At 40.2% G+C, this 57,671-nt stretch carries 56 protein-coding genes, 2 pseudogenes and 2 riboswitches (1 of these 60 running past the window's edge); of the genes and pseudogenes, 55 read left to right on the top strand and 3 right to left on the bottom strand.

Annotated elements, in window-relative coordinates; translation table 11 throughout:
* From ACTQ1L_RS10900 to ACTQ1L_RS10775, 26 genes and pseudogenes are all read left to right on the top strand, one after another.
* Nucleotides 1-436, top strand: the 3' portion of a protein-coding gene (locus tag ACTQ1L_RS10900; protein ID WP_441367123.1) for a transposase. 569 nt of this gene lie to the left of the window's left edge; only the last 436 of its 1,005 coding nucleotides appear in the window; the start codon falls outside the window, past its left edge; its stop codon occupies nt 434-436.
* Nucleotides 437-517: 81 nt separating this feature from the next.
* Nucleotides 518-1,051 carry a 2'-5' RNA ligase family protein gene (locus ACTQ1L_RS10895; RefSeq protein ID WP_441367121.1) on the top strand — a complete coding sequence of 178 codons (534 nt, stop codon included), beginning with the start codon at nt 518-520 and terminating at the stop codon, nt 1,049-1,051.
* A 37-nt stretch (nt 1,052-1,088) separates the two neighbouring features.
* The gene (locus ACTQ1L_RS10890) at nt 1,089-1,874 is read left to right on the top strand and encodes an HD domain-containing protein (RefSeq protein WP_441367119.1); all 786 of its coding nucleotides are present in this window, start codon (nt 1,089-1,091) and stop codon (nt 1,872-1,874) included.
* 167 nt (nt 1,875-2,041) lie between these two features.
* Entirely contained in the window at nt 2,042-3,199 is a 1,158-nt protein-coding gene (locus tag ACTQ1L_RS10885; RefSeq protein ID WP_055062403.1) for an FprA family A-type flavoprotein, read from the top strand.
* A 283-nt stretch (nt 3,200-3,482) separates the two neighbouring features.
* Nucleotides 3,483-5,177, top strand: a complete 1,695-nt coding sequence (locus ACTQ1L_RS10880; protein WP_441367117.1) for an ASKHA domain-containing protein — start codon at nt 3,483-3,485, stop codon at nt 5,175-5,177.
* A 119-nt stretch (nt 5,178-5,296) separates the two neighbouring features.
* Nucleotides 5,297-6,709 (top strand): pyruvate kinase, encoded by a 1,413-nt coding sequence (pyk, locus tag ACTQ1L_RS10875; RefSeq protein ID WP_441367115.1) that lies wholly within the window; start codon nt 5,297-5,299, stop codon nt 6,707-6,709.
* Between the two features lie 187 nt (nt 6,710-6,896).
* Nucleotides 6,897-7,043: riboswitch (glycine riboswitch) on the top strand.
* A gap of 205 nt (nt 7,044-7,248) precedes the next feature.
* Nucleotides 7,249-8,676, top strand: coding sequence for an alanine/glycine:cation symporter family protein (locus ACTQ1L_RS10870; RefSeq protein WP_321111586.1), 1,428 nt, complete (start codon nt 7,249-7,251; stop codon nt 8,674-8,676).
* A 2-nt stretch (nt 8,677-8,678) separates the two neighbouring features.
* Complete coding sequence (locus ACTQ1L_RS10865; RefSeq protein WP_321111587.1) at nt 8,679-9,233, top strand: histidine phosphatase family protein; 555 nt, start codon at nt 8,679-8,681, stop codon at nt 9,231-9,233.
* 70 nt (nt 9,234-9,303) lie between these two features.
* Nucleotides 9,304-9,972, top strand: a pseudogene (locus tag ACTQ1L_RS10860) (uracil-xanthine permease family protein); the annotation flags it as partial.
* Between the two features lie 76 nt (nt 9,973-10,048).
* Entirely contained in the window at nt 10,049-10,660 is a 612-nt protein-coding gene (locus tag ACTQ1L_RS10855; RefSeq protein ID WP_441367113.1) for an NTP transferase domain-containing protein, read from the top strand.
* Between the two features lie 118 nt (nt 10,661-10,778).
* Nucleotides 10,779-11,324, top strand: a complete 546-nt coding sequence (locus tag ACTQ1L_RS10850) for a stage V sporulation T C-terminal domain-containing protein (RefSeq protein ID WP_321112062.1) — start codon at nt 10,779-10,781, stop codon at nt 11,322-11,324.
* Nucleotides 11,325-11,577: 253 nt separating this feature from the next.
* The gene (locus ACTQ1L_RS10845; protein ID WP_441367111.1) at nt 11,578-13,959 is read left to right on the top strand and encodes a PBP1A family penicillin-binding protein; all 2,382 of its coding nucleotides are present in this window, start codon (nt 11,578-11,580) and stop codon (nt 13,957-13,959) included.
* A gap of 120 nt (nt 13,960-14,079) precedes the next feature.
* On the top strand, nt 14,080-14,757 hold the full coding sequence (thiT, locus tag ACTQ1L_RS10840; protein ID WP_441367110.1) for an energy-coupled thiamine transporter ThiT: 678 nt from the start codon (nt 14,080-14,082) through the stop codon (nt 14,755-14,757).
* A gap of 241 nt (nt 14,758-14,998) precedes the next feature.
* On the top strand, nt 14,999-16,306 hold the full coding sequence (locus tag ACTQ1L_RS10835) for an ATP-binding protein (protein ID WP_441367108.1): 1,308 nt from the start codon (nt 14,999-15,001) through the stop codon (nt 16,304-16,306).
* 516 nt (nt 16,307-16,822) lie between these two features.
* Nucleotides 16,823-17,056, top strand: coding sequence for an acyl carrier protein (acpP, locus tag ACTQ1L_RS10830; RefSeq protein WP_012743902.1), 234 nt, complete (start codon nt 16,823-16,825; stop codon nt 17,054-17,056).
* 5 nt (nt 17,057-17,061) lie between these two features.
* Nucleotides 17,062-17,970, top strand: coding sequence for an enoyl-[acyl-carrier-protein] reductase FabK (fabK, locus tag ACTQ1L_RS10825; protein ID WP_012743901.1), 909 nt, complete (start codon nt 17,062-17,064; stop codon nt 17,968-17,970).
* A 93-nt stretch (nt 17,971-18,063) separates the two neighbouring features.
* Nucleotides 18,064-18,990: an ACP S-malonyltransferase gene (gene fabD / locus ACTQ1L_RS10820; protein ID WP_441367105.1), complete on the top strand. Its 927-nt coding sequence runs from the start codon at nt 18,064-18,066 to the stop codon at nt 18,988-18,990.
* Entirely contained in the window at nt 18,977-19,717 is a 741-nt protein-coding gene (fabG, locus tag ACTQ1L_RS10815) for a 3-oxoacyl-[acyl-carrier-protein] reductase (RefSeq protein WP_441367104.1), read from the top strand. The genes fabD and fabG overlap by 14 nt, the downstream gene beginning before the upstream one ends.
* Entirely contained in the window at nt 19,714-20,946 is a 1,233-nt protein-coding gene (fabF, locus tag ACTQ1L_RS10810; protein WP_015515907.1) for a beta-ketoacyl-ACP synthase II, read from the top strand. The genes fabG and fabF overlap by 4 nt, the downstream gene beginning before the upstream one ends.
* Before the next feature lie 272 nt (nt 20,947-21,218).
* Nucleotides 21,219-21,647, top strand: coding sequence for a 3-hydroxyacyl-ACP dehydratase FabZ (fabZ, locus tag ACTQ1L_RS10805; RefSeq protein ID WP_055274257.1), 429 nt, complete (start codon nt 21,219-21,221; stop codon nt 21,645-21,647).
* A 14-nt stretch (nt 21,648-21,661) separates the two neighbouring features.
* The gene (locus ACTQ1L_RS10800) at nt 21,662-23,467 is read left to right on the top strand and encodes an acetyl-CoA carboxylase carboxyltransferase subunit alpha (RefSeq protein WP_441367102.1); all 1,806 of its coding nucleotides are present in this window, start codon (nt 21,662-21,664) and stop codon (nt 23,465-23,467) included.
* An 18-nt stretch (nt 23,468-23,485) separates the two neighbouring features.
* Nucleotides 23,486-24,454: a beta-ketoacyl-ACP synthase III gene (locus tag ACTQ1L_RS10795; RefSeq protein WP_441367100.1), complete on the top strand. Its 969-nt coding sequence runs from the start codon at nt 23,486-23,488 to the stop codon at nt 24,452-24,454.
* A gap of 12 nt (nt 24,455-24,466) precedes the next feature.
* Nucleotides 24,467-24,961: a MarR family winged helix-turn-helix transcriptional regulator gene (locus ACTQ1L_RS10790; protein ID WP_117714753.1), complete on the top strand. Its 495-nt coding sequence runs from the start codon at nt 24,467-24,469 to the stop codon at nt 24,959-24,961.
* 109 nt (nt 24,962-25,070) lie between these two features.
* Nucleotides 25,071-26,429: an NADP-specific glutamate dehydrogenase gene (gene gdhA, locus ACTQ1L_RS10785; protein ID WP_317353428.1), complete on the top strand. Its 1,359-nt coding sequence runs from the start codon at nt 25,071-25,073 to the stop codon at nt 26,427-26,429.
* A 122-nt stretch (nt 26,430-26,551) separates the two neighbouring features.
* Nucleotides 26,552-26,800: a type II toxin-antitoxin system prevent-host-death family antitoxin gene (locus ACTQ1L_RS10780; protein WP_441367097.1), complete on the top strand. Its 249-nt coding sequence runs from the start codon at nt 26,552-26,554 to the stop codon at nt 26,798-26,800.
* A gap of 3 nt (nt 26,801-26,803) precedes the next feature.
* On the top strand, nt 26,804-27,115 hold the full coding sequence (locus ACTQ1L_RS10775) for a type II toxin-antitoxin system RelE/ParE family toxin (RefSeq protein WP_441367095.1): 312 nt from the start codon (nt 26,804-26,806) through the stop codon (nt 27,113-27,115).
* 116 nt (nt 27,116-27,231) lie between these two features.
* Here the strand turns inward: ACTQ1L_RS10775 and ACTQ1L_RS10770 are convergent, their stop codons facing one another.
* The 3 genes from ACTQ1L_RS10770 to ACTQ1L_RS10760 all read right to left on the bottom strand — a co-directional run bounded on the left by ACTQ1L_RS10770 (nt 27,232) and on the right by ACTQ1L_RS10760 (nt 29,434).
* On the bottom strand, nt 27,232-28,239 hold the full coding sequence (locus tag ACTQ1L_RS10770) for a zf-HC2 domain-containing protein (protein ID WP_441367093.1): 1,008 nt from the start codon (nt 28,237-28,239) through the stop codon (nt 27,232-27,234).
* Nucleotides 28,232-28,657, bottom strand: coding sequence for an RNA polymerase sigma factor (locus ACTQ1L_RS10765; protein ID WP_441367091.1), 426 nt, complete (start codon nt 28,655-28,657; stop codon nt 28,232-28,234). Before ACTQ1L_RS10765 ends, ACTQ1L_RS10770 begins: the two co-directional genes overlap by 8 nt.
* Nucleotides 28,658-29,101: 444 nt before the next feature.
* The gene (locus tag ACTQ1L_RS10760) at nt 29,102-29,434 is read right to left on the bottom strand and encodes a helix-turn-helix transcriptional regulator (RefSeq protein WP_151198603.1); all 333 of its coding nucleotides are present in this window, start codon (nt 29,432-29,434) and stop codon (nt 29,102-29,104) included.
* Nucleotides 29,435-29,715: 281 nt separating this feature from the next.
* On the opposite strand from ACTQ1L_RS10760, the gene ACTQ1L_RS10755 reads away from it, so the two are divergent.
* The 29 genes and pseudogenes from ACTQ1L_RS10755 (at nt 29,716) to ACTQ1L_RS10615 (ending at nt 57,519) form a co-directional block, all read left to right on the top strand.
* Nucleotides 29,716-29,901, top strand: a complete 186-nt coding sequence (locus ACTQ1L_RS10755; RefSeq protein WP_441367089.1) for a hypothetical protein — start codon at nt 29,716-29,718, stop codon at nt 29,899-29,901.
* A 232-nt stretch (nt 29,902-30,133) separates the two neighbouring features.
* Nucleotides 30,134-30,913, top strand: coding sequence for a DnaJ domain-containing protein (locus tag ACTQ1L_RS10750; RefSeq protein ID WP_441367087.1), 780 nt, complete (start codon nt 30,134-30,136; stop codon nt 30,911-30,913).
* A 198-nt stretch (nt 30,914-31,111) separates the two neighbouring features.
* The gene (locus ACTQ1L_RS10745; protein ID WP_441367085.1) at nt 31,112-33,163 is read left to right on the top strand and encodes a YARHG domain-containing protein; all 2,052 of its coding nucleotides are present in this window, start codon (nt 31,112-31,114) and stop codon (nt 33,161-33,163) included.
* 224 nt (nt 33,164-33,387) lie between these two features.
* A riboswitch (FMN riboswitch) is annotated at nt 33,388-33,502 on the top strand.
* A gap of 288 nt (nt 33,503-33,790) precedes the next feature.
* Nucleotides 33,791-34,951, top strand: coding sequence for a bifunctional diaminohydroxyphosphoribosylaminopyrimidine deaminase/5-amino-6-(5-phosphoribosylamino)uracil reductase RibD (ribD, locus tag ACTQ1L_RS10740; protein WP_441367083.1), 1,161 nt, complete (start codon nt 33,791-33,793; stop codon nt 34,949-34,951).
* Between the two features lie 116 nt (nt 34,952-35,067).
* Complete coding sequence (gene ribE, locus ACTQ1L_RS10735) at nt 35,068-35,787, top strand: riboflavin synthase (RefSeq protein ID WP_321110338.1); 720 nt, start codon at nt 35,068-35,070, stop codon at nt 35,785-35,787.
* Nucleotides 35,788-35,893: 106 nt separating this feature from the next.
* Nucleotides 35,894-37,090: a bifunctional 3,4-dihydroxy-2-butanone-4-phosphate synthase/GTP cyclohydrolase II gene (locus ACTQ1L_RS10730; RefSeq protein ID WP_441367081.1), complete on the top strand. Its 1,197-nt coding sequence runs from the start codon at nt 35,894-35,896 to the stop codon at nt 37,088-37,090.
* A 192-nt stretch (nt 37,091-37,282) separates the two neighbouring features.
* Entirely contained in the window at nt 37,283-37,747 is a 465-nt protein-coding gene (gene ribH, locus ACTQ1L_RS10725) for a 6,7-dimethyl-8-ribityllumazine synthase (protein ID WP_441367080.1), read from the top strand.
* A gap of 562 nt (nt 37,748-38,309) precedes the next feature.
* Nucleotides 38,310-39,011: a CpsB/CapC family capsule biosynthesis tyrosine phosphatase gene (locus tag ACTQ1L_RS10720; protein WP_321112474.1), complete on the top strand. Its 702-nt coding sequence runs from the start codon at nt 38,310-38,312 to the stop codon at nt 39,009-39,011.
* 25 nt (nt 39,012-39,036) lie between these two features.
* Nucleotides 39,037-39,813 (top strand): YveK family protein, encoded by a 777-nt coding sequence (locus tag ACTQ1L_RS10715; RefSeq protein ID WP_441367078.1) that lies wholly within the window; start codon nt 39,037-39,039, stop codon nt 39,811-39,813.
* Between the two features lie 24 nt (nt 39,814-39,837).
* Complete coding sequence (locus ACTQ1L_RS10710; protein WP_321112472.1) at nt 39,838-40,551, top strand: CpsD/CapB family tyrosine-protein kinase; 714 nt, start codon at nt 39,838-39,840, stop codon at nt 40,549-40,551.
* The gene (locus tag ACTQ1L_RS10705; protein ID WP_441367076.1) at nt 40,548-42,446 is read left to right on the top strand and encodes an ATP-binding protein; all 1,899 of its coding nucleotides are present in this window, start codon (nt 40,548-40,550) and stop codon (nt 42,444-42,446) included. Before ACTQ1L_RS10710 ends, ACTQ1L_RS10705 begins: the two co-directional genes overlap by 4 nt.
* A 63-nt stretch (nt 42,447-42,509) precedes the next feature.
* Nucleotides 42,510-43,130: a signal peptidase I gene (gene lepB / locus ACTQ1L_RS10700; protein WP_441367075.1), complete on the top strand. Its 621-nt coding sequence runs from the start codon at nt 42,510-42,512 to the stop codon at nt 43,128-43,130.
* A 41-nt stretch (nt 43,131-43,171) separates the two neighbouring features.
* On the top strand, nt 43,172-44,320 hold the full coding sequence (locus ACTQ1L_RS10695) for a cation diffusion facilitator family transporter (RefSeq protein WP_441367073.1): 1,149 nt from the start codon (nt 43,172-43,174) through the stop codon (nt 44,318-44,320).
* 84 nt (nt 44,321-44,404) lie between these two features.
* The gene (locus ACTQ1L_RS10690) at nt 44,405-45,133 is read left to right on the top strand and encodes a LytR/AlgR family response regulator transcription factor (protein WP_441367071.1); all 729 of its coding nucleotides are present in this window, start codon (nt 44,405-44,407) and stop codon (nt 45,131-45,133) included.
* On the top strand, nt 45,130-46,425 hold the full coding sequence (locus ACTQ1L_RS10685) for a sensor histidine kinase (RefSeq protein ID WP_441367069.1): 1,296 nt from the start codon (nt 45,130-45,132) through the stop codon (nt 46,423-46,425). The genes ACTQ1L_RS10690 and ACTQ1L_RS10685 overlap by 4 nt, the downstream gene beginning before the upstream one ends.
* Nucleotides 46,426-46,840: 415 nt before the next feature.
* Nucleotides 46,841-46,993, top strand: coding sequence for a hypothetical protein (locus ACTQ1L_RS10680; protein ID WP_015515929.1), 153 nt, complete (start codon nt 46,841-46,843; stop codon nt 46,991-46,993).
* 356 nt (nt 46,994-47,349) lie between these two features.
* Nucleotides 47,350-47,784, top strand: coding sequence for a hypothetical protein (locus tag ACTQ1L_RS10675; protein ID WP_117714584.1), 435 nt, complete (start codon nt 47,350-47,352; stop codon nt 47,782-47,784).
* A gap of 86 nt (nt 47,785-47,870) precedes the next feature.
* On the top strand, nt 47,871-48,053 hold the full coding sequence (locus ACTQ1L_RS10670) for a hypothetical protein (RefSeq protein ID WP_117995192.1): 183 nt from the start codon (nt 47,871-47,873) through the stop codon (nt 48,051-48,053).
* Between the two features lie 10 nt (nt 48,054-48,063).
* A pseudogene (locus ACTQ1L_RS10665) lies at nt 48,064-48,477 on the top strand (cysteine peptidase family C39 domain-containing protein).
* A 6-nt stretch (nt 48,478-48,483) separates the two neighbouring features.
* A complete protein-coding gene (locus ACTQ1L_RS10660) occupies nt 48,484-50,409 on the top strand; it encodes a peptidase domain-containing ABC transporter (protein WP_441367149.1) in 1,926 nt (641 codons plus the stop codon).
* Nucleotides 50,410-50,434: 25 nt separating this feature from the next.
* Entirely contained in the window at nt 50,435-51,907 is a 1,473-nt protein-coding gene (locus tag ACTQ1L_RS10655) for an HlyD family secretion protein (RefSeq protein ID WP_441367066.1), read from the top strand.
* Nucleotides 51,908-52,179: 272 nt separating this feature from the next.
* Nucleotides 52,180-52,641, top strand: a complete 462-nt coding sequence (locus ACTQ1L_RS10650) for a COG2426 family protein (RefSeq protein WP_441367064.1) — start codon at nt 52,180-52,182, stop codon at nt 52,639-52,641.
* A 196-nt stretch (nt 52,642-52,837) separates the two neighbouring features.
* Entirely contained in the window at nt 52,838-53,074 is a 237-nt protein-coding gene (locus tag ACTQ1L_RS10645) for a hypothetical protein (RefSeq protein WP_015515936.1), read from the top strand.
* A gap of 66 nt (nt 53,075-53,140) precedes the next feature.
* A complete protein-coding gene (locus ACTQ1L_RS10640; RefSeq protein ID WP_015515937.1) occupies nt 53,141-53,341 on the top strand; it encodes a Blp family class II bacteriocin in 201 nt (66 codons plus the stop codon).
* 213 nt (nt 53,342-53,554) lie between these two features.
* Nucleotides 53,555-53,995, top strand: coding sequence for a hypothetical protein (locus ACTQ1L_RS10635; RefSeq protein WP_441367062.1), 441 nt, complete (start codon nt 53,555-53,557; stop codon nt 53,993-53,995).
* A gap of 531 nt (nt 53,996-54,526) precedes the next feature.
* Nucleotides 54,527-55,255, top strand: coding sequence for a CPBP family intramembrane glutamic endopeptidase (locus ACTQ1L_RS10630; protein WP_441367060.1), 729 nt, complete (start codon nt 54,527-54,529; stop codon nt 55,253-55,255).
* A 166-nt stretch (nt 55,256-55,421) separates the two neighbouring features.
* Complete coding sequence (locus ACTQ1L_RS10625; RefSeq protein ID WP_015515940.1) at nt 55,422-55,553, top strand: hypothetical protein; 132 nt, start codon at nt 55,422-55,424, stop codon at nt 55,551-55,553.
* Nucleotides 55,554-55,854: 301 nt separating this feature from the next.
* A complete protein-coding gene (locus ACTQ1L_RS10620) occupies nt 55,855-56,787 on the top strand; it encodes a hypothetical protein (protein ID WP_441367058.1) in 933 nt (310 codons plus the stop codon).
* A 498-nt stretch (nt 56,788-57,285) separates the two neighbouring features.
* A complete protein-coding gene (locus ACTQ1L_RS10615) occupies nt 57,286-57,519 on the top strand; it encodes a hypothetical protein (RefSeq protein WP_441367056.1) in 234 nt (77 codons plus the stop codon).
* Nucleotides 57,520-57,671 lie beyond the last annotated feature (152 nt).

Below are 57,671 nucleotides of genomic sequence, written 5' to 3'. Positions count from 1 at the left end.
TTTTTCCAAGTTCGAGACAGGGCTCAGGCCATTGTTTGAGTTATTGAAAAATGCGTCAGATGAGGAAAAACTGAATGATTTAATTACAAAAGACGAAACCTTCACAAGGGTTGACGTTGAGACAGTAGCAGCTATCAATCTGTTTGTAGGAACTGACATTAAGTATGATGAAAAGGAAGAGGTGGTAAATATGTGTAAGGCATGGGATGACCATAAAAAGAGTGGCATTCAGGAGGGGATACAACAAGGGATACAACAAGGAATACAACAGGGGATACAGCAAGGAATGCAACAAGGAAGATGCCTTGAAGTATATTCACTTGTTCAGGATGGTATATTAGAGCCCGAGGTGGGCGCAAAGAGAGTAAGTATGTCATTAGATGACTTCGCAGACGCAATGCAAAAAGCGGGCTACAAAATTCCTGAATTGGTGTAGTTTGATAGCTTAAAAGTATAACAGTAATTGCCCCGACCTATGTGTGTTGGGGCATGATTTCTATATGACAGGGGAAAGTAGATGTATCTTGTATCTGTATATTTTGACAAGACGGCAGAGCATATTTTACAACGATATATAAATAAAATAGCTGAGAAAACAGGTAATTCATTTATGGTGGATAACAATGTACCGCCACACATGACGATATCGGCAATAGAAGCCCGAAGTGAAAATGTTTTATTGGGAGCAATGGATAATCTGCGAAATTCACTTTCTAATGGGACGATTAGCATTGTGTCAGTGGGGCAATTGCTGCCATATGTATTTTATGCCACACCGGTGCTTAACGGATATTTACAGGATTTATCGGAAAAAGTATTTGATGAGGTGAAAAGCATTCCGGAATCTACAGTGAGCAGATATTACAAGCCAATGAGCTGGCTGCCACATATTACACTTGGAAAGACACTGACAAAGGAACAGATGCAGATGGCATTTTCAGTAATGCAGGAAAGCTTTGTGCCCTTTGAAGCGGCAATTACGGAGATTGGACTTGCCAGGGTTAATCCACATAGAGATGTGGTGCGATGGGAGTTAAAACAGCAGCAATGAAGCCACGATAAACCGTTTTTTTGAAAGGATAATAAACATGATAATAGATAGAGAACGAGTAAAAAACACATTCGCAGAGTACACATCAGGATACAATGCCACAGACCCAAAGATTAAGCTCAAAATAGACCATACCTATAGGGTAGCGGAGCTTTGCGAGCTGATAGCAAGAGATTTAAAGCTTGATGAATATGAGACAGATGTGGCATGGCTCACAGGGATGCTGCATGATGTCGGAAGATTTGAACAGATTAAGCACTATAACACATTTAACGATGCGCAGTCTGTTGATCATGCCAATTTTGGAGCAGACCTGCTGTTTAAGGAAGGACTTATCGACACATATGTGGATGGATTTCATGATGATAAATACGGCACAATTGTTGAAAATGCGATAAGAAATCACAGCGCTTTCAGGATAGATGAGAGGCTCGATGATTATACGGTTATGTTTTGCAATATACTAAGGGATGCTGATAAGGTGGATATTTTCAGGGTAAATGTAGATACTCCGGCAGAGGATATATATAATGTGACAACGGAGGAACTGAAAAACTCGCAGGTGAGTCCAGAGGTTATGGCAGCCTTTGATGAGAGGCATGCGGTACTTCGTTCCTGTAAAAAGACCGCGGTAGACCATGTGGCAGGGCATATTGCACTGACATTTGAGCTGGTTTATCCTATCAGCCTTCAGATAGCAAAGGAGAGAGGATATCTTGACAAAATGATGGCATTTGAGTCGGATAATGAGATTACAGGAAAACAGTTTAAAGAGATAAGAGCGAAGCTAAACGAATATGTGGCGTTAGTCAGACCATTATAGTGACTAATGCAGGAAATACAACAAGGCATGTAACAAGGAATGTACCAAAAAAATACAAAAAAATACAATTTATCAGGTTGACCGGATGATACTTTTGTCATATAATCTAATCAAAAATAGTAATAATTACTAATTTAAGTAGAGATTATTAGCAGGAGGTACCTATCATGGACAAGAAGATTACAGACAGCATTATTTACATCGGTGTGGACGACAAGGACATTGATTTATTTGAGAGCCAGTATGTTGTTCCAAACGGTGTTTCATACAACTCATATGTGATTATGGATGACAAAATTGCAATCATGGATACAGCAGATGCAAGAGTTACGGATAAGTGGTTTGCCAATTTGAGAGAGGCGCTCGGAGACAGAAAGCCGGATTATCTCGTTGTTTCCCATTTGGAGCCGGACCATGCTTCCAATATCCAGAAGGTTGCAGAGGCATATCCTGATATGCAGATTGTAGGTAATGCAAAGACCTTTAACATGATGGGACAGTTTTTCGATATAGACTTAACGGACAGAAAGGTTGTAGTGGCAGAGGGAGATAAGCTTTCTCTTGGAAAGCATGAGCTTACATTCGTCATGGCTCCTATGGTTCACTGGCCGGAGGTTATGATGGAGTACGAGTCAACAGACAAGGTGCTTTTCTCAGCAGACGGCTTTGGTAAGTTTGGTGCGCTCGATACTGATGAGGATTGGACATGTGAGGCAAGACGTTATTACTTCAATATTGTTGGAAAGTATGGTGCTCAGGTACAGGCAGTTCTCAAAAAGGCAGCAGGACTTGATATTGAGAAGATTTGTCCTCTTCACGGACCGATTCTCACAGAGAACCTTGGCTTCTACATAGATAAATACAATACATGGAGCAGCTATCAGCCTGAGGATGAGGGAATTCTTGTGGCATGTGCTTCTATTCACGGCAATACAAAGAAGGCAGCAGAGCTTTTAGCAGAAAAGCTCAAGGCTACAGGCGTAAAGGTTGCATTTACAGACCTTTGCAGGGATGATATGGCAGAGGCTGTTGAGGATGCGTTCAGATACGACAGACTTGTGCTCTGCGCATGCACATATGATGGAGGCATTTTCCCGCCAATGGAGGATTTCTTACATCATCTCAAGGCGAAGGCTTATCAGAATCGTAAGATTGCCTTCGTGGAAAACGGTTCATGGGCTCCTACAGCAGCACGCCAGATGAAGGCTATTGTTGAGGGCTTCAAGAATATTGAGTGTGTTGAGCCGGTTGTTACAATTAAATCTACTCTCAATGAGGCATCTGAAAAGCAGATGGATGAGCTTGTTGCAGCACTTACCAGATAGAATAATTCAGGTGGCATGGATTAGATAACATGGATTAGATAACATGGATTAGATGGCATAGCTTAGACGACAATAGTTTAATACGGCATAGTATATATGGATCAATAAAGACCCGGACGTTTGTCCGGGTTTTTATGTTAAAAGTAACTATTCAGAATCACCACACGCACATTCGCAAAACCGCACGATACTCGTGCTTTGTTTACAAAAGTATATATAAATGTGGTATCATACAATCAAAGAAAAAAGCCATAATAGTACAATGTCAAATGAGGTAAAATATATGCAGCAGCGAATTACCATAAATCTTAACACAGATAGCAAAACAACAGACAAAACCACTATTCTTGAATACTGCCGCAGTCACGGCATTGCAGGGATAGAAACACCGTGCGGTGGAAAAGGCACCTGCGGCAAGTGCAAGGTGACGGTGACAAAACCATACTATAAGGATGTGTTGGCCTGTCAGACGAAGATTTGTGACGGTATGGAAATTATTGTAGGGAGAAAAGAAAGCACCGGAGCCGGCACAGTCGGACAGGACATACAGACCGCGTCAAATGCGGTGAATTCGATAGATAAAGAAGACAGCATGGTTGTTCTGACAAATGGAGGAAATGTATCGGAAAAATTTAATGAGCATGTAAATGAGCATGTGAATAGGAATGTTGTCTTGAAGGAAGAGACCGCAAATGAATCTGAAAAAGTCGAATCAAATGAAGACACTCTGGCGGCCTGTGATATCGGAACCACAACAGTAGTCTGTTACTTGATTGATAAAGAGACAGGGCAGATTATCTCAACCAGAAGCGGTGCCAATCCACAGCGCAGCTTTGGAGCAGATGTACTTTCCAGAATTGATGCGGCAGCGAGGGCGGATGATAACGATAAAGCGAATGGCGGCCTGCAGATGATGCAGACACAGATAGTGTCCCTGCTTAACGGCTGGATATCAGAAATGCTCATGGAATGTGGCAGAACTAAAGTAAGCCGGTTTTCAGTTGCCGGAAACACGGTTATGTGCCATCTGCTTATGGGAATTTCACCGGAAAAGCTTGGCAAGGCACCGTTTATGCCGGATGAATATTTTGGCAGGGAGTTTAATCCTTTGGATATAGGACTTGAGAATTGTCAAACCATGATTATATTTCCGGCTGTGTCAGGCTTTGTAGGCGGAGATATTACAGCGGGTATGATGGAGACAGTCAACTGCAATGAGCTGACACTCTATCTGGATATCGGAACAAACGGTGAGATGGCGCTTGGAAAAGGCGACAGATATGTGTGCTGTGCCACCGCGGCAGGACCGGCTTTTGAGGGTGCGCAGATTGAGCTGGGTATGCCGGCGTCTAAGGGAGCCGTGGATAAGGTATGGCTGGAAGGGCGCAGAATTAAGTATTCGGTTATCGGAAATGACAGACCTGTGGGACTGTGCGGTTCGGGGCTTATTGATGCGCTTGCCGTTCTTCTGAAAGCCGGAATCATAGATGAAAACGGCACGATTTTAAGCGGACAGGAGCTTCCTATACTGTTTAGGTCGTATGTGTTTGAGGTGGAAGCGGAGGAGACTGCACAGAGCACGGAGTCATCTCTCGCCGTTCATATTGCACCGGGAGTCTACATTACGCAGGATGATATCAGGAAGCTGCAGCTTGCGAAGGGCGCGATAGCCGCCGGAATAGAAGTATTGTTTAAGGAATATGGCTGTAAGCCCTGTGATGTGGATATACTTACATTTGCGGGAGGCTTTGGAAACTACATTGACAAAGCAAGTGCGGCGGCAATAGGATTGTTTCCACAGGAACTTTTGGACAAGGCAAAAGAAGTGGGAAATGCGGCAGGAAACGGAGCTGTTTCGGCAGCTTTATCGCAGGAAGCCTGGGAAAGAGCACTGGAGATAAGCGGGAACATGCGCTACATCGAGCTGGCATCGTATCCGCATTTCGATGAAATGTATGTGGAGCATATGAATTTTTAAATAATTGAAAAAATATATTTTTACTTTATTGTTGAAGAAAACTGTCATATAATGACTTCGGGTGAGATTATATTTTAAAAGAAAAGCTGATAGGGTGATCAGCATCAGGAGGAATATTAATGCGTAAAACAAAAATTATCTGTACTATTGGACCGGCCAGTGAACATGAGGATGTCCTCACCAGGATGATAAAGGCAGGTATGGATGTTGCCAGATTGAATTTTTCTCATGGCTCACATGAGGAGCATCAGGGCAAAATAGATTTAATCAAGAAGGTAAGACAGAAGCTTCATATGCCAATCGCAATCATGCTTGACACAAAGGGACCTGAGTATCGTATTAAGACCTTTGAGAATGGCAAAATAGAGCTCAAGGATGGAGATACTTTCACACTTACCACTGACGATATTGTAGGAAATCAGGAGAGAGTATCAGTAAACTATGAGAATCTGATCAAGGATTTAAAGGTTGGTGACCGTGTGCTTGTTGCGAACGGAATCATCATTCTACAGGTCAGAGAGCTTAAAGGAAACGATGCAATCTGTGATGTTATCGCAGGCGGTACACTTTCAGACAGAAAGAGCATGAACTTCCCGAACAAGGTCATGAAGCATGCATATTTAAGCAAGCAGGACAAGGACGATCTGCTTTTTGGTATAAAAAACGAGGTGGATTATGTTGCTGCATCATTTGTTTCTACAAAGCAGGATGTAGCTGATCTGAGAAGCTTTTTGGACGAAAATGGTGGAGAGGACATTGAAATCATCGCAAAGATTGAGAACCGTTCAGGTGTAGATCATGTGGAGGAAATCTGTGAGATAGCAAACGGAATCATGATAGCAAGAGGAGATCTCGGTGTTGAGATTCCGGGCGTTGAGGTACCGGCAATACAGAAGTATCTTATCAACAAGTGCCGTATGCTTGGTACACGCGTAATCACAGCAACAGAGATGCTTGAGTCCATGATTTACAATCCGCGTCCTACAAGAGCTGAACTTTCGGATGTAGCCAATGCTGTATACGACGGCTCATCAGCTATCATGCTTTCGGGAGAGTCTGCAGCAGGTAAATATCCTGTAGAGGCTGTAAAAAATATGGCAGAGACAGCAGAGTATACAGAAAAGCAGATAAACTACAGCAAGAGATTTGCCAATGCGGATTTCCAGACAAAAAGCATAGTTGACGCTATTTCACATGCTACATGTGCAATGGCAATAGATGTGGATGCGAAATGTATCGTAGTCAGCTCACTGACAGGACGTACAGTGCGCATGGTCAGCCGTTTCCGCTGCCCTGTTGATATAATAGGCATGACAACCTCTGAAAAGGCATGGCGCAAGCTGAACCTGAGCTGGGGTGTAAAGCCGGTTCTGTGTGAGGAATACAACTCAATGGAGGTTATGTTCTACAATGCGATGAACGAGGCAAAGAGTGTCATGAAGCTCAAAAAGGGTGATCATATAGTGCTCACAGGAGGTCTCATCAATGGTAAGACAGGCAACACCAATGTGATTAAGGTTGAGACAGTTTAGTACATTTGTGCTATTGATTAAATCGTATATATGTCATATAATCCTTAACGATTAATAAAAACAATAAATTTAAAATAAACAATTTCGAGATGAAGTTTGCAGGAAAACGGCAGCTATTTTACCTTATCAAAGCCTACCGAAGGAGTAAAACTCTCAGGTGCCGCAGCAGGCGGTGCAACTGTAAATGGATCGACTCTCTGGAGACACCCGCTTGGCGGGGGCCGAAGGTGCAACGTACGAATAGGAAGCAGCAGGAGTGCAGTGATTATGAATATATCATGGCACAGGCTGCTTCTCGTACGAATCTCTCAGGCAACAGGACGGAGAAGATATTGGACAGATATTCTTAAGATAATCTTCTTAATCCCATGTATCAGACTGTATATGCAGCGTATATGGGGTTTTTTATTTCAATTCACGTAAGTGCTGCTAAGCCTGCTTTTTCAATTGTTTCCGGATGAAATTATATATATCAATAGTATTTGCTCAAAACACAAAGACCTTGTGTTTAGATAAAAAAGAGAGGCAGGAGTATTTCAATGTGGAACACAATCAACAATTTTCTTAGTGCAGTGGACAATTTCGTCTGGGGAGTGCCGCTCATGGTGCTCATCATGGCAGGAGGTATAATGCTCACAGTTCGTCTGGGGCTTCTTCAGATAAGAAAGCTTCCTCTGGCACTAAAGTGGATGGTCAAAAATGAAGAGGGCGGCGATGGCGAGATTACGAGCTTTGGCGCACTCTGTACCGCGCTTAGCGCAACAATCGGAACCGGTAACATAGTCGGTGTAGCAACTGCAGTCGGTGCAGGAGGACCGGGAGCACTTTTCTGGATGGTGCTTGCAGCCTTCTTTGGTATGGCAACAAAGTATTCAGAGGGACTTTTGGCTGTAAAATATCGTGTCATCGGCAAGGACGGACATAGTCTCGGCGGACCATTCTACTACATAGAGCAGGGAATGGGTGCAAAATGGAAATGGCTTGCAAAGATATTTGCATTTTTCGGCGTATGCGTTGGACTTTTCGGAATAGGAACATTCAGCCAGGTAAACGGAATATCAAGTGCTGTAAACAACTTTTTTGACCCTAAAAACCAGCATACAGTAAAGGTTTTACCGTTCCTTGGTGAGTATTCATGGTCAGTTGTCATTGCTTCGCTTGTACTGGCATTCTGCGTGGCAGCAGTGCTTATCGGCGGAGTAAAGCGTATTGCAAGTGTCAGCCAGATAATAGTTCCTTTCATGGCTGTTATATATATTGTATTTGTGCTCGTGCTTGTGGTATGCAATATCACAGCGGTTCCGGCAGCGTTTGCTACAATAGTAAAGGCAGCGTTTTCTCCGAAGGCCATAACAGGCGGTGCCGTGGGAAGCTTTCTTGTTGCAATGCAAAAGGGTGTTGCCAGAGGAATCTTTTCAAACGAGGCAGGACTTGGTAGTGCCCCGATTGCAGCGGCAGCAGCCAAGACAAAGGAGCCTGTACGTCAGGGACTTGTCAGCATGACAGGAACCTTCATTGATACAATAGTTATATGTACACTTACAGGACTTTCCATCGTGCTCACAGGCGCATGGCAGGTTGACGGACTCGAGGGCGTGCAGGTTACTACATACGCATTCCAGAATGGTCTTCCTTTACCGAAAGAGTTATCAGCATTTGTACTTATGCTGTGTCTTGTATTTTTTGCCTTTACAACTATACTCGGTTGGGATTATTATAGTGAGCGGTGCTTAGAGTATTTGAGTGGCGGAAGGATGAAATATGTAAAGGTTTATCGCTGGATATATATACTTGCAGTTTTCATCGGACCTTATATGACTGTAAGTGCGGTGTGGACTATCGCTGATATCTTCAACGGTCTCATGGCTCTGCCAAATATGATAGCGCTGTTTGCTCTTAGTGGTGTTGTTGTTAAGGAGACAAAGCATTTCTTCGAGCGACATAGAAATGGAGAAATCGAGGATTAATTATGTTTTATATTTTGCGACATGGAAGAACAGATTGGAATGAGGAGCACAGACTGCAGGGGGAGGTGGATATCCCACTCAACGAAACCGGCAGGCAGATGGCTTACGATGCCGCAGAAAAATATAAGGATATAGACTTTGACATATGCTACTGCTCCCCACTTAAGAGAGCACAGGAGACGGCAAGGATTTTTCTTGCAGACAGAAACCCTGCAGTAGAGATTATCACTGACAACAGGCTTCACGAGATGTGCTTCGGTGATTATGAGGGAGTGAAGAACATTAGGCAAAAGCCCGAATGCCCTGTCTACCTGCTCTTTGAGGAGCCGGAAAAATATGTGGCAAAGGACGGCGCAGAGAGCTTTGAGGAGCTATATCACAGAACAGGCGAGTTTATAGAGCAGGTGCTGAGACCGCAGCTTGATGCAGGCAAAAATGTGCTTGTCGTGGGACACGGTGCAATGAACTGCAGCATAGTCAATCAGTTTCGCGGCACACCTATAAAGGATTTCTGGAAGGATATGCAGGGAAACTGCGAGCTGCTTAGGGTTGAATAAATTTAGATTATTCTGAATAGTTATATCGTTTGTAATAGATAGGGCATACCGGTTATGGGGTGCCCTATTGCTGTCAGATGTGGGAATTTCCTTCCATGCCAATGCAATCATCCCAATCGGCATCATGTTTATCGTTACTGCAATCGAGACAGTTGGCGATATCTCAGCCTGTGTGGAGGGCGGAATGGACAGAGAGGCTACAGATTCAGAGCTTTCAGGTGGTGTTATCTGTGATGGTATTGGTTCATCATTTGCAGCGCTTTTCGGAGTACTGCCAAATACCTCATTCTCACAGAATGTAGGTCTTGTTTCAATGACAAAGGTTGTCAATAGATTTGCTATTTCAATGGGAGCTATATTCCTCGTTATTTGCGGCTTCTGCTCAAAGATTGGAGCTCTCATGTCAATCATGCCTCAGTCAGTGCTCGGTGGAGCTGCTGTTATGATGTTTGCCTCTATCCTGATTTCGGGAATTGAGCTCATCACAAAGGAGCCAATCGGCAGCCGTGAGATTACAATTATCTCAGTTGCAATCGGTTTAGGCTACGGACTTGGCGCTACAACCGGTGCTACATCACATCTGCCATACTATGTACAGCTTATATTTGGCGGTTCAGGTATCGTGCCTTGCTCACTTTGCGCTATTCTTCTCAATATTATTTTGCCGAAGAAGTCAAAGAACGCGCCATATATGTGGGATATGGACGAGAAAGACGATGTGAAGCGTGTGGATGACTAACGCTTAGGATTTTGAAGCCGTCCGGTGCATTAAGTACACCGGCGGCTTTATTGTTTGTGGGAAAGTATGGAAATATATGGAAAAAGTGATTTCAATAGTAGGCGCAGGTGGCAAGACCACACTCGTTCATAAGCTTGCAAGGGAATATCACAGGAGTGGAAAAGGTGTGCTTGTCACAACAACAACGCACATGTATGTCGAAGCTGACACTGATCTATCCTGCGATTTTTTTGCGTTAAGGGATAAAATAATAAAAGATGGATATTGTATGGCGGGGCAGGAGCAGAAAAAGACCGGTATGCATATGTGGCAAAGCAGTGTGTGGCAGAAAAAGCCGGAAAAAAACAGTGGCTCGTTACATAATACAGTCGAAACAGAGGACTATTACATGTTTGCAGTAGCTGACCAGCCATATTTAAAAAGTCAAAGCATGATTAAATTAATAGACAAAGCACTTGAAAATAAAGGGAATAAGCGATTAGTATTTTCGCTTCGCTGTGGAAACACTGTAGGCAATCCATGTGTATTTCATTCATCGCTTATCCCGCAGCTTTTATCACTGGAGGGTGATAAGGGTGGCAGAAGTGTGGCAAAGAAGTATGACTGTGTATATGTGGATATCGCAGATGAGCGTGAGCTGATGGATGTAGATAACTTATCAAATTCAAAACATACTGTGACATTATAAAAGCTATTATGAAAGAGCACTGTGTCAGTGCATACCGAATGTATATTTTGTTCAAATTCCCATATACTACCTCCAAAGCATGAATGCAAATGCAAAAAAGTAACCGGAGGACAATAAAGTGAAAATCACAGGATTGACCAGAAGAGTAGACTCACTCGGCAGAATAGTCATACCGAAGGAGCTTCGCAGGATGCTGCATATAAAAGAGGGAAGCCCACTGGAAATATATATGGATGCGGACGAGACGATAGTGCTAAAGAAATATTCGCAGGTGGGAAGCCTGAAGAATATATCACAGGCATATGCACAGAGCCTGTCAAAGGTAACAGGAGCCATGGTATGTGTGGCAGACCGGGATGAGATAATAGCGGCAGCCGGGAAAAACCACAAAAAATATATAGGCAGGGCTCCGTCAAAAGAGCTTGAAGACATTATTGATAAGAGAAAAAGTGTATTGTACAGTAAAAAAGACGATAACCTGATACCTGTGGTAAAGGACGATAAAGCAGACTGTGAGGCCCAGGTGATAGCTGCAATAGTGCATGATGGTGACAGTGCGGGAGCCGTTATACTGTGTGCTTACGATGAAAAAGCCGATAAGCCTGATATTGCCGAAAAGCTGGTGAGTGCAGCAGCAGAATTTCTGTCCGGACAGCTCGGCTAGAGACCACGAAAAGCATTCTAAAAAACTATTTACTTGACTACAATAGCAGTAAAGATGTAAAATAGCTTGATAAAGGGAGCAATTAGCTTCCTTTTGTGCTATAAAGGTATATTGAAAATTAAGCAATTATTAATTATCTGATGTAGAGGCATTGTAGTATAATAGACAGTACATATTTGTAATAGTTGTCAATTATCTATAAAGTATGCCGATATACAATGGTATACCGATAGTTTGGAGGTAACATATAGAAATGGCAAAACAGAAAAAGAAAAAGAAGAAAAAGCAGCATCGCGTTTTCTGGTTTTTCATAAAGCTTCAGATTTTTTTGATGGTACTGATACTTGGTGGATTATGCTTTTACTACTTTGGAGGATATGCAGACAAGGTGGCGAAGCTTCACTCAGAGGCAGTAGAGCTCGTGCAGAAATCTGACAAAAACACATTTTTACCGGCGAGGACGAGTACACTCTACGATACAAACGGTGATGAGATATCCGAGACAGCCACTACCAAAAAGGCTGACTATGTAAAGTATGCTGATATCCCACAGAACTTCGTAAACTGTATGGTCAGCATCGAGGACAAGAAGTTCTATAAGCACAATGGTGTGGATTTAAAGGCAATAGTGCGTGCCGCAAAGTCCATCATAAAGAACAAGAGAATTACCCAGGGTGGCAGTACCATCACGATGCAGCTCGCCCGAAATATTTACCTGGATACGAACAAGAACTGGCAGCGAAAAGTCAAGGAAATGTTCATAGCGATGGAGCTGGAAAAGAAATATTCCAAGAACGATATTATGGAGTTCTACCTGAATAACGTCAATTTCATGAATGGATATTATGGTATTCAGGCAGCGTGCCATGGCTATTTCAACTGTGAGCTTTCGGATCTTGATATGTCGCAGACGGCCTTTTTGTGTGCGATTCCGAACAGGCCGACGTACTATGACCCGATAAATAATAAGGATCATACACTGACGCGTCGCAATCTCATATTGAAAAACCTAAGGGAAGACGGCAAAATCACACAACAGGAATATGAGTCTGCCATAAACGAGGAGATTACCCTCAATATGCCTGAGAAGGAAGATACGGTCAAGTATAACTACGTGGATACCTATGCATATTACTGTGCTACGAGAGCGCTCATGGAAAATGAGGGCTTCAAGTTCAAGTATTACTTTGATTCGGACGAGGAAGAAAAGGAATATGATGCATCGTATGATGAGATGTATTCGTATTGCCAGAAAAAGCTGTATTCGGAAGGCTATAAGATTTATACATCGATAGACCTGACCAAACAGCAGCAGCTTCAGGATTCAATCGACCTGACATTATTGGACTTCACAGATACCACTGATGATGGTACATTTAAGCTTCAAAGTGCAGCAACCTGTATTGATAATGCGACAGGCTATGTTGTTGCAATAGTTGGTGGACGAAGTCAGGACGCGACCAATCATACGCTGAATCGTGCTTTCCAGAGTCACCGTCAGCCGGGAAGCTCTATTAAGCCACTCATCGTGTATACGCCATCGTTTGAGCGTGGCAAGACACCGGACACAATAGTAAATGACCATAAGTTTGATGGTGGACCGTCTAATGCCGGTGACAGCTATTATGGTGATGTAACAATCAGATTCGCGGTAGAAAAATCATTGAATACTGTGGCATGGCAGCTTTATGATGAACTGACACCTAAGGTTGGCTTACAGTATCTTAAGGACATGAATTTTACAAATATTGTCAAGGATGATTATGTTACAGCGACAGCATTAGGTGGATTTACCACAGGTGTATCACCGCTTGAGATGGCATCAGCCTATGCTACCCTTGAGAATGACGGAATGTACAGGAATCCGACCTGTGTTACATCTATTGTGGATTCAGACAACAACATTATATATACCTCATCACAGAAGGATGCAGTAATTTACTCAGAGAATGCCGCAAGAACGATGACAGACGTCATGACCGGTGTTATGACAGAGGGAACCGGTCGCAAGGCGAAGCTGGATAATGGTATGCCGAGTGCCGGAAAAACCGGAACTACAAACGGTAAAAAGGACGGATGGTTCTGTGGATTTACCAGATATTATACGACCTGTGTATGGGTTGGCTGTGATATGCCGGAGACTATAAATGGTTTGACAGGAAGTTCATACCCGGCAGAAATCTGGAAGACATATATGGATCAGATACATTCAGATCTGACACCTCTCAATTTCCTGCCATATGAGCATATGTCAGATGAAAGTCAGGACAATCAGGAAAGCCAGGAGGTTCAGGACACACCTGCAGATGATCAGACCCAGAATAATCCTACAGATCAGACTGTGACCACACCGGATGCTGGAACCACGACTGATCAGACCCAGAATAATCCTACAGATCAGACTGTGACCACACCGGATGCTGGAACCACGACTGATCAGACCCAGAATAATCCTACAGACCAGACTGTACCTACACCGGATGCAGAAAATAAAACACCGAATCAGACTCCTGTGGGGGATCCGAATAAGGACCAAAATGATAATACAAATGGAGGAAATCAAAATGGTTCTAACGGAAATCAGACCGGAGGTGGAGCTGACAGCGGTAACACCAACGGAGGTGCAGCCCAGTAGATTTTTCCAGACCTTAGTGCAACAAATAATTTTAAAACTTCAAAAGTCATATTATGTATATTAAATTGATAAATTTGCACATGCTGACGTACTTTAATTTAAATGGAAAGAAGATAAAAAATGTCATTATTTGTAACTTACAGTAAAACAGACGGAGTATACAACCTAACACTGGCTGGCTTTACAGCACTCGTAATCATCATGATCGCAATACTGTTAGCCGGCTGTGCCATATTTGGCAAGAACAAAAGAATAGGGGCAAAGCAGCTTGTATTTTCGGCGATGGCCATAGCACTTGCGACAGTTACATCATTTATCAAGCTTTTCAGCCTTCCGATGGGAGGCTCTGTGACACTGCTTTCAATGTTGTTTATCGTATTAATCGGATACTGGTACGGAGTGGGGTCTGGACTTACGGCAGCAGTGGCATACGGCATACTTCAGCTTGTGACCAATCCATATATAGTGAGCCTTCCGCAGATGCTTGTAGATTACATATTCGCATTTGGAGCGCTCGGACTCGCTGGAGTGTTTGCCAACAAGAAATATGGACTTGTCAAGGGGTACATAGTGGCAGTCATAGGTAGATTTTTCTTTGCAGTGCTGTCGGGAGTTGTGTTCTTTGCAGCATACGCACCTGTCACGATAGGAAACAAGACGATAGATGCGCTCATATATTCAGTGACCTACAACGGCTCATATCTTGCAGTAGAAGGAATTATCACAATCATAGTGATATCAATTCCACCGGTTAAGAAGGCACTCGACTATGTGAAGCAGATGGCGAACAGTCGGTAGATAATCTATATCTAAATAATTAGAATATGTAAAAAGAGCAGAATAGGTAGAAATACTTGTCATGCTCTTTTATTATTCGAAAAAAGCAAAACAAAACACTCGAAAAATATAAAATAAAATACTCGAAAAATATAAAATAAAACATTAGAAAAATATAAAATAAAACACTCGAAAAACATAAAATAGCCTTGTATAATCTGTGAATTAAATGGTATAATAACCATGAAGGGAGCAGATATTTATGGAATATATAAGCAGAATTGTTGACGATGTGATAGATAGAAAAACAGAGGCATTTAATGCAGTGAGCATCACAGGACCAAAGGGATGTGGAAAGACAAGAACAGCAAGAGAACGATGTAAAACTGTTATTGAATTTCAGGATGAAGATAAGAGAGGGGGGTATCTTGCAGTAGCAGAAACTGCACCTAAGCTCTTTTTAAAGAATCCTAAGCCAATACTGTTTGACGAGTGGCAGGATGCCCCTAAGATATGGGGAACAATAAGAAAAGCGTGCGATGACAATCCGGAGAGTGTAGGAGAGTTTTATCTGACAGGCTCATCAAGTAAGAAGATTAATACACCTCATACAGGCACAGGACGAATAACAGAGGTTACGATGTACCCTATGACTTTGTTTGAGACAGGAGAATCAAACGGAAGCATATCGTTGTTTAAATTATTACAAGATGAAGCATATGATATTGATGGACTTACCACAGATATAAAGCTTGAGGATTTGTTTTTTGCCGTCTGTAGAGGTGGATGGCCGAGGTGCATGGCACTTTCAAAGGACAGTGCAAAGCTTGAAATAGCTAAGGATTATTATAGGCAGATTTATCAGAAGGACATATCAGCTATTGATGGAGTAAACAGAAATCCGGAATGGGCAAGGACGCTGCTTTGGTCGTATGCCAGAAATATGGCTACTACAGCAAAACGCAAGAATATATTTTCAGATGTAAAAGCCACACAGAATGTTACAGATGTAACGCTTTCTTCATATATTGATGCTTTGGAGTTATTGTATGTTGTAAAGGATATAGATGCCTGGACACCGCATTTGCGCTCAAAAACAGCTATCAGAGCTGCCAAAAAGCATATATTTGTTGATCCCTCTATAGGATTGGCTGCGCTTGGTGTTAATCCTGACTATTTTATCAACGATTTGGATCTATTTGGGCATGTATTTGAAAATATGGTACTTAGAGATTTACTTGTATTTGCTGAAAAGCACAATGCCAGAGTGATGCATTATACAGATGATATGGGCGTAGAAGCAGATGCAGTCTATCAGTTGGAGGACGGCCGTTATGCGCTTATTGAAATAAAAACCGGAGTGAACAAGATTCCGGAAGCGGAAAAATCCTTGCTGCGATTCAAGGATATTATCATAAAATATAATGAGAAAGCATTGGAAAAAGAAAAACATCCACGTGATGTATATAAAGAACCAACGGCACTGATTGTGATTTGTGCAAATGCAACCATGGCATATACCACGGAGTCAGGAGTTCGGGTTGTGCCGGTTGGGTGTTTGAGAGATTAATATATAGAGCAGACTGTAAAATTGAGCTGACCACTCAAAATTACAGTCTGTTTTTTATTGTATATCATTGTCACGGTGTGAGGGACTTGCGGGGGTGGGTGAGGGACAGTGGCACAGCTTACAACGGTTGAATAGCGAAGCTGCTTAGATAATGTAGAATTATGCTTTGAAATACAGAAATGCCCCACCATGGACGGTGGGGCAAGGCGTTATGCGCCATGGACGGTGCATAAAAGCCGGTTTCGTCCAGCTACAAGAAACTATAAGCATAATTCGTACAGTATCTTAGCAGCGCAGCGTAAACCATTGTAAGCTGTGCCACTGTCCCTCACCCACCCCCACAAGTCCCGTACCATAAAAATGAAAAATAAAAATACTTTGACTTGACAACTATTTAAAATGTGATATACTTTCACTATCAAATGATTTGATTAGGAAAATATTTGATAAACAAACTAGTGCAAACGTACCAGCACACAATACCGAAAATAAACACAGAAAAAGGAGAACAGAAATATGTTGGAGAAAATCAAGGAAATCGTAGCAGATCAGTTAGGAATTGACGAGGATGATATCAAATTAGAGTCAAACTTCAAGGAGGATCTTGAGGCAGATTCATTAGATCTTTTCGAGCTTGTAATGGCACTCGAGGAGGAGTACGGAGTAGAAATCCCTTCAGAGGATTTAGAGAAAATCGCAACAGTAAACGACATCATTGAGTATCTTAAGAACAAAGGTGTAGAGGCTTAAAAGACATGGAGACAAGAATAACAAAGCTTCTTGGAATCAAATATCCGGTCATTCAGGGTGGCATGGCATGGGTAGCAACCCATGAGCTTGCCAGCGCTGTGTCCAATGCAGGCGGACTTGGCATCATCGGAGCAGGCGGAGCCCCGGCTTCATGGGTAAAGGAGCAGATAGTCGCTGCAAAGAAGGAGACCGATAAGCCGTTCGGAGTCAACCTCATGCTTATGAATCCGGAGGCTGATGAGATAGCAAAAATCATCGCCGAGGAAAAGGTAAAGGTAGTCACCACCGGCGCAGGAAATCCTGCAAAGTATATGGACATGTGGAAAGAAGCAGGCGTCATCGTAATCCCTGTAGTTGCAAGCGTAGCACTCGCAAAGCTCATGGAGAGAGGAGGGGCAAGTGCAGTAATCGCAGAGGGAATGGAGTCGGGCGGACATATCGGAGCACAGACTACCATGACACTTGTGCCACAGGTTGTTGATGCAGTGAGCATTCCTGTTATCGCAGCAGGCGGAATTGCAGACAACAGAGGCTTCAATGCAGCATTTGCACTCGGTGCAGAGGCAGTCCAGATGGGCACACGCTTTGTCACCGCAAAAGAATCGATAGTACATGAAAACTATAAGCAGAAGGTCATTAAGGCCAAGGATATAGATTCCGAGGTTACAGGAATGAGCACAGGCCATCCAATCAGAGTACTCAGAAACAAGATGACCAGACAATATCTCAAGCTGGAAAAGGAAGGAGCTCCATTTGAAGAGCTCGAAAAAATGACACTTGGCGCACTCAGAAAAGCCGTTGTAGACGGAGATACCGTATATGGCAGCGTCATGGCAGGTCAGAGCGCAGGCCTCGTAAAGAAAGAGGAAACCTGCAAAGAAATCATTGAGGATGTAGTGGGACTGAACAAATAGACAGTATTCACTTTTACATGCAAATTTAAGGATACCGGGCCGCCTGAAAAGAGCGGCTTACGGTATCCTGTCAGAAATAAGGAGAAACCGAAAATGGGTAAGAGAGTATTTATGTTTCCCGGACAGGGCTCACAGTATATAGGAATGGGTAAGGAGTTTTACGATACAATGCCAAATGCAAAGGCTGTAATCGACCTTGCCAGTGAACAGACAGGCTTGGATATTCCGGCACTTTGCTTTGAGGAAAATGACAAGCTGAATATTACAGAGTACACACAGATATGTATGCTTGCAGTTGAGGCAGCTATATATCAGGCAATCATTGACAAAGGTGTCACACCTGATGTCACAGCGGGCTTAAGCCTTGGGGAATATGGTGCTCTCATCGCATCAGGAGCCATGACTATGGCAGATGCATTTGCAGTTGTCAGAAAAAGAGGAATCTACATGCAGGAGGCAGTTCCTACAGGTGGAGCCATGACAGCGGTTTTAGGACTTGATCCGCAGGTCATTGAGGATATCTGCACAAAGACAGCAGATGAGACAAATTCAGTGGTATCGGTAGCCAACTATAACTGCCCGGGACAGATTGTTATCACAGGAGAAAAGGCAGCAGTAGATGCCGCCGCAGCAGCATGCAGCGAGGCTGGCGCCAAGAGATGCGTACCACTCAAGGTCAGCGGACCTTTCCACTCAGCAATGCTTAAGGGCGCAGGAGAAAAGCTCGCAGATGTACTTGAGAGTGTAGAAATCCACGATATCAAGGTGCCATATATCACAAACGTCACAGCAGACTATGTGAAGTCACCGGCAGATGTCAAGGATTATCTGACAAAGCAGGTTTCATCGTCAGTGCGCTGGCAGCAGACCATCGAGCGTCTTATCGCAGACGGTGCAGATGAGTTCGTGGAAATCGGACCGGGACGCTCACTCAGCGGATTTATGAGAAAGATAAATAGAGACGTAAAAGTCGTAAACATAGATAAACTGGAGGATTTTGAAAAGTATGTTAACAGGTAAAAATGCCCTGGTTACAGGCGCAAGCCGCGGAATTGGAAGACAGATAGCTCTTACACTTGCCGCAGCACACGCCTTTGTAATAGTAAATTATAATGGTTCAAAGGAAAAGGCAGATGCCGTTGTTGCAGAGATAAAGGCAGCAGGCGGTGATGCAGTTTCTTATCAGTGCAATGTATCTGATTTTGACGAGTGCCAGAATATGATAACAGCGCTCATCAAGGAGTACAAGCACATAGATATCCTCGTAAACAACGCAGGAATCACAAGAGACGGTCTCATCATGAAGATGAGCGAGGCAGACTATGACGCAGTGCTCGACACAAACCTTAAGGGTGCGTTCAACACAATCCGTCATATGTCACGCTATTTCTTGAAGCAGAAATCAGGAAGGATTATCAATATTTCATCAGTTTCCGGCATACTCGGAAATGCAGGACAGGCCAACTACAGCGCCAGCAAGGCAGGAGTTATAGGACTCACAAAGGCTGTATCCAGAGAGCTTGCCAGCCGGGGAATCACAGCAAACGCAGTGGCACCGGGCTTTGTAGAGACAGAGATGACAGATGTGCTTGCCGATGCGGCAAAGGAGAATCTTTTATCACAGATTCCGCTTGGCAGACCGGGAAACACAAAGGATATCGCAAACGCAGTATTATTTTTAGCATCAGATGCAGCAGGCTACATCACAGGCCAGGTGCTGTCTGTTGACGGAGGAATGGCAATATGAGTAGAAGAGTAGTTGTAACAGGACTTGGAGCAGTAACACCAATCGGAAATAATGTGGACGATTTCTGGACATCGGTAAAGGCCGGAAAAATCGGCTTTGACCATATCACAAAATTTGACACAACAGATTATAAATGTCACATTGCAGCAGAGCTTAAGGACTTTAACCCACAGGATTTTATGGACAGAAAGGCTGCAAAGAGAATGGAACCATTCTCACAGTACGCTGTGGCTGCAGCAAAGCAGGCAATTGATGACAGCGGACTTGATATCGAAAAGGAAGATCCATACATGGTTGGATGTGCCATCGGTTCAGGTATCGGAAGTCTTCAGGCTATGGAGCGCGAGACACAAAAGCTTTATGAAAAGGGACCAAACAGAGTCAATCCTCTGCTTGTTCCGCTTATGATCTGTAACATGGCAGCAGGAAATGTTTCTATCCAGTTCGGTCTCAAGGGAAAGAGTATCAATGATGTAACAGCCTGTGCTACAGGAACAAACACAATCGGTGAGGCATACAGAAGCATCCAGTACGGTGAGGCTGACGTGATGGTAGCCGGTGGTACAGAGGGCAGTGTATGTCCTATCGGAATCGCAGGATTTACAGCACTTACAGCGCTTTCTACAGTAGATGATCCGGCAAAGTGCTCACTTCCGTTTGACAAGAACAGAAGCGGCTTTGTAATGGGTGAGGGCGCAGGAGTAGTTATCCTTGAAGAGCTTGAACATGCAAAGGCAAGAGGTGCAAAGATTTATGCAGAGGTAGTCGGATATGGCTGCTCATCGGATGCATACCATATCACATCTCCGCAGGAGGATGGCGCAGGCGCAGCAAGAGCCATGACCAATGCCATGAGCGATGCAGGTGTCACACCGGCAGATGTAAAATACATCAATGCTCACGGAACAGGCACTCATCACAATGATCTCTTTGAGACAAGAGCAATCAAGCTTGCGTTCGGTGATGAGGCTGCAAATCTTAAAATCAATTCAACAAAGTCTATGATAGGACATCTGCTCGGAGCAGCGGGAGCTGTTGAGTTTATAACATGTGTGAAGGAAATCCAGGATGGATTTATACATAAGACTGTTGGCTATGAGACTCCTGATGAGGAGATTGACCTCAATTACTGCAAGGACAGCTATGAGGAGCCTGTTGAGTATGCACTGAGCAATTCACTGGGATTTGGTGGACATAATGCAAGTATTCTGCTCAAGGCGTATAAATAATTTAGGGGCTTCGCGCATTCAGGCTGTGAGGTCTGGTGGAGCACACAGTATATTCCTCGTGAAAAATATGAAGTCAGTCACGGCATTTTGCACGGACAGGCTGTGATATGGTGCTAGCGCTTCATGCTATTGGAGCGGATGGAACGCCGTGACAGTTCATATTTTTCATTCAGAACACACTGTGTGCTTCCCGGCTCCACTTTGCGGAGCGCGAAGCATGTGCACAGTTTATAATAAAAGTTTAGAGTAAGTTAAGAAAGGATATATGCAATATGTCAGTTTTGAATACGCAGCAGATTATGGATATTCTGCCGCACCGCAGTCCGTTTCTTCTCATTGATACGGTTGAGGAGCTACAGCCGGGCGTAAAGTGTGTGGCTAAGAAGAATGTGACTATGAATGAGCCACATTTTATGGGACATTTTCCGGGAAATCCGGTGATGCCGGGAGTGCTTATTATTGAGGCTTTGGCGCAGACAGGTGCAGTTGCCATTCTTTGTCAGGATGAGTGGAAGGGCAAGACTGCATATTTTGCAGGCATCAATAATGCCAAGTTCAAGCAGAAGGTGGTTCCGGGAGATACGCTGGAGCTGACCACTGAGATTATAAAGGTTAAGGGTCCTATCGGTGTGGGCAAGGCTGTTGCCAGGGTAAACGGCAAGGTTGCCTGTATGGCGGAGCTTACATTTGCAATAGGTTAATTGCATAAGGAGACATGATGAAGTTATTCAAGAAGAAAGATAAAAATATAGAGGCTGAAGAGACTTTAGCAAAGAACGCTGAGAGCACAAAAACAGCCGCAGAAGGCAAAACGGTCGCAGATGGAAAAGCAGCCGCAGATGGCAAAAATGCCGGTGCAGCACAGGAAACAAAAGAGGATGTCCCTGAGACAATAGTTTGTCCAAAGTGTGGCAAGACTGTGCTCAAATCAGTTGTAAAACAGCACAAATACGTCTGCTATGAGTGTAATTATTATTTCCGTGTGCGTGCTAAAAACAGAATCAGAATGGTTTCCGACAAGGAAGCATTTGAGCCATGGTTTACAGAGCTTACAACAGGAAATCCTCTCAATTTCCCGGAGTATGAGGAGAAAATTGCAAAGACTCAGGAGAAAACAGGACTTTCTGAGGGCATTGTCATCGGTAAGACAAAGATTTACGGTGAGGATACAGTGCTTGGTGTAATTGATTCAAGATTTATGATGGGAAGCATGGGCCATGTGGTTGGTGAGAAAATCACAAGCGCATTTGAGCGTGCCACAGAGGAAAGACTTCCGGTTATATTATTCTGCTGTTCAGGCGGTGCCAGAATGCAGGAGGGTATCATTTCACTGATGCAGATGGCTAAGACCTCAGCCGCAGCAAAGCGTCATTCAGAGGCAGGACTTTTATATGTGCCGGTACTCACAGATCCTACAACAGGTGGTGTGACAGCCAGCTTTGCAATGCTTGGAGACATCATTCTTGCAGAGCCAAAGGCACTTATCGGCTTTGCAGGTCCTCGTGTTATCGAGCAGACCATCGGACAGAAGCTGCCTGAGGGCTTCCAGAGGGCAGAGTTTCAGCTTGAGCACGGCTTTGTGGATATGATAGTTGAGCGTGAGGATTTAAAGAAGACTCTTTACAAGATTTTACGTGCTCACAGACCTACCACTGGCTATGCCAATTTTGACCCGCTTCACTCAGACGACAATTACGAGCCGACAGAGCTTATGAAGGAGCGCGAGGCAAAGGCCAAGCCATTTAAGGTATGGGATAAGGTCAGCGCCGCAAGACAGATTAAGAGACTTGCATCGGTTGACTATATGGACTATATTTTTGATGAGTTTATGGAGCTGCACGGAGACAGATATTTCCGCGATGACCCGGCTATCGTAGGTGGAATCGCATATTTAGACGGCCAGCCGGTCACAGTTATCGGTGTTCACAAGGGAAAAGACCTTGAGGACTGCGCAAAGAGAAACTATGGTATGCCATCACCTGAGGGCTACCGCAAGGCACTGCGCCTCATGAAGCAGGCAGAGAAATTCAACCGTCCGATCATAACCTTTGTCAATACATCAGGAGCTTATCCTGGAATGGAAGCAGAGGAAAACGGACAGGGTGAGGCAATCGCAAGAAACCTTTATGAGATGAGCGGCATCAAGGTGCCAATCCTTTGTCTCATGATAGGAGAAGGCGGAAGCGGCGGAGCTTTAGCTCTTTCTGTAGGAAATGAAGTGTGGATGATGGAAAATGCCACATACTCAATCCTCTCGCCTGAGGGCTTTGCATCTATCCTCTGGAAGGACGGAAAGCGTGCAAAGGAAGCCGCAGAGGTAATGAAGATTACAGCACACGACTTAAAGGAGCTTGATGTCGTGGATGATATAATACCTGAGTTTGGCGGAGCCGACGAGGATGCTCTTTCATCAATCGGAAACTACATGAAGGGCAACATGAAGAAATTCTTGGAAAAAGAAAGCAAATTGACAAAGGACCAGCTCTTGGAGGAAAGATACAAGCGTTTCCGCAAGTTCTAGTCCCGGAAAGGAAATTCTATGAAGATAGTTGGAACAGGAAGCTGCCTGCCACAGAGAGTGGTCTCAAACGATGACCTGGCAGCCATAATGGATACATCTGACGAGTGGATCAGCTCGCGTACAGGAATAAGAAACAGACACATTGCAACTACTGAGACAACCACCTCACTTGCCTGTGATGCAGTAAAAAGTGCGCTGCAGGATGCGGGAATTGTCGGAAGTGAGATAGACCTGATAATAGCGGCAAGCGTATCCACAGACAAAATCGTTCCATCGCTCGCATGTCAGATTCAGGCTGATATAGGTGCTGGCAGTGCAGTGGCATTTGACATAAATGCCGCATGCTCAGGCTTTTTATTCGGGCTTGCCACAGCAGATGCGTATTTTAAGACCGGCAGGTTTCACAAGGCAGTTGTAGTGGGAGCAGAGGTTCTTTCAAAAATAATGGACTGGAATGACAGAAGCACATGTGTACTCTTCGGAGACGGAGCGGGAGCAGCGGTTGTGACAGACGAGGGCGATGCCTTCAAGGGCTTTGTACAGGGTTCTGACGGAAAAGGCGGTGAGGCGCTTGACGGAGACAACCGTCCTGTAGTCAATCCGTTTACCGACAATGGAAAGCAGTCTGCACTCGGTGGATATGTCACCATGGACGGTCCTGCTGTATACAAGTTTGCGGTAAAGACAGTGCCAAAGGCTATAAATGAGCTGCTTGATGAAATCGGCTGGAGCGCAGATGATGTGGATGTCTATGTGCTGCATCAGGCCAATATCCGTATTATTGAGTCGGTTGCCAAGAGGCTTAAGCAGCCTATGGACAAATTTCCGACCAATTTACAGCAGTGTGGAAATATTTCTGCGGCAAGTGTGCCGATTTTGCTTGATAAAGTCCGCAAAGATGGTATGATAAAGCATGAGAAAAAAATAATTTTATCAGGCTTTGGAGCAGGACTTACATGGGGAGCCTGCGCCATAGAGTGGCAATAGAAAGAGGTATTTATGACGGCAGATGAAACTTTAAATGAATTATTGGTGTGTCTGTTCAAGGATTTGACAGAGATAGAGGGCAGATGTCTGATAACAGACGAATTTTCTGATATTTCTATCAACGATATGCATATAATAGAGGCAATAGGAGTCGATGAGCCGAAGCGCTCCGGCACTGTAGCCAAGCTTATGTCTATCACTCTGGGCACACTGACAAAGGCAATAGATGGTCTCACCCGCAAGGGATACGTGAACCGTATCCGCAGTGAGGAGGATAAGCGTGTGGTAAAGCTCTCACTCACCGACAAGGGAAAGAGTGCATACTATCATCATGAGCAGTTTCACCGTCATATGATAGAGCATATAAAGGACGGTCTTTCGGATGACGAAATGAAAGTTCTTATAACTTCACTTGCAAAACTCTCGGATTATTTCAAGGTGGTATATTCCGATGATGAGGAGAATCAGTACCAAAACTGGGATAATATAAATGAAGATAATAAATAAAATGAATTTTTTTTATATAAAACCTTCAAAAATTACTTGATAATAGCAATAGATTTATATAAAATAAACTTGTTGATGTGAAAAATAATTTTGTAAAGGAGATATAAAAATGAGCTATGTTGATGAAGTACTCGCAGTAGTACAGAAGAAAAACGCTGATCAGCCTGAATTCTTACAGGCAGTAACAGAGGTACTTGATTCTTTAAGACCTGTAATCGAGGCAAATGAGGAGCTTTACAGAAAGAACGCTATCCTCGAGAGAATCACAGAGCCGGATCGTCAGATCATGTTCAGAGTACCATGGGTAGATGACAATGGTCAGGTACAGGTAAACAGAGGTTTCCGTGTACAGTTCAATAACGCAATCGGACCTTACAAGGGAGGTCTCAGACTTCACCCTTCAGTAAACCTTGGAATCATCAAATTCTTAGGATTTGAGCAGATCTTCAAGAACTCTCTTACAACACTTCCAATCGGTGGTGGTAAAGGTGGTTCTGATTTTGATCCTAAGGGCAAATCAGACAGAGAGATTATGGCATTCTGCCAGAGCTTCATGACAGAGCTTTCTAAATATATCGGAGCAGATATTGATGTTCCTGCCGGAGATATCGGAACAGGCGCAAGAGAGATCGGCTTCATGTTCGGTCAGTACAAGAGAATCCGCGGATCATTCGAGGGAGTTCTCACAGGTAAGGGACTTACATATGGTGGATCACTTGCCCGTACACAGGCTACAGGATATGGTCTGTTATACCTTACAAACGCATTATGGAAGGACAACGGACTTGACTTAAACGGAAAGACAGCAGCAGTTTCAGGTTCAGGAAACGTTGCTATCTACGCTATCGAGAAGGCACAGCAGCTTGGTGTCAAGGTTGTTACATGTTCTGATTCTACAGGCTGGATTTATGATCCGGAAGGAATCGATGTTGCACTCCTTAAAGAGGTTAAAGAGGTTAAGCGTGCACGTCTTACAGAGTACGCTGCAGCTAAGTCAAGCGCTGAGTACCATGCAAAAGAGAATGGTGAGCACGGCGTATGGCAGTACAAGGTAGACCTTGCTCTTCCATGTGCTACACAGAACGAGTTAGATCTTGACGATGCAAAGATGCTCGTAGCAAACGGTGTTACATCTGTTACAGAGGGTGCTAACATGCCTACAACTCTTGAGGCTACAAAATACCTTCAGGAGAACGGAGTACTCTTCGTAGGTGGTAAAGCTGCCAATGCAGGTGGTGTTGCTACATCAGCACTTGAGATGAGCCAGAACTCTGAGAGACTTTCATGGACATTCGAAGAGGTTGACGGAAAGCTCAAGGGCATCATGGAGACAATCTACGCTAACATCAGCGACGCTGCTAAGAGATACGATGCAACAGTTGGTGGAAAGACTGACTATGTTGCAGGTGCAAATATCGCAGGCTTTGAGAAAGTAGTTGACGCTATGCTTGCACAGGGTGTTTGCTAATTGTGAATTCTTAAAATAATAAAGATAAATAAGCTGTAAAATTCTTCGTTGAATTTTACAGCTTATTTTTGTATAATATATATGTAAATAAAGAAATTATACCTAAGAAAGGATTTGATTTTATGTCGAATATATTACCTGTATCAGATTTAAGAAATTATAATGAAGTACTGAAAAATTGCCAGGTTGGAGAACCCGTGTTTTTGACCAAAAATGGAAGAGGCAGGTTTGTGGTTATGGATATTGAGGACTATGAGCGTGAAAAGGCGGAGAAAAAGCTGTTGATGAAGCTACAGGAAGCAGAAGAAGCAGTTAAGGATGAAAGTGCCTGGATGAGCATGGATGAACTTAAGAAATCTGTAGGGGTATAGCTTATGATGAAATTACGGATTAACCCTATTGTGGCAGAGGACTTAAAGAAAATTAAAGAGTTTATTGCCGAAGACAATGAAGAAATGGCAGTAAAAACAATTCAGGAAATATATGCCAGATTTGAGACTATACAGCAATTTCCGGATATGGGAGCTGATCTTGCTAAGAGGGTCAGCTTCCGGACGGATTATAAGTATGTGATTTGTGGGAATTATGTTGTGCTGTATAAGATTGGGAAAGAATATGTGGAGATTTACCGAGTGGTAAATCGATATCAGGATATTACGAAGATATTTCTTTCAAATTGGTGTTGATTGAAATCGTCCGACAATCACTCTATACACGTGATATACAACCGACCTCAAAACCCCTCCCACAGACTTCTATCTGTGGGAGGGGTTTGTAATAATATTTCAAAGAGAAAACTAATTTATTTTTTATTAGCAAATGCTTTAATACCGCCTGCTACAAAAAGTATAGAGGCGATAATAACGCCGGACACAAGCACAATAGCGTAAACATTGGCATTCACGCAGATATTGGAAGTCCAGTCAGAAAAATTCACGGACTTTATAGTGATTTGTCTGGTGCCAAAAATTAAAAATTCGCATATGTCATCGGCAAAAGCTGTCCAAACCGAAGCTATCAAAACTATAATTGCGGATTTTATAAATCCGTTTGCGTTTAAATATCGTGCATCAAAGAATATGAGCCAGGCCGCAAGTACAAAGACAAATGCTATAATACAGCCGGCCTTCATTCCGGCAACATCGTTTGTATGACCACACACCTCAATGATTGTGAGGAAAAGCCATAAGGTATCCCACAGCATAGTGATAAGAGCTTTTTTGTCTGATAAAACAGGTGGAAGTTCAATTCCTCTGATGACAAACGGAAAAAGAACAATTGATAATCCAAATATAGTTGGAACAGACCAAAGCATAAATTCATTTGAACTATACATTCTGTCGACAAAAAAGAATATCAAAAGCAGAGCAAAAACACCGCAGATTATGCATTTGGTAAGTTTTTTCTGCTGTGCCATAAGTGGAACAACTGTCATTGCAGCCACAAGAAGCATAGATGCTGTTACCACTGCAAAGGTATCTAAACCACCGCCATTTGACAGACACACTATGAATGTGATGAGTATTGGGATAAGCAGTAGTCCGGCTATTATGACTCCGATCTTGTAGGCAGCAGATTTTTCCTTTTTCTCATGCTGCTTTAATACACTGTCAGCCTCTTTTTTTATCATTGAATCAATAGAATCGTTTTTTAGCTCGTTGTATGTATTTTGACATTTTTCACAAGCCTTAAGGTGTTTTTCAACAAGCCTTTTGCTTGAGGGACTGCATACATCGTCATAGTATAGTGGGAGTAAATCCTGAACTATATTGCAGGTTTCATCGGTTGATTGTGTAATTGGATTATTCATTTCTATTCATCCTTTCTTTGATTTTCAGTCTGGCTCTATGGTAAGTTACCCGTGCCCAGTTCTCTGTTTTTCCAAATATCATGCCTATTTGGGAGAATGGCAATTCACCAAATATTCTAAGCTGAAAGACCTCCTTGTAGGGCTCATCAAGCTCGTGCAGTATAAGATGAATCTGAAGAGCTGTATCTTTATTTTCTAGGCTTTTTACCATATTATCGGGTTGTTCGAGCTGCTCTTCGTCAAGCTCTGTAAATTTTGTGTTTTTTCGGCATTCGTCCATTGCCAGATTTCTTGCTATGCTGCAAAGCCAGGTAAGCTCACTTGATTTGCCTGCATATGCCTTTTTTGCGGTCATGGCCTTATAAAAAGTATTCTGGGTAATTTCCTCAGCCTGATGTCGATTTTTTACAATTGTCATTACATATGAGTATACTTGCAAGTAATAGGAATTGTACAATTTCTCATAATCCAGAACTGTCACCTCCTTTGTTCATAGGTTAGACGTAGAAAGGATTGTTTTGTTACAAAAAATTTTAAGATTTTTAGATTATATCATAAAAGGTAGTTATAAGGCAGCTGGAAATAAGCATTTATATCATATTTACAGCTATTACAAGCTATTATAAGAAAGACTATGAGGGAATAAAAGCTATATGAAAAGCGATGGAAGATATGATAACAGATTATGTTACAGAAGAAAAATTCAACTATTAGGATGCTAAAAGATGGAGTGTTGTCGGAAAAGCAAATTTCCGTCTACTCAGGGTTGCCAATGGAAGTCATTAGAAAGATTGCTGATGAAGAGGGAATGTTAGTAAAATAATGAGTGCTGCCGTATCAAATTGATACGGCAGTTATTTTTTTACGAATTTGTTCGTTTTTGAGTTGATAACTCTCTTAAAGCGGCAATCAAAACATCAAGCTCATTATCGCTACAAGTGTTGATAAGAAGTTGCAATTCATTTTTGCGTCGGCTGTGTTCTTTTGAACCATCAGTAATAAATAATGCATCCAATGAAAAATGAAGAGTTTCAGCTAGCGCAAAAAGAACTTCAATTGATGGCTTTCGGTGCTCGCTTTCAATGTGCTTTAAATGAGTTGGGGTAATTTGAACAAGTTCGGCAAGCTGTTCCTGTGTGAGTTTGTTATCTATTCTAGCCTGACGAATTGTGTCTCCAAGTAAACCAGGTTGCATAAATCTCTCTTAGCTCCTTTTTGATTAGCATATAAGTATTAAAAGTAATTGAAAATTAGCTCATAGAGATTTATAATATATCTATAAGAGAACTAAGGAGGTAAGAATAATGTCATCGTATATTGTAAAATGTCCACATTGTGGAGCAACGAGAAGTGTAACTCAGAATAGTTTAGTAAATTGTCAATGTTGTGGAGCGTCATTATATATAGACAACAACGGAAAAATTAAGAGGTCAAAACCTAAAAAATAAAATTACAAAAGAATAGGATGGTGACAATATGTCAATGGTATTTGTGTTTTTATACATAATTTTAGGATATTGGGCTACTGGAAAAACAATATATGCAAATTCAATATTAATAGGAAATGTTGGTGATATTTTTGTGAAACGATGTGTAATAGGAGCAATACTAGGTTGGATATTGATTCCTGTGGCATTGATAAAAACTTTTTCGGAAAGATAAAAGGGGAAAATTAATATGCAAAATCAAAGTATGGTATCGGTTAGGTTGAATAGTGTTGGACCTAATAGAGTGCAAAGAACTTACGCTAAATGATACATTGGTGCATCCATATTTTATCTATATTCGGAGTGAATATGATAATAAAAATAAGAGATAAGTATTATCATATTTAGAATTTATGAAAATATGGATAAAAAGTTATAAAAATTAAATTACGATAGGAGAAAATTAAATGTTATGTCCTAAATGTGGCAAAAAAATTGAAGATGGTGTAAGATTTTGCGTTTACTGTGGATACAAAATTAATGAAGAGAATTCTGCTAAGAGAATAAATATGAATTTTTATGAAATTTTAGAGATTACGCAAGATGCTTCACCAGAAGTTATAAAAGCGGCTTATAAAGCGCTTGTAAAAAAATTACATCCAGATAATGGAAACGAAAAAGATCCTATGGGGAGAACTATAGAAGAGGTAAATTCTGCGTATGATACGTTATCTAATTCGAAAAAAAGAAAGATATATGATGAAAAATTAAAACATAATGAAAACAAATATGATGAAGAACCAAAATCAAATTATGAATCATACACTGAAAGAGAAGAGCAAACGCAAAATAATTATGAAGACTCAGAGGAATCCCCGGAAAATCTGTTAGCAGTAAGTTTTGCAGCATTTATAGCATTTATAGCATTTCAATATTTCGAGTTTAGTACATGGGTATTAGTAATTACAGGTTTAATTATAGCAACTTCTTTAGGTAGCTTTATAGGAAAGACGTTGACTAAAAAAATGAAAAATATAGTTAAAATTCCAAATTTAATTACGTATTTTCAAAAAGAAGCAGATAGTATAGAAGGGTGTTTTGAATTATTATTAGCTGAGATATTATTTGGATATTTAAAAATAGATAATTGGATCACAAAGGGCTTTTTGTTAGTTTTGATAGTAATGATTGTATCCTTACTATATTCTATTATAAAGGCTTTAACTGAAGATGATGTAGAGATATAAAGTATATTGTGGAAGAACTATATGTAAAACATGACATGAAATTTGAAAAAATGAGTTATAAGGCACGTGCATATAGTATTGGGCATTGAAATGTATAAAGCTTATGAGTAAATAACTTAGATGATAGATATATGTCAAACAATTCAATTATATTTCTTCAGTTGCAAATTTAATAAGTAAAGAAAGAAGGTTTGTTATATGAAATGTGAAAAATGTGGAACAGATTTTAAAGAAGGTATTTTTTGTCCTAATTGTGGAACAAAATATAATAACAACATAGATTATATGAAAAATAATGAGAATAATAATTCTAGTAACCGGAAAGAAAAATTATATCAAAGAACGTGGTTTATATGGTTAATGTTGATATTTATTTTTCCAATAGGATTGTATCTAATGTGGAAATATAAAAAAAGGTGGAAAACATTTGTTAAAATCATCATAACAGTGATAGTGCTTTTCTTTGCTTGGTGTATGTTATTACCTACAGAAAATGAGGATAAGAGTAACAGTAATCAAAGCAATGAGACAGAATCTAAGGAAAAAGAATTAGAAACAAAATTAAGTGATACTGTTACAGAAGATTACCTGCCTGGAACATATGTAGCCGATAATGGACAAATCTTTGGAATTGATGTAGCGGATACAGATATTTTTAATCTCAATGCAAAATTGGCAGATGCATTTGGTGGTTGTACTTTTTCTGACTGTTCAGTAATTTTTCCAGATAGTACGTGGCTTGAAGAGTATGGAATCATTGATGTAGCAGACAAAACCATATCAATATCGGAGAATTTAGTATACAAATATAAAATAAAAAAAGATAAGTTAACACTTACAACACCGAATAATGAAAAAATAGTTTTAAAGAAAGTATCTGATGAATATAACCCAAATGAACTATATGATACAAGTGATGTTGGAGTAGATGATATAATAGGAAATTACTATTGTGGAGATAGTTCAAACTCATTTATTCAGGTTAATAAAAAGGATGATAAAACAGTTAATGTATATTACATAGATTTAAGGGCATTAGAACCGAGCTATAGAGTTGTGGCATGGGCAGAAGATGTTCCTGTTAGTGAATTTTATAAAAATAAATATGTTGCATTGATGGGAAATAGCTATGGAAATGTTTATGCATGCCAATTTTCAGATCGTTTTAAGCTTGGTATAGTAGGGGATTATAATGCCTATTTAAAAAATGAAGTTGACACAGATATTGACGAACTCTTGGATTACTCGAAGAAAATATATACAGATGTGCCTTATAAGTATTCTGAATTTGCTGATAAAATAGTTGTATTAACAAGCGATGATGGTAAAGAAGACATAGTGTTTAATAAATCTTGGTATAATAAATATTCAAGTTTTACAGGAGATGCTGAAATAGATGTTAAAAGCGATAGTGATGGTAAGTGTGACGTTTATATTAACAATATAAAAAATTGTTCATTTAAAGACTCAGATTGTGAGTATATTGTTGGAACTTCGACTTGTATTAAATATAACTGTGATAATGGGACAAGTTTGTATTATTATCCCAATCTGAATGAAGATAATCCATACAGTGTTCCAAGACCCGCAATATCTATTAATAATCAACAGTATACATACAATTCTGGGGAATCGAGTAGTGCAGACGAAGAAAATAGTTTTGATGTTCAAATCTTTAGACGACAAACAGGCCCCCTTTGCACTTTAGAGATTAGTAAAAGCGATTATCAGGGGGCTAATATTTCATTGTATATTGGTAAAAATGACAGTCAATCATATAGAAGACTAGAAAATATCCATGTTAATTGGATAGGGAACAACAATGATGTAGGAAATTATTTTAATACAGAGACTTATTATGGATTAGACCTGCGTCAGGAATCGTACGGATATTCTATTACAGAGTTTGGCGATGAAAATAACGAATTGTCATTTGCAGGAACATATGTATCTGTAGATAGTAGTGACGATTTGAAAACTTCGGATGAAATATTCCCAAATGATGCAGTAAATCTTCTTGATGAAGCTACAGTTGCAGACTATGCAGGACAAAATGATTTTTATGAATTAGCTATAAATGAAATATATGCTCGACATGGCAGAAAATTTAATGATAAAAAGTTACAAAATTATTTTGAGGCTTGTTCATGGTATAATGGTATAATAGAACCAGATGAATTTGATGAATCTGTATTGAGCTCTGTAGAAAAGCAAAATTTACAACTTTTAGCGGGATATAGAGAAGAATAGAATATATATAAAGAACGAAAGCGCTTACAGAGAGAAATCTTTGTAAGCTCTTTATATTATTTGAGGTGAGAAAATGGAAAGAGTATTTTGATATGTTAGAGTAAGCTCTACAGATCAATATCTCAACAACAAAGGATATCTTTTAAAAAGCCTATGAATATAAAAAATAATCTTGACATCCAAACCGCAAAGGTTTACTATGGTTAGCGTAAGCTAATTAAATAATTATTCTTCAGGGCAGGGTGCAATTCCCTACCGGTGGTATAGCCCACGAGCCGCAAGGCACGATTCGGTGAGATTCCGAGGCCGACAGTAAAGTCTGGATGAAAGAAGATGTGAATATGATATATGCAGAGTATAGATAGCTGGGTTTTAGATTCAGTTTCAGATATAGATACAGCACATATCATAGTTATAACAGATATCTACTCTGGAGTGTTTTGATACATTCCAGATTTTTTTATCTCAAAATACCTTTTGACACTCATATCATGAAATGCAGCTAGTGCATATTTTTTTGAGATTATGGTATTTGAAATCATGATATTTGAAATTACTAGGCCCTGAACATTAATAGTTTGGGGCTTTTTTAGTGGGCATATAAAGAATATGCAGAAAGGAACTCAAATGACTGATGAACAATATATGAGAAGGGCGATTGAGCTTGCAAAACGCGGCATGGGGTATACCTCGCCAAACCCGATGGTCGGAGCTGTGATAGTAAAGGACGGCAGAATAATCGGAGAGGGCTGGCATGAGAGATATGGAGAGCTGCACGCGGAAAGAAATGCGTTAAAGCATTGCAAGGAATCGCCACAGGGAGCGGAAATGTATGTGACTCTTGAGCCCTGCTGTCATCATGGCAAGCAGCCGCCATGTGTGGAGGCAGTGATAGAAGCCGGTATAAAAAGAGTATATGTGGGCTCGGATGACCCGAATCCGCTTGTCGCCGGGGGCGGTATCAGAATCCTTAAAGAGCATGGGATAGAGGTTGTCACGCAGGTGCTTAAAGACGAGTGCGACAGGCTGAACGATGTATTCTTTTACTTTATACAGACCAGACGTCCATATGTTGCTATGAAATATGCCATGACGATGGACGGAAAGATAGCCACATATTCAGGGCTTTCAAAGTGGATAACAGGAGAAAAAGCGAGGGAACATGTGCAAAACCTGCGCCACAGATATAAAGCCATAATGGCAGGAATAGGAACAGTGCTTGCAGACAATCCACTGCTTACATGCAGAATCGAGGGCGGAGTAAATCCAATCCGCATAATATGCGATACGCACCTTAAGCTTCCACTGGAATCGCAGATAGTAAATACTGCAAAGGAAGTGCCGACGATTGTTGCAGTCAGTGAGCGATATCGTGAAACCGCACAGTCAGAAGCCTTACCTGATACTGAAAAAGATAGTATAGAAGAAAACTATGATTATCAAAAAAACAGAAAAATAACACGGCTTGAAGAAAACGGAATAGAAATTCTGTATGTAGCTGAAAAAAACGGTCATATTGATTTAAATGACCTCATGCAAAAGCTCGGCGAAAGAAGCATAGACAGCATTTTGCTTGAGGGAGGCGGAATACTCAACTGGTCAGCCCTTAAGAGCGGGATTGTGAATAAGGTATACGCTTACATTGCACCAAAGCTTTTCGGCGGAGCGGATGCAAAAACACCGATAGAGGGCATGGGAACCGACTCACCGGCACATGCCGTGATGCTTGGAAACAGTAAGATGACAAAGCTTGGTGATGATTTCCTTATCGAGTGTGATGTTGTGTAATTGATGTAATTGCTACTGTTTTGCCTTGGTGAGACCGGAAACAATTGTAAACAATTTACCATGTAAATTATGCAAATGAGTGTGAGGAAAATATAGAAAAAGAAAGGCGATACACAATGTTCACAGGAATAGTTGAAGAAGTTGGAACAATAGATACAATTTCACGTGGAGCAAACTCAGCAGTACTTACAATCAGAGCTGAAAAAGTGCTAGCTGGAACAAAGGTCGGAGACAGCATAGCGGTAAACGGTATCTGCCTCACGGTCACAAGACTCATGCCACATGCGTTTACAGCGGATGTCATGCACGAGACACTAAACCGTTCATCGCTTGCAAACGCGATGAGAGGAGCACATGTCAATTTGGAGCGTGCGATGGCAGCAGATGGCAGATTCGGCGGGCACATCGTGTCGGGACATGTTGACGGAACAGGCAGGATTGTGGAGGTCAAAAAGGATGACAATGCCATCTGGTATACAATACAGGCCACACCACAGCTCATGCGCTATATAGTCGAGAAGGGCTCCGTCACAATCGATGGAATAAGCCTCACAGTCGCAAAGGTGGCAGAGGATAATTTCTCGATATCAGCGATACCGCACACGGTAAGCCAGACTGTTCTAAAGGACAGAAAAGTGGGAGCTGTCGTAAATCTGGAAACAGATATAATAGGAAAATATGTTGAGAAGCTGTTGTTTAAAGGGCAGTCGGAAGGAATAACAGAAGAAATGACAGGAGCACAGACAATTAAGGAAAATGTACCACATAAATCCGGCGAAAATAAAAAACAACCGGATGGAATAACAAGAGATTTCCTGGCAAAATATGGCTTTTAACATAAAAGCACGGGTATCGTACGGTTTTGCAAATGTGCGTGGGCTGAATGGTTAAAAAATTATGTAATTGAACAGCTTCAAAATCATAAGAGAAAGGATATAAAATATGAAATTCAACACAGTAGAAGAAGCACTTGATGAGCTTCGTGCAGGGAAAATAATACTTGTCACAGATGATGAGGACAGAGAGAATGAGGGCGATTTCATCTGTGCGGCAGAATTTGCCACAACAGAAAACATCAACTTTATGGCGATGCACGGCAAGGGTCTGATATGCATGCCGATGTCGCAGGAATATGTAAAGAAGCTTCGTTTTCCGCAGATGGTGCAGGAAAATACAGACAATCATGAGACAGCATTTACAGTCTCAATAGACCATGTCTCAACAACCACAGGTATTTCCGCAGCAGAGCGCTCAATCACAGCAATGAAATGTGTCTCTGATGACGCAAAGCCTGAGGATTTCAGACGTCCGGGCCACATGTTTCCGCTTCTTGCAAAGAAAAACGGTGTGCTGGAGAGAAACGGACACACAGAGGCCACAGTCGATTTATGCAGGCTCGCAGGACTAAAGGAATGTGGACTGTGCTGTGAGATAATGCGTGAGGACGGTACCATGATGCGCACAACAGAGCTCATGGAGCTTGCAAAAAAATGGGACATCAAATTCATCACAATAGCGGCACTTCAGGAATACAGAAAGATACATGAAAAGCTCGTTGACCGTGTCACAGAGGTAAAGCTGCCGACCAAATACGGCGAATTCAAGGCATATGGCTTTGTCAACAGATTAAACGGAGAGCATCATGTGGCACTTGTAAAGGGCGAAATCGCAGATGGAAGGGATGTGCTCTGCCGAGTACATTCAGAGTGTCTCACAGGAGATGTATTCGGTTCACAGCGCTGCGACTGTGGCCAGCAGCTGGAGGCGGCCATGAGACAGATAGACGAGGAGGGCAGAGGAATACTGCTCTACATGCGTCAGGAGGGCAGAGGCATCGGTCTGATAAATAAGCTGAAGGCCTATGAGCTTCAGGAGCAGGGAATGGACACACTCGAAGCAAATCTGGCACTCGGCTTTGCCGGAGATGAGCGCGAGTACTATATCGGAGCCCAGATATTAAGAGAGCTTGGCGTACACAGTCTGCGCCTTCTCACAAATAACCCTGACAAGGTATACCAGCTCTCAGAGTTTGGCATAGAAATCAGCGAGCGTGTGCCAATACAGATGAGCGCCACAGCGCATGACCTGTTTTATCTGAAAACAAAGCAGAACCGCATGGGACATATACTCTCATACTAGTACAGCGAATAATAAGTAATTGATATATTGACCGGTCTGCGATTCCGATAGCACATGCCAAAAAGCCTTGACGTAGCCCGCTACGCCTGCGTTTTTTGACATGCACTCTCGAAACCGCATCCTCGCTCAATGTATCAACAACTTAATTTTCGCTGTACTAGCAAAAATAAAAAAACAAAAGGAGAACGAAAAATGAACGTAATCGAAGGAAAAATGACACAGGATGGAATTAAGGTAGGAATCGTAGTAGCAAGATTCAATGAATTTATCACATCAAAGCTCTTAGGAGGAGCAAAGGACGGACTCGTAAGACACGACGTGCCGGAGGAAAACATAGACGTAGCATGGGTGCCGGGAGCATTCGAGATACCACTCATTGCAAAGAAGATGGCAAAAAGTGGAAAATACGATGCAGTCATCTGCCTCGGAGCAGTAATCAGAGGCGCAACAAGCCACTATGACTATGTGTGCAACGAGGTATCAAAGGGAATCGCATCAGTATCACTCGAGTCAGAAATCCCGGTAATGTTTGGAGTAGTCGCCACCGAAAACATCGAGCAGGCAATAGAAAGAGCCGGAACAAAAGCCGGAAACAAAGGATATGACTGTGCACTCGGTGCAATCGAAATGATAAATCTTGTCAGACAAATCGGATAATATGATTAAAGGGTCAAAAGGTATCAACGATGCATGCTTGCATGTAATTCGTTGTATACCTTTTGACCCTCATATCATTATATAGAATAATAGCATAATCCCCGAGGGTCAAATATCATCGATATTTGACCCTCGAATATTTATTATATCTAAAATTGTAAAATACTGTCACAACGTAAGTGGCGTAAGCGCCGGGCATCCGGCAGCGCACACGCACTCCCGAGCAGGCGAATAGCGAAGCTGCTTAGAGACTGTAGAATTATGCCCAAGAAAAACAGAAATGCCCGGCCATGGACGGCCGGGCAAGGCGTTATGCGCCACGGACGGCGCATAAAAGCCGGTTTCGTCAAGCATAGAACCACCCCAAGGCATAATTCGTACAGCTCTCTTAGCAGCGTAGCGTAGCAGGTGCGGGAGTGCGTGTGCGCTGCTCGGGTGCCCGGCGCTTACGCCACGCCCTCCCAACAAAAAAGAAGAAAAATTTAATATCTAAAGAATTGCACGAAAAATCTGTATATAGTATAATAATAGTTCAGGAAAACAAAACGGAGGACCATGAATTTTGATAGATATACATTGCCATTTATTATACGGAGTGGACGACGGCTCAAAGTCGCTCGAGGAATCGGTAGAGATGCTCAAGATAGCCAAAAAGCAGGGCGTGAAAGGAATAATACTCACACCGCATCTGCGCCATGGCATGTTTAAGCATCCGCTGGACAAAATCGAGAGACACTATAAAAAGCTATTACCTTATGCCAAAAAGCTTGGAATAGACTTAAAGCTCGGTACAGAGTATCATGTGGCAACAGATATGATAGATGACTTTCAGAAGGGACGCTGCCATACACTGGCGGATACGCAGTATATACTCACAGAGTATTCGCATTCGAGTGAGTGGTCGTTTGTACACAAGATGACCAGAGAGGCGATATTTGCAGGATATATACCGGTAGTAGCCCATGTTGAGAGATATGAATGCCTGAGGGATATCGGACGAATCGAGGACCTGCAGGAGATGGGAGCACTCATACAGATAAATGCGGATTCAGTGCTTGGCATAGATGGCAGGATGTTCAAGAGATACACCAAAAAGCTTCTAAAGGCAGGGCTTGTGGATGTGATAGGCAGTGATAGTCATGGAACAAAGGAGCGTGTCTGCAATCTGAAAAAATGCTATGAGTATGTGGCAAAGAAGTATGGTGAGGATTATGCAGAGGAGATTATGCAGACCACACCGGAGAACATTTTAAACGGAAGATAACCGGTGAACAACGCGGGGATACATAATGGAAAGAGAACAGGATTTTGATAACGAGATAGAAATAGATTTAAAGGATCTGTTTCTGGAGATAATTTCATATTGGAAATGGATTATTCTGGTCACTATAGCAACAGGCGCAGTGGCTTTTGCAGTGAGCAGATTTATGATAACACCGATGTATGAATCCACATCTGAGCTTTATGTACTTTCAAAGAGTACCTCAATCACAAGTCTTGCGGATATACAGACGGGTACCAGCCTGACCAACGACTATATAGTAGTCGTAAAGGGACGACCGGTATTAGATAAGGTCATAGAAAACCTTGGGCTCAACGAGAACTATAAGACCCTTGGCAGTCGTGTAACCATTGACAATCCTTCCAATTCGCGAGTGCTCAATATCACAGTCACAGATCCCAATCCGCAGATGGCGAAGACGATAGCGGATGAGATTGCAAAGGTTGCAGCCTCATATATTGCAGAAAAAATGAAGCAGGACTCACCTACAATTATACAAAGCGGATATGATGATGGTGGTGCAGTAAGTCCTAATATAGGCAAAAACACAGTACTTGGAGCATTCACCGGAGCGTTTATTTCGATAGCAGTTATAGTGGTTACATATCTGTTCAACGATACGATAATTGATACAGAGGATGTGGAGAAAAAGCTTGGCATGAATGTGCTTGGCACACTTCCGCTTGATGAGGCGGAGGATGATGGCGAGCATTACAGAGGCAGAAAAAAACGCAAAGGTAGTCACAGGAAGAACAAGAAAAAGCAGTCAGCTTCAGCAAAATAGAAGCCGGCATCAGGAGATGGGCAGATGGAATTAGTAAAATTTGGCAAGTTAAAAGAACAAAGCTATACGATGAAGGAATCGCTTCGTGCTTTGAAGACAAATATACAGTTTTGCGGTGATGATATACGCACACTTCTTGTGACCAGCTCAGTTCCGAATGAGGGCAAAAGTACAGTAGCGCTTGATCTGGCAAGATCATTGACGGAGTCAGGCAAGAGGGTACTGTTTATAGACAGCGATATGCGAAAATCAGTTCTTGCAGGAAGACTGCGTGCATCTTTGGCAAGTGGCGGTGAGCTGTGCGGTCTGTCACATTATCTGTCAGGTCAGAGAAGGCTGGATGAGGTATTGTATGGCACACAGATACAGGGGCTTTTTATGATATTTGCAGGACCGTCAGTGCCGAACCCGACAGAGATACTTGAAAAAAAATATTTTCAGGAGCTTCTCAATTTTGGAAAAGAGCATTTCAACTACATAATCATAGACTGTGCGCCGATAGGCGCTGCTATTGATGCGGCAGTCGTGGCCAAGTACTGTGATGGGGCTATAATTGTGATAGGTCAGGGCATGGCGAGCGCCAGAATGATACAGAGCGTCAAAAAACAGCTCGAGGCATCCGGAGTCAGGATACTCGGCGCTGTGCTCAACAAGGTCAACAATAAGAAGAGCAGTCATGTCAGCGGTTACTATGGCAATTATTATGGCAGCTATTACGGCAAGTCGGACAAATCATGAAAAGTATAGATGTAGAATTAGTAAAATCAAATATGCTGCCTATGCTTGCGAGTCAGCGGTTTTATGCGTCATGGAAGGCTTTTATAAGGGAGCTTGTGCTCAATGCAATAGATGCGTGTAATGTGCGTCAGGCACTTGAATGGAGCTGGGGCACGGAATTTCTGGAAATGGAGCAGGCAAATCAAATGCGCGAGGTCAGACAGATATATGAACCGCGCATAGATATTACCTATGATAGCACCAACAGGATTCTCACCGTAGAGGACAATGGAATAGGCATAAATGAGTACGACCTGAAGCATTATGTGGCAAAAATCGGGGAAAGCTATTACACGAGCAGGGATTTTGAGAACCAAAAGCTGCAATATGAGCCATTTTCATATTACGGAATCGGTCTTAGCTCCTGCTTTACGGTGTCGAAGGCAATACTTATAGAGTCCAAAAAGGACAGGGTTATAAATACAGCGTGGAATGTAAGCAATCCACAGGATACTGCGCCTGTTATGGCAAAGTGGTTTGGGGAAAGCGGTCAGATAGAGTATGTGATTTCACAGAAAAAGACGCCGGGAACCAGAATCACCATTCCTATAAAGCCGTCGTATGCTCCGTACATCGACATGGCATTTATCGTAAAAACCATAAATCATTATATGCTTACCATTCCAATTCCGATACACGTAAAATACGACGTAGAGGAAAAATGCATTTATAAACCAAAGGTACAGTGGAACTATCCGCTGAATGAGCTGGTCGGAATGAATGTTATAAGGGTTGAAAATAACCTGCTCGAGGGATATGTGGCAATATATCATCCGAAGCACAGAGGATATTTTCAAAAGTCCACGCTATATCAGCAGGGAGTGCTTGTGACAGAGTCCACAGATGTATTGGGGCTGAAACCGGCATGGATAGACAATTTCTCATATCAGCTCAATATCAAAACACGGTTTTTAAATATAAATATATCCAGAGACGGAGCGGCCTTCGATGAAAAGCTCATAGAGCTCCGCCAATATATAGGACAGATTATCATAGATGCCTTTGGGCAGAGTCCACTGACCCTGGGACAGTATTTATCAGATGGACGAAGCAGGCTGGTATGTGAGTATGAGGCAGAAAATGAGCTTATCAGCAGGGCAATCCGCGTACTTGTGTATCTGAAGGAGCGTGAGGTTGAAGTGCCGATAAAGACAGTAATAAACGGCTTTACCGGCAGGAAAATAAAGCTGGCGTTCATGCAGAGGGCACTTTTTGCACACTATAAGGAGAACTACCCTTATGATTATGGTCAGTTTATTGACAAATACGATATCATAGTATTTGAGCAGAATATCAGAGCCTTCTGGCAGTTTATGACACCGTATATCACATCGATGGAGTATGTTATGGGTGACATGCCGGGCATCATATACACGGATGTATCGGCAGACCTAACCGTGGCAAAGACAGCAGCATCGTTTCGAAACGACTACGTGCTAAGACCGGAGTATTATGATCTGGACCCTGTATTTTGTCTGGTGTCAAATGAGCTGACAGACCCTATGGAGCTGGTGATAAATACCCACAACCGCAATGCAATGCTTTTGCAGCGCGCCGAAAAGTACAAAAAGGTAAGGATTGCAAGAGCTGTGATCATAGAAAATATCAAGCAGAGGATACTGGGCAATGCATCCAGATGGAACAGTATCATAGATTTTGGAGGCGAGCTCGTGCACCAATATGAGCTGGAAAAGCCAATGAGCCTGCAGGCACAGTGGTGCCTCGAGAGAGACTTCCCGGATGAAATCAATGCGTATATAGCAAAGACCTTTACAGACAGGGAAATCGCAGATTACGGGCTTACAAGTCTTTATTTTACAAGGAAGGACTTTATAAAGTGGTGGATGGCACCATAGGCTGTACCGCCATGACATATATTATCAAACGCTTATTGAAGCATGAATAAGGAGAACATGAAAATGGAGATATTAGACTTAAACAACGAAGAAGACACAAAAACAACCGATGAGATGGAGCCCAAAAAGCCGGAGGAAAAAACATCACCTGTCAAGGAAATCTTAAGCTGGGTGTTAACAATCGCATTTGCCATTGTAGCGGCAATACTCATAAAGAACTATGTCATTATAAATGCAAATATTCCGTCAGGCTCGATGGAGAATACCATACAGATTGGAGATGACATATTTGGCTTCAGGCTCGCATATACATTTTCAGACCCAAAGAGAGGGGATATAGTCATATTCAATGCACCGGATTCGCCTTCTGAGAAATACATCAAGCGTGTAATAGGTCTGCCGGGAGAGACAGTCACCATAGAGGATGGCCAGGTGTATATAGACGGTGAGGCGCTTGAGGAGGATTATCTCAAGTCAAACCAGAGCGGTGAGGATCCGTGGACAGTAAATGCCGGACCTTACAAGTTTAAGGTGCCCCAGGACTCATATCTGCTGCTCGGTGACAACAGAAATGGCTCATCAGACGCAAGAGTCTGGGAGCACACATATGTGTCCAAGGACGATATACTTGCAAAAGCGATATTCAGATATTACCCGTTCGACAGATTCGGAGCGGTGAAATAAGCTGTAAATCAGGATATAAAATAAAAATAGAGGTAAAGTAAATGCCAGAGACAGAAATAGACATTGAAAAACGAAATAAATATGGCATGCTGTGCGGTATAGTCGGTATATTTTTAAACCTCATACTCTTTGCCGGCAAGCTCTTTGCAGGAATGTTTAGCGGTGCAATCTCAATCACTGCGGATGCATTCAACAACCTGTCAGATGCAGGCTCATCAATCATCACGATAGCGGGCTTCAAGATGGCGGCACAGAGAGCCGACGAGGAGCATCCATACGGACATGCGAGGATGGAGTATGTGGCTACACTGGCAGTTGCAGCAATCATACTCATCATGGGCTTTGAGCTGTTCAGGGATTCCTTTAGTAAAATCATAAAGCCGCAGGACATAGAGTTTTCATGGCTTATTGTAGCGATACTACTGGCATCAATAGCCGTAAAATGCGTCATGGCGGTATACAATTTCTATTTTTCAAAAAAGCTTGATTCATCAACACTCGAAGCGACAGGCAGGGACAGTCTGTCAGACTGTATCGCTACATCTGTAGTACTTGCAGCCACACTCATAGCGCACTTTTTGGGACTCAATCTGGATGGAATAGGCGGTGTATTTGTGTCATTGTTTATATTCTATTCAGGAATATCATCAGCCAGAGAGGCGGTAGATCCGCTGCTTGGAGCAAAGCCGGAGCCGGAGTTTGTCGACAGACTCAAGGAGATGGTACTGGACTTTGACAAAAACATACTCGGTATGCATGACCTTATGGTGCATGATTATGGACCGGGACACAGGATAGTATCGTTTCATGCAGAGGTGCCGGAGGACGGAGATATGGTCGAGCTGCACGATATAATCGATAATCTGGAGCGCAGGATACGAAGGGAGCTGGGCTGTATAGTGACCATCCACATGGACCCGGTAGCGATAGAGGACGAGGAGGTAGCCGGACTGAAGGCCGAGGTGCTATCCGTGATAAAAGGGCTTGATTCGCACATAAATATGCACGATTTCCGTATTATCAGAGGTGATACACATACGAATCTGGTTTTTGACATTGCAGTTCCATTCGGCTATATCACCTCAGATGACGATATATGCAATGCAATACAGGAAAATGTCAGGAAAAAGCTTGGAAAGAATTACTATACCGTGATAGAGGTAGACCGCGACAATTACATAAATATATGACATTGTAAGGGATATATACGAGCTTCGCCGGTGGCTGTTGGGATAAAGAAACGGTGCACAATAAGATAAAAGAGGGTAAAGTATATGTTACGAATAGGAATATGTGATGACTCAGCGGAAGCAAGGCAGCATATGCTGCAATTATGTCAGAAATATTATGAAAACAATACGGATGCATTTGAATATAAAATGTATAAAAACGCAGAAGAGGTTCTCGAATATTGTGATGATGAGGAAAATAAAAAAATAGATATACTTTTTCTGGATATAGAGATGGATGGTCTCAGCGGAATTAAACTAAAGGAACGAGTACTGAAACTAGACAAAATCTGGCGGATAGCATTTGTGTCGAGTCATGATGAGAAGATGATAGATTCCTTTGGAATCAAGACTATAGATTTTATCAGGAAGCCGGCCGGATATATGGATGTGAAAGCAGTGCTTGAAAAGGTATTGATAGAGAAATGTGAGAATATAGGCATTTCGTATTTGTCAGAAAGAGGTCAAAACATAGTAATCTATGCGGAGGACATAAGATATATAGAGGCACAGGGAAAATATGCGTATATTTATACCAATGGGCAGAACTTTGTAGGAATAAATATATCTGAGATTGAGAAACGGCTTGAGGACAGTTCTGTGATACGTGTTCATAAATCATATATGGTTAACCTCGAATATGCGACACTTAGAAATGGAAAATTATCTATAAGAGATATGGATATTGAAATTCCGATTGGAAGAAGCTATAAAGAAACCGTAAAAAGGTTATATCATGAGTATGGTGAAAGAATGGCGAGGCGAAGAATGTGATAAGGGATATATTGTATTTGATAGTATATTTTATAACAGAGACTGTACTTTATTCATTAGCATATCGTACTGCACTAAGTAGAGGAATTACCAATAAAGCTGTCAAATGGATGGTATATATTATTGTGGTGTTAATTGCGGGAAGCATTGTATATGTAAATAATAATCTAAAGTATGCAATGGGAGCATCCATATTTATAATGGGCATATTGCCTGTTTTTATAATAGAGCCGTTTAAAATTCAAAATCTGATTTTGTATCCGTTCGTAGTTATAGCAAGCTCTATATTTGGAATATTGTTTTCATTTATTATATCTATAAAAATTGGAATTTCTGAATACTATGTTAAGGAATCTCCGGCTTTAACGATTTTATGTCAAATATTGAGTATAGGTGTCTGGGCACTAATATATGTAATAAAACGAAGAAAAAATGATCAGGAAGAAGTAGTTTTAGATTTAAAACATTATATAATTTTGTATTTAGTTACCATCAGTTCATTCATATTAGTAGGATCAATTCAGATTTTTTCAGAATTGGAAGAGTATGAAGATTTGCAAATTTATGGGGTGTTTGTAGTAATGGCTTGCTGTACACTTGTTGTGGTAACACTTATGCAGATTGTTGTTTTAAGCCAGAATGCATATATAAAAAAGTCAAATGACATGTATAAGGAGCATATGGCTTTACAAAAGCAGCACTATGAGCATATGCTTCTGCAATATGAAGAACTGCGGAAATTCCGTCATGATGTAAAAAATCATATGCTTGCGTTAAATAGTATGTGTACCAGCGAAGATAATTCACAAATAAAAAAATATTTATCGCAGCTAACTAATGAGGTTTCATCTAAAAAACCGGTAGAGTATACCGGAAACAGGGAATTGGATGCAGTAATAGCTCCATTTGTCCTGGAAGCGGAAAGTAAAAATATAAAGGTTCAGTTTAAGGGGCGCGTATCGGATAATGTAGCAATTGATATGTTTGATATGTGCACAATAATATCAAATCTCTTAAATAATGCCATAGAGGCATGTGAAAAAATACAAGAGGACAAAAGAATAATTGAGTTTGAGATAGCCAGTTATAATTCACAAATATTTATCTCGGTTTGTAATAGTTATGATATGGAGAGTATTATAAATCAAAAACAAAAGTTTATTACTACAAAAGAGGATAAGCTGAATCATGGTATTGGCTTAGAAAATGTAAGCAGGACTGTAAAAAAATATGATGGAGATATGAGAATATCTCAGGAAAATGAAAGATTTATTGTAACAATAAATATATAAAAAATAGGAAAATAGTTATAGAAATAAGCAATCACTATGTCGTTCATACCTAAAAAGTGTCGTTCATGCCATAGTGATTGCTTTTTTTGTGTATAAAAGAGTATAGTGAATATGCAAAGATAAATAAGGGAGGAAATAGTGGGATGACACCAATGATTATAGATCTAGAATGGCTTATTCGAATATTGATGGGAAAAAAATAAAAACTTATGATTATAAAAATCTATATTAATAAGTCCGGTAAAGTATCTGATTTACAAAATCAAAAAATTACTTTATAAAACACAGTCGGTATAGAATGTGTAGTACTGCTGTACCGCAAGATAATTATGGTATGAAGCAAGAAATTTCTTTATATATATTCTCAACAATGCGCAGAAAGAGAAAATAGGAATTATATGAAGGGAGAAAGATCATGGAATTAGCATTACAATTTGAAAATTTGAATTGTGAAGAGTTATGTGCGATTGATGGTGGAAAAAGAAACTATTCAATTGAGAAATACGTGAAAAACTATTTGGATTTTATAAAAAAGGCTATAGACATTTTTAGACCTATGCCTATATAAATTATTTCGGTAATTGATAAATGATTTTATTAGTTCCTGTGGATAACTCACCATTATAGAAGGAGAGAGAAGGGGTCTGTATTCAGAATTGCTCGGTTTATCGCAGTCACAGACCCAACCATGATGGTCATCCAATAATTGGAGGCGTTGTAGGTGCTGCAAAGGGTATTGTGACAGGCAATTTGACTGGAAATCAATTATGGAAGTGTTATACAGCGGGAGCAATAGGTGGCGCAACAATCGGAGCATATACACCAGTTTAAAGTGATTATATAATACTTAATTAATTGTGTATAGTATAATTCACCTCTTTTTGTATAAGAGGTGAATTATACTTGATAGGGAGGAAAGCGATAATGAGAACATTTAATAGATATTTTGTTCATTTTATGGGAATAGGAGCAATGATTTTGTTAGTAGCAGTTTTGCTACTGGTGGCAGATGGTGGAGAGCTTTTAGTACCAATTTTTATGATTGCACTTATTTCTGTTGATACGTGCTTTGTTGTATTGATGACAATAATATTTAGTTCGATGGCAAAACCTCAAAAAATAAAATTAAAAACGGAAGATAATATTGTAAAAAAAATTGAACGGATATCTCGAGAAAAATGGGGAAGAAAAATTATTATACAGAAAGAAAATACTACAAGATTTATGTTTGGTAATAAATATAAAGATTGGCTGGCAACACCTATAGAACTAATAGAAGATACGAATGGTTATAGTGTATATTTACCATCAGCATATGTGGAGGATATTAAATATTTATGCGATGATTTGGTTTGTTGAAACAGGGTGAAAACACGAAATACTATTGCATAAAACAACACGACATCACTGAATGTGCTGCGAGGTTGCACAGAAAGGAGATATATATGAATTTATCAAGATTTGTACAAAAAGATTTATTTGCTATTCTTTCTATTATTTTGATTGTTTGCGTAGTTGATCAGTTATATATGATGATGGAATATAAAAATATCTCAAAAGAGACATTGATTTTTACAATTTTATTAACAGGGGTTAGTGTGTTCTTTGGTTTTTTAAAAAAGGATTGAGCGAGAATAAATGAAATATTATTGCATAAAACAACACGACATCACCGACTGTGGTGCAGCCTGTCTTGCTACCATTTGTAAACAGAATGGTTTTAGGAATATTAATACCGGCATTTCTATTAAAAACTGGAAAGAGATTTGAAAGATGAAATATTACTGTATAAAACAACATGATATAACCGACTGCGGAGCTGCATGCCTTGCAACCATCTGTAGACAGAATGGATATAAAATAGGTATCAGCAAAATACGTGAAGTTGCCGGTACGGACAAGCAGGGAACAAATGCATACGGTGTTATAAAAGCAGCCGAGCAACTTGGATTTAGCGCCAAAGGAGTAAAGGGAGATAAAAAAGCATTTTTCTCAGAGTTTCCATTACCATGTATAGCACATGTTATAGTAGATGGAGCATTACTGCATTAGGTTGTTATTCATAAAATAACGAAAAAGACGGTAGTGATTGCAGATCCGGGAGAAGGCATTGTAAAACTTACCCCGGAGGAGTTTTTTGGAGAAGTGCATGATGAGGGAAAACCTCCGAAATATCAGTGGAGCGGTATCCTTATCCTTCTTGTTAAGAATGAGACATTTGAGAAAAAGGATGAGACAAAAGGAATTTTCTCCAGATTTTTTCATCTGCTCATGCCACAGAAGAAACTTATATTTCAGATCTTTTTAGCATCTCTTATATATACCGTGCTTGGAATATTGGCAGCATTCTATTTTCAGATGTTAATAGACAGTGTTCTTCCGGATGGATTGAAGAAAACGCTCATGACTTTATCAATAGGAGTGATACTTCTCAATCTTTTCAGGGTAATCCTTAATGCATTCAGGTCACATTTACTTTTGTATCTTAGTCAGAAACTGGATATTGCGTTATTATTGGGATATTACAGGCATGTAATGGAACTTCCGATGAACTTTTTCGGAACAAGGAAGGTCGGAGAGATAATTTCACGATTTAATGATGCAGGAAAGGTAAGGGATGCCATATCGGGAGCAACACTTACCATAATGATAGATACACTTATGGCTGTTGCCGGAGCAATTATTTTATACATACAGAATTCAAAATTATTTTTTATCACGATCATAATGATCGTACTGTACGCAGTAATCGTACTTGGATTTAATAAATGGTATGAAAAACTTAATCGAAAAGAAATGGAAGATAATGCCCAGCTTACGTCTTATATGGTCGAGTCTCTTAATGGAATACAGACTGTAAAGGCTTATAATGCGGAGAGAAAAGTAAACAGGGAAACAGAGATAAAATTTGTAAAACTGTTAAGAAGTGTATTCAATCTCACATGGGCTAACAATATACAAGTGTCACTGAAAACTTTCGTAGAACTCATAGGTGGTGTAGTTATCCTGTGGGCAGGCGGTGTCAGTGTTATAAACGGAGACATGACAATAGGTGCACTTATTACATTTAATTCACTGCTGGCATATTTCCTTGATCCTGTAAAAAATCTGGTGGATCTGCAGCCGCAGATGCAGACTGCAGTCGTAGCGGCAGACAGACTGGGGGAAATACTTGATCTTGAAGCTGAAAAGCAGGAAAATGAACAAAGAAAAATGGCACCCGAAAGTCTTGCCGGGGATATAAAATTCGAACATGTGAATTTCAGATACGGAACAAGGCAAAGGGTACTTGAGGATATAGATTTTACAATAAAAAAGGGCGAAAAAATTGCCTTTGTTGGAGAAAGCGGTTCAGGAAAAACAACATTATCGAAACTGCTTTTGCACTTATATCAGGCAGAGTCAGGTAATATTCTGATAAATGATAATAATATAGAAGATATACAGATAGAGACACTTAGAGACAAAATCGCATATATACCACAGGAAACATTTTTGTTTAGTGGTTCAATATTTGAAAATCTTACACTGGGACTGGATGATGCAACGATGGATGACATCATCGAGGCATCAAAAAAGGCGCAGGCACATGAATTTATTAATAAACTGCCACTCAGATATGAGACAAGACTGGAGGAAAACGGAGCAAACCTGTCGGGCGGTCAAAGGCAAAGGCTGGCTATAGCAAGAGCCATGCTTAAAAAACCGGATATATTGATATTGGATGAGGCTACGAGTAATCTTGATGCAATAACGGAAAGGGCACTTGACAAGACAATAAGTGAATTTTCAAAAGATGTTACAACTATCTTTATAGCACACAGACTCAGCACCATAAAAAATTGCGATAAGATATATGTGCTGGAAGATGGAAAGATTATAGAAAGCGGTGATCATGCATCATTGACAGCACTGGGTGGAAAATATGCGCAGCTTGTAAAACAGCAGTCGCTTGATACTGTGGATGTTAAAGCAACCGCATAACTTCGATTATGAAAAGAGGAAAATTATGAAACCTATAATTGTGGATTTAAAGGATATAAGTGACAGTACGGAAGTATATGATTCTAAGCCAAACAGATTTGTGCCGTACACCATATATATAATATGTGCAATTCTGGCAATAGCCCTGATCTGGATGTATCTTTTCAGGATGGATATAGTAGTAAAAGCTGATAGTGTCTTTAGAGGTGACGATGACAGTACGGCAGTAAGCTGTGCAGTTACAGGAAAGATAACTAAAATGTCGGTAAAGGACGGACAGTATGTGAGTGAGGGGGACGAACTGTATGAGATAGATATTGAAAACCTTGGAAGTACTATCGAAGATTATAAGAGTAAACTTGATAGTGTACAGCAGCGTCTTGACATACTAAATGCATATCAGAAGAGTCTTGACGGAGATAATTCTGAATTTGATGCAATGTCTGATAACCAGTATTATTCAGAATTTAAAGACAGGAAAGAATTATTAAATACTTCAATTGATGCAGGAAAGGAAAAGAATAAAACTGGAGAGGTATACGATGAAAATATTACAGTTATCAATGATTCTATTGATAAGTATAATGAAAAAATTAATAAACTTAACAATGTAAAGCAATGTATCATATCGCGTAATAACACATTCGATCAAAACGATACATATTACTATTCAATAGTAAAAAGTTATATTTCATCATATGATTATACAGCACTTCAATATGACAATAAAAAGGATGAAACCACAATGGATTCATCACAACTGACAGAGGTGGATACAGAAAAAAATCAGGCATTGTCTAATCTTGAGTCTAATGAGATTTCAACAATAGAACAGCAGATCGAGACTGCAAATGAACAGATAGAAAGCCTTAAATCTAATATATCCTCTGTAGAACTTCAAAAGAAGCAGACAGAAAATTCTAATAATACAGATGAGTCAGATATAAAGATTCTTACGGAAAAAGGAAATGTGTCGGCTGAAATTCTTACTTATGAGGATAAGAAGCAGGAGTATGAGGCTTATTTAAAAGATTATGATATAAAAAATAATAACTGTACCATAAAGGCAGGATCATCAGGATATTTTTACACAAATAAGGAAATCTCAAATGGAACATATATACAGGAAGGAGATTCCATAGGACAGATATATCCAAAGGAGCAGTCAGGTTATTTTGCACAGGTGTATGTGGAAAATTCTGACATAGCAAAAATAAAACCGGATCAGGAAGTAAAATTTGAGATGGCTTCATATCCGTCAAGTGAATATGGATATTTTACAGGAACAGTAAAAGAAATTGCAAAAGATGTGACTGTAGACCAGAATACCGGTAATGCATATTACGTTGTAAAAGTAGAATGTAAAAATATGGAGATAAAGAATAAGGAGGGAGAAAAAGGAAATCTGAAAAGTGGAATGGCTGCACAGGCAAAAATTGTTGTTGATGATGACAGTGTGCTGCATTTCGTCCTGAGTAAGATAAATTTAGTAGATTAGTAAGATAAATAAGGTATATTCCGGGATTACCGGTTTATATATAAATCCTATAAGCGCGCATAGGAAAAACAGTATTTTATAAGTAGTAGGAAGGAAAAAGAGAATATATGAAAGAATTATGTAATATGGAATTGTTTGAAGTCGATGGAGGGAAAAAATATAAGTGTACTTATTGTGGCTATACATCATCGAGTACATCTAAAACGGCATTACACTTTGGAATTAAAACATGGCACTATTTATTAGGAGGAAGAATAAAGGAAATATAAGAAATGCGTTATCTTATTATTTTTTTTATAGCTATGTTACCTTTAGCAGAACTTAGAATTGCTATTCCAACAGGACTGACCATGAATGTACCGATTATACAAACGTACATTATCAGTTTGATAGGTAATATATTACCATTACCATTTGTGTTTTATTTTTCTCAAAAAATATTGAGTTGGGGAAAAGATAAAAAATACATTGGAAGTTTTTTTACATTCTGTCTGGAAAAGGGTAAACAAGCAGGGAAAAAGCTTCAGAAAAAGGCTGGAAGAGGTATGTTTCTTGCGTTGGTTCTTTTTGTTGGAATTCCTGTTCCGGGAACAGGAGCATGGACTGGAATTTTGGCAGCAAGTATATTGGAGCTGGATTTTAAAGAAAGCATTGGAGCATGCTTCTGTGGAGTTCTGTTGGCGGGTGTGATCATGGCTGTGTCAAGTATGGGAATTTTGAGTGTGATTTTGTGAAGCATGATATTTAAGAAGATATAAATCGGATATGTCTAAGACAGTCTGTTTTATATAAAAAGAACTCTGATAAAATTCGCGAAAACCATCAGAGTTCCAAACAAGTAAGCACTTTTAAGAAAAGTACCTAGGCTGAGTATATTACTTTTTTGGATTAGTGTAAAGAAAATATATTAAGGAAAGGAGATTTAAAACAATGGAAATGGTATTAAACAATGGATTCTGTGAACTTAGTATGGATGAGATGTGCGAAATTGATGGTGGTGGAGGTGCTTGGAAAGCTGTTAAAGCTTTTACAGGAGTCGTATTGGTTGGCTTTAGCCCGGCTGTTGGTGTTGGTGTTGGTATTTTAGCAGGACCAATTGCAGGAGTCTCTGCAGGAGGCGGTTGCGCAAGTGCTGGATTGTCTTTGATTGGTTCAGCATGCCACTAAAAGATGTTCAGTAAATACAATAAGGTGTTAAGTATTAGTAGCATGAAATCGAAAGGAGATGTTTTGATGGATACTGTGTGTTATTTTAGCGAGCTTGAAGATGAACAATTATATCTAGTAACAGGTGGATGCGGCTTTTGCGTTGCGGGTACTATTATTGGTTGTGCGGCAACGGGTGTAGGTATTGGAGGCGCAGCAGGATCTGTGCCAGGTGCAGTGATTGGAGGCGCTGTCGGCACTATAGTTGGAATTATGATTGCATTCTAACTTAATACAATGTTTAATTATGGAGAAGGAATTTTGAAATTTTTCCTTAGCTTGATAAATCAGTATATAGTAGGTTACGTATTGTATCAAGCTGGGACAAGTTTTCTCCTTTTCCATTTTTAATAAATTGTTGAATAATGGTGTAGTGTAGTATATTATATGTTTTAATGTTGGAATATGGTAAAAAATATATAACAATAGGAGTGGAAGTTTATGGAATTAAATAGAACAATGATATTGCTTTCTGGTTGCTTTTTGATTGTTTGGTCTACTTTTAAATGGAAGATACCACATGTGATTTGGGATGTTAAATTAACCCGAGTATGTTCGGTAATTTTGGGATTATATAATATTATTTTAGCAATTGGCTTTGAAAAAGACCTAAGTATTTTTCTATTTATTGTAGATTTAATCCTCTATATGTTATTGGATATAGGATTTTTAATGGTTAAGCTAAAAAAAGATAAAAAGGGAAAAGTAAAAAATTTTCAACTTGGGATTTGTTCCATTTTTGTCATTTTGGCTATGATTATGGCATGTTTTAATTTGAATGAAATTTATTCTAGCATAATGATTTTATCTGGTATGATGATGGTGATATCAACTCCTTTTCAGGAAATGAAGTCGCTTCGTGAAAACAGTAACAATAGGTAGGAGACAATTGAAAGAAATATTATTTTCACATGATGACTCTAGCTTTTAATTCTTTAGTAAACTTACAGGTCAATTGTAGAAATGGGGGAGATATGAATAGCTCTTTATTATGCGATTCGCTTTACAGCTTTAAGCTTACGATAGGATTGCCCTGTGCCGGTGGTGATTGCTGCAACAGCAACCGCTAACAGACTTATATGGGCAATTGTATTCAAGTTGGTAACAGATAGTGAATATGCAAACAATGATTTTGACCATATTGGTGCCAGATACCATTACATAAAATTATAATTAAATTTATTAGATATAAATTCACCATAACAGTAGTTTGTGTCAAATGGCACCGAAATCATACCAAATAGCACATATATATTGTTTGTTTTTTCTTATGGTGGTAGTATGTTTAGCAGGATGGTGCATGGGAATGCAAACAATGCTTTTAATAGATGGGGTTAAAAAGTGTGTAAAAGACCATAAAAGACTATAAAAGATGTCTGTATAAATTTGGCAAAAAATGAGGAGTACAATGAGATGAAAAAAGAAAACAATTATATATCCACTGATATGAATCATAAAAAGCTAATAGTTGGAGTCGTAATAATTCATGTTTGTTTTTTAATTATTAAGAATAGTGGCATTACAGACATTTTAAAAGAAAAGAATATATTTTATGGGGTGCTGATAAATATGATTTATCAGTTGACTTTGATTATCATGATTGGAGTGGCAATGAAGCAATATTTGATCACTTCATTTAAAAAATTCAAAGCTGACAGAATTTCTGTAAATATAAAAAGAGTTTTGGCAGGTGTGGGAATTGCATTCTTGTTAAGTTGCATCGCTGGAATTATTGAAATGACAGTGTGTTCAAATATATCGGTTCCGGCAAATCAGTCAAACGTTAATGGATATTTTGTGGATTATCCTGTTTTGGCTGTTATAATGAGTGTAATTATGGCTCCTTTTACAGAAGAGATAATTTATAGAGGTATATTGTTTCGGTTTTTCAGCAAATATGGAGAACTGTGTGCAGTATTGGTGACAGGATTTTTGTTTGGAACAATGCATATGCTTTCTTCATTTGGAAACGCAAATATACTACTATTTTTGTGTCAATGGTTAGAATATTTTTTGTCAGGAATACTTTTAGGATTTATTTATAAAAAATACAAAAATATTTGGACAAATATTTCAATACACGGCACTTGGAATCTGATTGGTGCTGGAATGATATTAACAAAAATAATGTTAGCAAAATAATATGAACAGACCAGAATATTGAAAGGTGGTGTTTTACATGATTTTATCGTGTATTGTTGGTGGTATATGTGGGGTTATTGTAGTTTTAGCTTATTCCCATTTTAAAAAAAAATGAGTAATTAGTATTGCATAAAAAATTAATGAGAATCTAAAGGGGGTGAATTATATGCAAGAAATCATTAGCTGGTATATGGAACATAAAACTTATGGAAATATATTAATTATAGGGATAATTGGACTTATGCTATACAATATAGGATATGGAGTAGGTACCGATATTTACAGAATTTTTGGTTAATTGGTAATTGGGTGGTGATGCACAAAAGTAATGGCATCAAATTTTATGTTTGATGTCATTACAATCAAAGGATAATTATGAGGAATATACATGAACAATAAAACTGGTGTATTTTTTATATATTTGAATTTGCGACATATTCTGCAAAATGTAATTATTGTGGTAAAATATTTAAAGCAATGTACTGGCCATTTTTAATAAGTAAAGCCAGTGCTAAGGTGGCATGTGAGGGAAAATTACATAATCATATAATTAATTCACATTATGGAAATTTATAGTAAGGATTCTATGGGAATGTTCAATGAAAAGAAACATATCAATATCTTATCGGACAATGTGTGCAGGGATTTTTGTAATCATAAGTATTATAATACTTGCGATAAATGGAATTTCATTATTCAAATATGATAATGCCACGGATTATGAAAAGTCAGCTTTGCGTCCGGGCGAGTATGTCAAGTTCCAATTAAAGGATTATCTGTCCAAACCGCTTGATGAATACAATTCAGACGTTTCTTCAGGACAGTGTGAGGTAGAGGTGACATTTTTCGGAGATTACTATGTATACAATATTCCATACATGGATAATACTTATGTGAGAGTAAAGGTATACGATAAGAATCTGGAAGAACAGTTAGAGGGAAAGGTTGATTTAATTGGTAAAGTGTTGCCAGAAAAAGATGTTTCTATGGAATGGTATGAACAGGTGCCGGATTTTTCACTTAGCAGCTTGAAAAAGGGCATATGTATACAGGAAGTAGATTGCACAAAGTATCAAAACATGCTTTGGCTTGGTGGAATTATGTTGTGTGTAAGTGTGGCTGTCATGTTACATGACTATAGAGTGAATCGGACCACTATTATTACGGAAGAGGGAAGGATTGCACATACAAATCTGCCTGATTATGATTTGGCGTATACTTTAGAGTATAATCTTCGAAAGTATAAGGAACTGGAGAAAATACAGATTCAGAACAGAAAGAAGATATTTTGGATAGTTTTGTTTGAACTGACAGGAGTATGGTTCTGCATAAATTTTTATTATTGGGAAATAAAAGTTATAGGGGTGGTGTTTATTCTTTGCGGGCTGAAAATAGGATGGAATATTTTTATTAATTCGGACTTGAGCGTGGCAGTAAGGTTATCAGAGTTATTTGGTCTAGACACGGTTTCACAGAGAAAAGAGCATTTGTTATCATACATACATGAGCTGGAAAAGAGAGTATTAAGATAAGAAAGATATCGATACAGCGGACCATATCATTTATCAGACATTCTGAAAGAAAATTGCGGCATGAATGAGTTGGAACTGAAATGGCTTGTTTTTTGCAATGGCGAAAACCTTGGAAGGTTCATATATGTAACATTGCACTAAAACAATTTACTAAACGATTAGTAGAAGGAAGGAAACTTTAACATTGAGATATTTATTATATGTAATATCATTAGTAATTAATGCCTTATCGTGCTATTTTATGATGGGGTTGGCGAGTTCATTGACTGTGGTCTGTACGATAACTGCCATATACTATATTGAATCAAAAAGAGCAGAAGATAATAGAGTATTTTTAGCGGTACAGGCTTTTTGTATGATATTTAATATTGCCAGATTAGTGATTAGTAGTATAACGAAAGTTAACTGTGGGGATAGTGTGATTGTGCTGAGTATATTTGTAGTAGGAATAGTTTGTATTGAGAAAATGATAAAAGTTTGCGATAGGAAATAATGAAAATGGATAGTAAAATAAGGAATATATTTTGGATTTTTATTTCTATAGGTGTGGTAGTGATATTTTTGCTCTACAAAGTATTGATATTGTCGCTTCTTATGAACGGAATACCAATTATGAGAGAACATTATGATATCGCAAACCTTATTGCAAATGTTATAGATATAATATCTATTATTATCATAATGCTTATTGTGGCAATTGTCATATTGCACAGAAATAACAGCAACAAATAGTTGGAATTGTACGAGGAGAATAATCTAAGAATGAAAAAAATGGGTCAATCATTTTTCTTATGGGTTTAGCCCCAAATGTTTTAGGTTATCGCCATCCTGCCGCCATCCTTGACAGGTCAAAAAATAAATGCTGTGGGTTAATCACCGACGGC

Origin of the sequence: Agathobacter sp. LCP21S3_B2 (genome assembly GCF_052118705.1) — a bacterium.
GTDB lineage: Bacteria > Bacillota > Clostridia > Lachnospirales > Lachnospiraceae > Roseburia.
This window is presented reverse-complemented; position numbering and strand designations above follow the sequence as displayed.

Bases quoted from the DNA above. Each gene is read 5' to 3' on its own strand.
- ACTQ1L_RS10620 (WP_441367058.1), top strand. From the start codon at position 55,855: ATGAAAAGAAACATATCAATATCTTATCGGACAATGTGTGCAGGGATT.
- ACTQ1L_RS10745 (WP_441367085.1), top strand. From the start codon at position 31,112: ATGAAATGTGAAAAATGTGGAACAGATTTTAAAGAAGGTATTTTTTGT.
- fabZ (WP_055274257.1), top strand. From the start codon at position 21,219: ATGTCAGTTTTGAATACGCAGCAGATTATGGATATTCTGCCGCACCGC.
- ACTQ1L_RS10750 (WP_441367087.1), top strand. From the start codon at position 30,134: ATGTTATGTCCTAAATGTGGCAAAAAAATTGAAGATGGTGTAAGATTT.
- ACTQ1L_RS10690 (WP_441367071.1), top strand. From the start codon at position 44,405: ATGTTACGAATAGGAATATGTGATGACTCAGCGGAAGCAAGGCAGCAT.
- ribH (WP_441367080.1), top strand. From the start codon at position 37,283: ATGAACGTAATCGAAGGAAAAATGACACAGGATGGAATTAAGGTAGGA.
- ACTQ1L_RS10625 (WP_015515940.1), top strand. From the start codon at position 55,422: ATGCAAGAAATCATTAGCTGGTATATGGAACATAAAACTTATGGAAAT.
- ACTQ1L_RS10765 (WP_441367091.1), bottom strand. From the start codon at position 28,657: ATGACAATTGTAAAAAATCGACATCAGGCTGAGGAAATTACCCAGAAT.
- ACTQ1L_RS10695 (WP_441367073.1), top strand. From the start codon at position 43,172: ATGCCAGAGACAGAAATAGACATTGAAAAACGAAATAAATATGGCATG.
- ACTQ1L_RS10835 (WP_441367108.1), top strand. From the start codon at position 14,999: ATGGAATATATAAGCAGAATTGTTGACGATGTGATAGATAGAAAAACA.
- ACTQ1L_RS10640 (WP_015515937.1), top strand. From the start codon at position 53,141: ATGGATACTGTGTGTTATTTTAGCGAGCTTGAAGATGAACAATTATAT.
- gdhA (WP_317353428.1), top strand. From the start codon at position 25,071: ATGAGCTATGTTGATGAAGTACTCGCAGTAGTACAGAAGAAAAACGCT.
- ACTQ1L_RS10775 (WP_441367095.1), top strand. From the start codon at position 26,804: ATGATGAAATTACGGATTAACCCTATTGTGGCAGAGGACTTAAAGAAA.
- fabD (WP_441367105.1), top strand. From the start codon at position 18,064: ATGGGTAAGAGAGTATTTATGTTTCCCGGACAGGGCTCACAGTATATA.
- ACTQ1L_RS10615 (WP_441367056.1), top strand. From the start codon at position 57,286: ATGGATAGTAAAATAAGGAATATATTTTGGATTTTTATTTCTATAGGT.
- ACTQ1L_RS10645 (WP_015515936.1), top strand. From the start codon at position 52,838: ATGGAAATGGTATTAAACAATGGATTCTGTGAACTTAGTATGGATGAG.
- ACTQ1L_RS10790 (WP_117714753.1), top strand. From the start codon at position 24,467: ATGACGGCAGATGAAACTTTAAATGAATTATTGGTGTGTCTGTTCAAG.
- fabF (WP_015515907.1), top strand. From the start codon at position 19,714: ATGAGTAGAAGAGTAGTTGTAACAGGACTTGGAGCAGTAACACCAATC.
- ACTQ1L_RS10715 (WP_441367078.1), top strand. From the start codon at position 39,037: ATGGAAAGAGAACAGGATTTTGATAACGAGATAGAAATAGATTTAAAG.
- ACTQ1L_RS10780 (WP_441367097.1), top strand. From the start codon at position 26,552: ATGTCGAATATATTACCTGTATCAGATTTAAGAAATTATAATGAAGTA.
- ACTQ1L_RS10675 (WP_117714584.1), top strand. From the start codon at position 47,350: ATGAGAACATTTAATAGATATTTTGTTCATTTTATGGGAATAGGAGCA.
- ACTQ1L_RS10705 (WP_441367076.1), top strand. From the start codon at position 40,548: ATGAAAAGTATAGATGTAGAATTAGTAAAATCAAATATGCTGCCTATG.
- ACTQ1L_RS10760 (WP_151198603.1), bottom strand. From the start codon at position 29,434: ATGCAACCTGGTTTACTTGGAGACACAATTCGTCAGGCTAGAATAGAT.
- ACTQ1L_RS10885 (WP_055062403.1), top strand. From the start codon at position 2,042: ATGGACAAGAAGATTACAGACAGCATTATTTACATCGGTGTGGACGAC.
- ACTQ1L_RS10865 (WP_321111587.1), top strand. From the start codon at position 8,679: ATGTTTTATATTTTGCGACATGGAAGAACAGATTGGAATGAGGAGCAC.
- ribE (WP_321110338.1), top strand. From the start codon at position 35,068: ATGTTCACAGGAATAGTTGAAGAAGTTGGAACAATAGATACAATTTCA.
- ACTQ1L_RS10730 (WP_441367081.1), top strand. From the start codon at position 35,894: ATGAAATTCAACACAGTAGAAGAAGCACTTGATGAGCTTCGTGCAGGG.
- ACTQ1L_RS10710 (WP_321112472.1), top strand. From the start codon at position 39,838: ATGGAATTAGTAAAATTTGGCAAGTTAAAAGAACAAAGCTATACGATG.
- ACTQ1L_RS10800 (WP_441367102.1), top strand. From the start codon at position 21,662: ATGATGAAGTTATTCAAGAAGAAAGATAAAAATATAGAGGCTGAAGAG.
- ACTQ1L_RS10755 (WP_441367089.1), top strand. From the start codon at position 29,716: ATGTCAATGGTATTTGTGTTTTTATACATAATTTTAGGATATTGGGCT.
- ribD (WP_441367083.1), top strand. From the start codon at position 33,791: ATGACTGATGAACAATATATGAGAAGGGCGATTGAGCTTGCAAAACGC.
- ACTQ1L_RS10870 (WP_321111586.1), top strand. From the start codon at position 7,249: ATGTGGAACACAATCAACAATTTTCTTAGTGCAGTGGACAATTTCGTC.
- ACTQ1L_RS10845 (WP_441367111.1), top strand. From the start codon at position 11,578: ATGGCAAAACAGAAAAAGAAAAAGAAGAAAAAGCAGCATCGCGTTTTC.
- ACTQ1L_RS10680 (WP_015515929.1), top strand. From the start codon at position 46,841: ATGGAATTAGCATTACAATTTGAAAATTTGAATTGTGAAGAGTTATGT.
- ACTQ1L_RS10795 (WP_441367100.1), top strand. From the start codon at position 23,486: ATGAAGATAGTTGGAACAGGAAGCTGCCTGCCACAGAGAGTGGTCTCA.
- ACTQ1L_RS10630 (WP_441367060.1), top strand. From the start codon at position 54,527: ATGAAAAAAGAAAACAATTATATATCCACTGATATGAATCATAAAAAG.
- ACTQ1L_RS10650 (WP_441367064.1), top strand. From the start codon at position 52,180: ATGCGTTATCTTATTATTTTTTTTATAGCTATGTTACCTTTAGCAGAA.
- ACTQ1L_RS10635 (WP_441367062.1), top strand. From the start codon at position 53,555: ATGGAATTAAATAGAACAATGATATTGCTTTCTGGTTGCTTTTTGATT.
- ACTQ1L_RS10890 (WP_441367119.1), top strand. From the start codon at position 1,089: ATGATAATAGATAGAGAACGAGTAAAAAACACATTCGCAGAGTACACA.
- fabK (WP_012743901.1), top strand. From the start codon at position 17,062: ATGGAGACAAGAATAACAAAGCTTCTTGGAATCAAATATCCGGTCATT.
- pyk (WP_441367115.1), top strand. From the start codon at position 5,297: ATGCGTAAAACAAAAATTATCTGTACTATTGGACCGGCCAGTGAACAT.
- ACTQ1L_RS10670 (WP_117995192.1), top strand. From the start codon at position 47,871: ATGAATTTATCAAGATTTGTACAAAAAGATTTATTTGCTATTCTTTCT.
- lepB (WP_441367075.1), top strand. From the start codon at position 42,510: ATGGAGATATTAGACTTAAACAACGAAGAAGACACAAAAACAACCGAT.
- thiT (WP_441367110.1), top strand. From the start codon at position 14,080: ATGTCATTATTTGTAACTTACAGTAAAACAGACGGAGTATACAACCTA.
- acpP (WP_012743902.1), top strand. From the start codon at position 16,823: ATGTTGGAGAAAATCAAGGAAATCGTAGCAGATCAGTTAGGAATTGAC.
- fabG (WP_441367104.1), top strand. From the start codon at position 18,977: ATGTTAACAGGTAAAAATGCCCTGGTTACAGGCGCAAGCCGCGGAATT.
- ACTQ1L_RS10895 (WP_441367121.1), top strand. From the start codon at position 518: ATGTATCTTGTATCTGTATATTTTGACAAGACGGCAGAGCATATTTTA.
- ACTQ1L_RS10770 (WP_441367093.1), bottom strand. From the start codon at position 28,239: ATGAATAATCCAATTACACAATCAACCGATGAAACCTGCAATATAGTT.
- ACTQ1L_RS10880 (WP_441367117.1), top strand. From the start codon at position 3,483: ATGCAGCAGCGAATTACCATAAATCTTAACACAGATAGCAAAACAACA.
- ACTQ1L_RS10855 (WP_441367113.1), top strand. From the start codon at position 10,049: ATGGAAAAAGTGATTTCAATAGTAGGCGCAGGTGGCAAGACCACACTC.
- ACTQ1L_RS10655 (WP_441367066.1), top strand. From the start codon at position 50,435: ATGAAACCTATAATTGTGGATTTAAAGGATATAAGTGACAGTACGGAA.